The sequence below is a fragment of the Ferrovibrio sp. genome, from assembly GCF_035304305.1.
Lineage (GTDB): Bacteria > Pseudomonadota > Alphaproteobacteria > Ferrovibrionales > Ferrovibrionaceae > Ferrovibrio.
The window spans coordinates 1-55,154 of the sequence record NZ_DATGQG010000127.1 but is presented as its reverse complement, the minus strand read 5'-3'; the positions used below and the strand labels follow the sequence as shown (position 1 = coordinate 55,154).

Below are 55,154 nucleotides of genomic sequence, written 5' to 3'. Positions count from 1 at the left end.
AGCATCGGGCTGGTCGTGGTCGTGGCGCCGGATCTGTGGACCACCCTGTTCACCCGCGAGGAAGCCGTGGTGCAAGCCGCGCGAGCCTATCTCACCGCCGCCGGGCCGGGCTTCGCCTTTTTCGGTCTCGGCCTCTGTCTCTACTTCGCCTCCCAGGGTGCGGGACGGATCGTCGGTCCGGTCCTGACCGCGACGCTGCGGCTGGCCATCGTCGCGGTCGGCGGCTGGGTACTGACGCTGATCGACGCAGAGGCCTGGACGCTGTTCGCGCTGTCGGGCTTCGCCATGGCTGCATACGGGATTAGCACGGCGGCCGTGGTGCAGCGAACGAAGTGGGGCGGATAGAGCGCCGCATCATGTTCCTTTTTTGTTTACATTGCCCCCGGGGCAGGCATATAGTCTCTCACTGCGCCTGAGCGGAGGTGCCATGTCTGATCAGCTTACGGAGAATGTCGGCGGGCGACGCGGATTGCCCGCGCATCCCCGGACGGCCGACGGTATCGCCGGCGTGGACGGCACAGTTGCGGATAACGCGGCTTAGGGCGGGTTAAGCCGCCATAAGCCGTCTTAAGCTGCCGATAAGCCGGCTTAAGAAAAAATAAGACTCAAATAAGACTCGAATAAGCGCGGGATCGAACGAAAACGGGAGCCGATATCACCGGCCGCATCACACCGGCAATGCCGCACCGCCGGCCTTCACGCGCTCGACCAGCCGGTCCATGAAGGCCTCGCAGAGTGCGATCTGAGACAGTTCGATGAACTCATCCGGCTTGTGCGCCTGCTCGATATTGCCCGGGCCGCAGACGATGGTGGGGATGCCGCTCTCGCTGAACAGGCCGGCCTCGGTGCCGAAGGCCACCTTCTTCACGCCGTTGGCGCCGGTCAGCGCCATGGCCAGAGCGACCACGCCGGCGTCCTCGTCGGTCGCCAGGCCGGGGAAGCCGGAGATCTGCGTGAAGGTGAAGCCGCAGGAGGGATCGATGGCCTTCAGTTCCGGCTCGAGCCTCGTCTTCGCGTAAGCCACGACCTCGGCGTAGAGCGCATCCACGTCGTCCTGGGGCAGATAGCGGATCTCCCACAGGAAGCTGCAATCCTTCGGCACGATGTTGAGCGCGGTGCCGCCGTTGACCACGCCGGTATGCAGCGAGGTGTAGGGCGGCGCGAAGCCGGCATCGAAGGGGCCATTGTCGCGCTTGCCGCGTGCCAGGCTCTTGATGAAGGCGATCAGTTCCGCCGCCGCCTCCACGGCATTGGCGCCGAGATGGGTGAGGGAGGAGTGGCATTCGAAGCCGCGCACGTCGACGCGCCAGCTCTTCTTGCCCTTGTGCTGGGCGATCACCTGCATCTCGGTCGGCTCCCCGACGATGCAGGCCTTCGGCTTCACCGGCATCTGCTTCAGCACCTCGATCAGGCGCTTGGCGCCGAGGCAGCCGACCTCCTCGTCATAGGTGAAGGCGTAGTGGATCGGCGTTTCGGGATTGGCGGCGAGGAATTTCGGCGCATAGGCCAGCGCGATGGCGACGAAGCTCTTCATGTCGGCGGTGCCGCGGCCATACAGCCGGCCATCCTTCTCGACGATCCGGAAGGGATCGGTGCTCCATTCCTGGCCGTCGATCGGCACGACGTCGGTATGGCCCGACAGCACGATGCCCGGCCGGTCCTGCGGCCCCAGCGTGGCGTAGAGATTGGCCTTCTTCCCGGTCTCGTCATGCACCAGCGTTGCGTCCACGCCCATGGATTTCAGGTGGTCGCGGATCCAGTGGATCAGGTCGAGATTGGAATCGCGGCTGACGGTTGGCATCTCGATCAGCCGCCTGATCATGTCGAGGGTTTCGGTACGGGGACGGGCCATGGGTAAATCCATACGGTGTCATGCCGGCCGGAGAGGTATCCCGGCCGGCATGGATGTTTGTCGATGGAAACAGATTGCAGGAGGCGAGAGGCCGGGACAAGCCCGGCCATGACAGGAAAGCGCTAGAGCTTCTGCAGGCTCCTGATCTGGTTGTCGAGGTCGTCGGCGATGAAGGCCTGCACGATCTCGTCGATGCTGTTGTCGCAGGTGAAGCCCAGCGCCCTCGCGCGTTCGGAGCGCGTCTCGCCCGGCCAGCCGTCGACGATCTTCTGGATCGCGGGATCTTCCTGCCATTTGATCGCGCCGATGCGGCGGTTGCCCTTGTTGCGCTCCACCGCCTCGGCCATCTCGCCGGCGGTGACGCGGATGCCGCTGAGCAGGATGGTGCGGTCGGTGCCGAGCTTGTCGGCCGGCAGGTCATGGGCGCGGATGAAGGCGTCGATGGTATGACGCGGCGAGAGGCAGGCCATCGGGCTGTCGGGCCGCACCGGGCAGACCGCATCCACGCCGCTGAGCGGTTCGCGGATGATCGAGCTGGCCCAGGTGGAGGCCGCCTTGTTGGGCTTGCCGGGCCGCACCATGATGGTGGGCAGGCGGATCGAGCGGCCGTCAACGAAGCCCTTGCGGGAATAGTCGTTGATCAGAAGTTCGCCGCTCAGCTTCTGCACGCCGTAGGAAGTGGTCGGCCGCTGCGGCGTGTCGTCGGTCACGGTGGAGGGCAGCTTGCCGCCATAGACCGCGACGGATGAGGCGAAGACCAGGCGCGGCCGATGGGTGAGGATCGCGCGGCAGGCTTCCAGCACATTGCGCGTGCCTTCGAGATTGACCCGGTAGCCTTCGTCGAAATCGGCTTCCGCGCCGGCCGAGACGATCGCCGCGAGATGGAAGACGGAATGCGTGTCGTGCAGCACGATGCGCAGCACTTCGGCGAGGTCGCCGATATCGCCGGTGAAGGTGCTCACGCGGGAATCCCACGGGCCCTGCGCCTTCACGGTGTCGAACAGCATCAGCCGGCTGATCGGTTGCTGCTTGCCGTCGGGTCCCGCCAGGGTTCCGCGGCGCAGGATCTCGCGCGCCAGCTTCTGACCAAGGAATCCGGCCGCACCGGTAATCACGACGTTGAGCATGGCTACCTCCCCATGCCGTCACGCTAGCGGCCGCGGCATGGGGAGGCAAGCGCAGTGTCAGCGGTTGCCGCGATCTCCCCGATGGCGGCCGCCATGACGGAGCATCTTCTCGGCATAGCGCTTGCGCTCTTCGGGTGTCATGGCCTCCGCGGCAGCCAGCAGGCCGGCCTGCAGGCTCTGCTGGAAGGCATCCAGCCGGCCGCGATGTTCGGCGAGCAGGGCCTCCAGACGGGCGCGGTCAAAGGGCTCGGCCGCCAGCGCCTCGGCGATGTCGTCGCGCAGGGCGGAGAAGGACACCGCCTGGCCGCGCCGCGTCTCCGCCATGGCCCGGCGGAAAGCGTCGGCGGCGTCGTCCGGCAGATGATGGGCGATCCGCTCCTCGATCATGCTGCCGGGACGTTCGCCCATATGGCGGAATTTCACGAAGCGCGTGGCGCCCCAGGCAATGAAGGCGACGTTCAAAGCGAGAGAAACGATCAGCGCGATCTTCAGCCAGCGGTTGGGTCGCGAACCCGAAGCCGGGGCGGGGGAGGTGCTATCGGCCATTGTTTTTACTCCTCGAAATAGACCGGGTTGGCGGCCGCCGCCAGCTGGTACGAGATCATGTCGCCGTCGCTTCCCAGATCGACGTTGGACAGGCCGGCGCCGATGCCGATCGCCAGCGCAAGGGCGAGGGCGGCGAATTGCGGCATCGCCTGACCGCGGGGGAAAAGCTGCGCCAGCGCTTCGGCGATCTGCGCGCGCCAGCCCGGCGTCGCCACGGGCCGCTGCCGGGTCTGCGCCAGCACGCGCGCCTTCAGGCTCGCGCTGGGCTCGATCTCCGGCAGCCTCACGGCCAGCAGGGCATCGAGAGCCGCCGCCTCGCGCAGATGCGCCTGCGCCTCGGCGGAGGTGGCGAGCAGCGTCAGCGCGGCCTGGCGCTCATGTGTGGGCCAGCGGCGCGGCTCGCTGCCATAGGCGTCGATCAGGGCGGTGAGACGTTCCAGATCCATGACTACTCCTGACGGCCCAGATCGGGGGCCAGATCGTTGCGCATGGCCCGCTTGGCGCGGACCAGCAGGGATTCCAGGGCGCCGACCGTGATGCCCAGCGCTTCGGCCGCCGCGATGTTGCTCTCGCCTTCCCAGTAGCAGAGCAGGATCGCGGCGCGCTGGCGTTCGGGCAGGCGCTGCAGGGCGGCCGCGACGCGGTCGCTCGTTTCGGCGTTCAGCCGTGCCTCATAGGGGCCCGGCTGCGGATCGACGGGCTCGGGCTGGTCGTCCAGCGCCGCCATGCCGGGCCGCCGCTTCCGGTCGATGCAGAGATTGACCACGATGCGGTTCAGCCAGGTGCGGAAGCTGGCGCTGCCGTCGGGCTGCCAGCGCGCGGCGTGCTGCCAGACCCGCAGGAAGGCCTCCTGGGCCACCTCCTCGGCATCGGCGCGGTCGAACAGCACGCGCCAGGCCAGCGTCACGGCGTGGCGCAGGTGGCGGTCCACCAGCTTGGCATAGGCGCCATGGTCGCCGCGGGCGACCCGCTGCATGAGGTCGCCGTCGCTGCCGGGGGCGGTCGCCTGGGGTTCAGTCATGTCGATGCGCCAGGCCGCCGGGGGCGGCGCAGCCACGGTCAGGGAAGACAGCATCAGGCATCCTGCTCGAGCCGTTGTGTTCTGCATCCCTACACGGCGGCACGGCGGGAATCCTGCGGCGATCCGTCAGGCTTCGCCGGCGGCCTCGAGGGCCTTGAGCTCCTCGGTCAGGCGGGCGATTTCGGCGCCGACGGCCTTGGCCATTTCCGGCTGGTCCCAGTCGCGGTACTGGCCCTGCCGGTAGGCAAGCGCATTGCGGTAATACAGCCAGGCATTGAGGCGGCAGCGCACGTAGTTGTTCTGCGTCTTGATCACCTTGCCGGGGCTGCCGACCACCACCGAATTGTCGGGGATGACGGTGCCTTCCTTGAGAAAGGTATGGCCGCCGATGATGCAGTTATTGCCGATCACGCAGCCGTCCATGATGGTCGAGCCGATGCCGATCAGGCAGTTGTCGCCGATCGTGCAGCCATGGATGGTGCAGTGGTGGGTGATCGAGCAGTGGGCGCCGACATAGGTGCCGGTCTGGCCGCCGACATGCAGCATCGCGAAATCCTGCACGTTGGTGTAGGGGCCGATGACGATCTCGTAATTCTCCGCCCGCATGGCGACGTTGATCCACACCGAGCTGCCTTCCTCGAGGCGGACTTTGCCGTAGATCCAGGCGGTCTCGTGAATGTAGGCGGGGTTGTTCAGCACCACATCGGGGCCGTGCACGGGCATGCTCATCCTCCATGTTGGAGAACGACCTTAGCCAGCAGCGTGCGGAGATAAAAGGCGTGTGCCGGGCGTCAGGCCGCCACGGCCTCGTCGGATTCGACGGTTGCGCCGCCGGCCTTCTTCCAGGCCAGCAGGCCGCCCTCGAGATGCAGCAGGCCGTTCAGACCCTCTCCGGTCAGCCGTTCGAGCGCCGTGGCCGATCGCTTGCCGGTCAGGCATTGCAGGATGATCCGCCGGCCTCCGAGTTCGGCCAGCGCCGCCGGCTCCAGGCCGGAGAGCGGCACGAGGATGGCGCCGGGAATATGCTCGTCCTCGTATTCTTCGACCTCCCGCACATCGACCAGTACAGCCTCGCCGGCAGCAACCCACTGCCGGGCGATGTCGGCGGTGATGCTGGTCTGGCTGGCGGAAAGCACTGTGGACGAGGTGGTCATAAGGGAAATCTAGGTAAATGTACTGTGGAATGCAAATAAAATATCAGGTTAGCATGTAGTAATTGATATGCACAAGATTGAAGTGTAAAATAAAAGAGCCTCCCTGTCGGGAGGCTCTTTGTCGTCCGGACGGGCAGACTTACTTGGTCGCTTCCTTCAGGTAGGCGATCACGTCGGCCAGTTCTTTCTCCTTCTTGATGCCCGGGAAGACCATCTTGTTGCCCGGGATGTAACCCTTCGGATCGGCGAGATACGCGGCCAGGGTTTCCTCGTTCCAGGTGATGCCCTTGTTCTTCATGGCATCGGAGTACTTGAAGTCTTCCACGGTGCCGGCCTTGCGCCCGAACAGGCCGGCGAGGCTGGGACCGACGCCCTTCTTGCCGGCTTCGAGCTGATGGCAGGCCTTGCACTTCGCGAAGGCCTTCTTTCCGGCCTCGACATCGCCGTCGGCATGGGCGCTTACGGCCGAAAGGCCGATCAGGAATGCGGCGGAAGCGGACAACAGGAAACGTAGCATCACAAGCTCCTCGGTAGGTTCGCTAGTTAATGGGGGGCCGGGCGAGTCGTTCCGGCGACGGGGACGTGGAACAGCGAAACCGAAAAATATCACAGCGAATCGCTATCGAGAAAGGGACGTGATGTCGCATTTACCGGCGCTTAATGTCCGCTTGCCTAGTCTGCCCGCCTGATTGCGCCGGGGCGCCGAGTCCAGCACCGGCATGCGAAGGATGGCGTTTGCATGAACATGATGGCGAATCTGGGGCGCGCCCGTCTGCAATCGATGCTGGCATCCGGTATCGAGCTGCTGCGCATCCAGCAGGATCTGGCCAGCCGCCGCAGCAATCTCGTTGCCGAATTGCTGCGCGGACAGGATGAGTTCTTCGAGCAGCAGCATTATCCCGCCGGCGATGTGTTCGATCCCGACACAGGGGCGCAGTATTACTATCACGCGCATCGCAACGAGACGCGCGAGCACGGCCATTTTCACATCTTCCAGCGGCCGCATCTGCTGCCCGAGCGTTTCGAGCCCGTCCGCTATGTGAAGCCCGGTGTCGGCCGCTGCAAACCGCAGGAGAAGATCGGCGAGCACTGGCCGCGCGGCGAGAAGGCGCTGGCCCATATCGTCGGCGTCACGATGGACAATTACGGCCTGCCCATCCGCCTGTTCACCGTCAATCGCTGGGTGACCGACGAGACCTGGTATTCGGCGCGCGATGTGATCGCGATGCTGGACCGTTTCGAATTGCGCCATTCCTGGCCGGTGCCGGAAGTGAACCGCTGGATCAACCATCTGCTGCGGCTGTATCAGCCCGAGATCGTCGAACTCATCCATCGCCGCGATGCCGCGGTGGAAGCCCGCGGTCGCGCCAATCCGCGCGGCGATGCGCTGGAAGACCGCAGTCTGGAGGTTACCGGCTTTACCGAGATTTCCGTCGAGCGCCGCGTCCGTCAGCTGCGCCGCGCGCTCGGCACCTGATCAGGGCAGGTATCCGAGGTCGCGCCACTCGGTGTAGGAACGGCGGAATCCGTCATAGGATTCCCAGACCTTCCTGAATTCGGGGTTCGCCGCTTTCTCCTCGCGCACCACGTCCTTCCAGGCTTTCTCCAGTGCGCCAAGAACGGCCGGCGGCCAGGTATGCACGGTCACGCCGCGTGCCCTGATTTCCTGCAGCGCCTTGACCTGCAGCGCCTCGCCCTCCGCCAGGCTTTCGCGGATGTTGTCTCCGCAGACGCTGCTGATCTGCTGACGCTGCGCCTCCGAGAGGCGGTCCCAGACCTTCTGGCTGAACAGAAGCGTGATCAGCGAGCTCTGCTGATGCCAGCCGGGGAAGTAGTAGTGCTTTGCCACCTGGTCGAGGCCGACGCGCAGATCGATGGCCGGCAGCGAGAATTCAGCGGCGTCGATCGCGCCACTCTGCAGGGCGTAGAAGGTATCCCCGCCGTTCAGCGTCACCGGTTCCGCACCCAGGCGCGCCACGACCCTGGCGCCGATGCCCATGAAGCGCATCCGCAACCCCTTGAAGTCGGCGGGGCTGGTGATCTCGTGGCGGAACCAGCCGCCCGATTCCGGCGGCAGGACGGTGCACACGACCGGCTTGATCTCGAAACGGGCGAAATTCGCGTCCATCAGTTCCTGGCCGCCGCCATAGGCCAGCCAGGCGAGAAACTCGCCGGCCGGCGGACCGAAGGGCACGGTCGAGAAGAGCCAGAAGACGGAATCCCGCTCGGCGAAGAAGTTGGTTGAGGCCCAGACCGCATCGATCTCGCCGCCGGCGAGCTTGTCGAACAGTTCCTCGTTCGGCGCCAGCGAATTCGGCTCGTGCAGTTTCAATTCAAGCGAGCCGTCGGAAATGGCCGAGAGCTTGTCGGCGGTTTTCGTCGCCATCGTGCCGATCTGCAGCGCGGAGGTCGGGACGGAACTGGCGATATGCAGGATGGTGCGCTGGCCCGGCGCTTCGACCGATGGCGGGATCGAGGCCGCCTCGGGTTCCTTGATGGCGCGCGCCACCGGGGACTCGGCCGAGCGCTGCAGCGACACGGTGCCGATGCCGATGAGAATGCCGATCACCAAAGCGATGCCGGCAATCGCGACGATGCGTGCCATGAATTTCCGTTCTCGCCCAATACAATACTGAGAAGACCGCCTGCCGCGGGTGACAATAGGGGTACCGTCCGCCGTCGTCCATTGACCGGATCACGGCACGCATTGACGGTCAGTTACAAATGCAACTATTCTAAAGAAAATAATCAGGGAGGATTTCATGCGGGTAATCCGACAGGCGCTCTGCGCCGCATTGGTCGTCGCAGGCTTTGCCGCGCCCGCCGCGGCGCAGGACATCGAACTCAAGCTTAGCCACTTCCTGCCGGCCGGTCACGGCATGCATCGCGACTGGTTCGTCCCCTGGGGCGAGGAGCTGGCGAAACGCACCAACGGAAAGGTCAAGGTCACGATTTTCCCGGCCGGCAGCGCCTTCGGCAATCCGGCGCGGCAGCTGGAGCAGGCGGTGAGCGGCGTGGTCGACATCGCCCATGGCCTGCGCGGTGTGCCGGCGGGACGCTTCCCCCGCATGGGCATGATCGAATTCCCGTTCCTCGTCGAGACGGCCAATGCCGCCAGCCGGACGTTGTGGGAAATGTACCCCAAGCATTTCGCGCAGGAGTTTCCCGACACGGTGAAGGTGCTGGCGCTCCATGCCCATAACGCGGGTCTGATCCATACGCGGGAAAAGCAGGTCAAGACCATGGACGACCTGAAGGGCCTGCGCATCCGCTCGCCCAGCCCGCAGATCAACGCCATGCTGCAGCAGCTCGGCGGAACCCCGGTCGGCCTGCCGCCCGGCGAAGTGTACGAGAACCTGCAGCGCGGGGTGATCGACGGCGCGGTGTTCCCGTGGGATCCGATCAACTCCTTCCGGCTGTTCGAGGTGACCAAGTATCACCTCGATGCGCGCTCCTACACGGCCAGCTTCTACTTCGTCATGAACAAGCGGAAGTATGACAGCCTGCCGGCCGACGTGCGCAAGGCGATCGACGAGACTACCGGCGCCGCCCTGACCGAGCGTTTCGGCGACTGGTGGAACCAGTGGGACGCGCCCGGACTGGAACTGGCGAAGAAGCGGGGTAACGTGATGACCTCGCTTTCGGATGCCGAACGCAACCGCTGGCGCGAGGCGCTCAAGCCCACCACCGAGAAGCTGCTCAGCGATCTCGAGGGGCAGGGCGTGAAGGATGCGCGCGCCATCTACGCGGAGATGCAGCAGCGGATCGCGAAGCTGGAAGGCAAGCGCTGACCGCTTGTAGTGTGTTGCGGCCTGCCATGCCGGACGTTCCGGCGTGGCAGGCCTGTTTCATGGTGCCAGTGCTCTGATGATCCGTCTGCAGGCCTTCGCCGAAACCGCCGCCGCCTGGGCCGCGAAGCTCGGCGCCGTCTGCGCCCTGCTGGCCGGGATCGTGACCTGTGCCGACATCCTGACCCGGAATCTGGGCGGGCAGGGGATTCTCGGCACGGTCGACATCACCCAGATGCTGATCATGGCGACCGCCTTCCTGACCATTCCCTACGGCTTCATCAGCGACAGCCACGTGGCGGTGGAGATCGGCGTCGAGCGGCTGCCCTTCCGGGCGCAGGCCCTGTGCAAGGCCGTGGCCGCGCTGCTCGGCGGCCTGCTGATGCTGGCGATCGGCTGGTACGGCATCGGGCAGTTCGCCACGGTGGGCCTGATGGGCGACAAATCGCAGACCATCGGCCTGCCGATGACCTGGTTCTGGTATCCGCTGCTCGGCGGCTCGTTCTTTTCGGCCGCCATCGCCGTCGTGGTGATGCTGCGGCATCTGGTGGCGATGCGGCTGGGATACGAACCGCTGCCGCCGCGGCCGAAGCCGGAGGTCCTGTGATGGCGCCGGCGCTGATCGGCATTACCGGCTTCGCTGCCGTCCTGCTGCTGATGCTGGCCCGCGTGCCGGTTGCCGTGTCCATGGGCGTGGTCGGCGCCGGTGGCTTCCTGTTCCTGCAGGGCTGGGCGGGCCTGGCCTATGTGATGGGATCATCGCCCTTCGAGAGCGTCTTTCCCTACAGCCTCTCGGTCGTGCCGCTCTTCGTTATGATGGGGGTGTTCGCCTCTTATGCCGGCCTGTCGCGCCAGCTCTACGACGTGGCCTATGCCTTCTTCGGGCATTACCGGGGCGGCCTCGCGCTGGCTACCGTCGTCGCCTGTGCCGGCTTCGGCGCGATCTGCGGCTCGGCCATTGCGACCGCCGCCACGATGTGCCGCGTGGCGCTGCCGGAAATGCGGCGGCGCGGCTATGCCGACAGCCTGGCAACGGCGTCGATCGCGGCCGGCGGCACGCTCGGCATCCTGATCCCGCCGTCGATCATCCTGCTGATCTATGCTCTGCTGACCGAGCAGTCGCTGGGCAAGCTGTTCATCGCGGCGCTCATTCCCGGCCTGCTCGGGACCGTCCTCTACATGCTGGCGATCACCGTGGCGACAAGGATCAATCCGACGCTGGGCCCGGCCGGCGAGCGGCAGGGCTGGCGCCAGCGCGGCCGCACCCTGCGCGGCGTCTGGCCCGTGGCTCTGCTGTTCGCACTGGTGATCGGCGGTATGTATTCCGGCATGTTCTCGCCGAACGAGGCGGCCTCGGTGGGGGCGGTGGGCGCGCTGGTCTTCGCCATCGCCGGCCGCACCATGGGCTGGGAACGCTTCAAGGCCTCGCTGCTGGAAGCCGCCGGCACCAGTGCGATGATCTTCCTGATCATCATCGGCGCGGGCCTGTTCAACTTTTTCCTCGAAGGCACGAACGTGCCGCAATACCTGATCGCGGAAGTGCAGCGGCTCGACCTGAGCCCGACCATGTTCCTGCTGTTGCTGACGGTCTTTTACATCGTGCTCGGCAGCCTGATGGATGATCTGGCGATGATCCTTCTGACGCTGCCCTTCGTGTTTCCGGTTACCCAGGCACTCGGCATCGACCCGATCTGGTTCGGCATCTACATCGTCACCATCGTCGAGATCGGCATGATCGTGCCGCCGGTCGGCATGAATCTCTTCGTCATCCAGGGCGTCGGCGGCGTGAAGCTGCAGACGGTGATCCGTGGCATCCTGCCCTTCGTGCTGGCCGATCTGGTGCGGATCGCGCTGTTGATCACTTTTCCCGCGATCGTGCTGTTCCTGCCCGCCTTTATGGAGTGACGCTGCGCTTCGCGGCCCGCTTCGTCACGCCGTAGCGGCGGATCCATTCCAGGCTGGCCTCGACATCGGCCGAGGGCCGGTACTCGCAGCCGACCCAGCCGTCATAGCCCAGCGCATCGAGCCTCTCGAATACGAAATCATAGTTGATCTCGCCGACGCCCGGTTCGTGGCGGCCGGGCGGGTTGGCGATCTGGATGTGGCCGATCCACGGCAGGTGCTTCTCCAGCCGCCGGATGATGTCGCCATGGATGATCTGCGCGTGATAGAAGTCGAACTGCAGGCGCAGGTTGGGCGCGTTGATCTCGGTGAGGATCGCTTCCGCCTCGTCGAAATCGCTCAGGAAGAAGCCCGGTATGTCCCGGCGGTTGATCGGCTCGATCAGCAGGATCAGGCCATGGGCCGAGGCCTGCTCCGCCGCCCAGGCGAGATTGTCCATGTAGCAGGCGCGCATGGCGCGCCGGTCCATGCCCGGCTTCCCGACACCGGCAACGACATGGATGCGCGGGCAGTTACAGGCGGTGGCATAGTCGAAAGCGCGGGCCATCGCGGCGCGGAAATCCTGCCGCCGGTCGGGCAGCGAGGCGAGGCCCCGCTCGCCCTCGCTCCAGTTGCCCGGCGGCGCATTGAACAGCACCACCGGCAGGCCGCTGTCGCGCGCCGCGGCGGCAACCGCGGCCGGGCTGTGGTCGTAGGGGAACTGGAACTCGACGGCTTCGAAGCCCTGCTGCGCGGCGGCCTGGAAGCGGTCGAGAAACGGCTCGTCCTGGAACAGGTAGCTCAGGTTGGCGGCAAAGCGCGGCATGACTCCCCCGGTAAACCCCCGAACTTGTTTTGTGAGACTGTCATTTCTGGTAAGCCTTCTGCAAGCCGTCTGATCGGAGCGGAACCGGGGAAGGCCCGATGGACATGGGCGGATTGCAGATCGAGCAGGACGGCCAGACGCTGCGCATCCTGCTCAGCGGTGTCTGGGGCCTGCCGTCCGCCGCCGGCCTCGATCGACGGATCGCCGCCATCCATGCCGGCGGCGTGCGGCACGCCGTCATCGACACGTCCGGGCTGGAGCGGCTGGATACCGCAGGCGCCGTGCTGCTGCACCGGCTGTGGCGTCGGCTGGCGGCGCAGGGCGCGAAGGTGGAATGGCCCGCGCCGCGCCCCGAATACCGCACCCTGTTCGACTATGTCGCCGACAGCGGCGAGGGGAAGGTCATCCGCCCGCCGAAGGAGAGCGGCGCGCTCGCGCTGGTTGCCTGGGTCGGCTGGCTGACGCTGTTCTTCCTGCGCGAGGCCCGGCGCTTCATTGCCTTCATCGGCAGGGTGGCCGAGAGCGCGGCGAAGGTTGCCCTGCAGCCGCGGCGCCTGCGCCTAACCTCCATGGTGCATCACATGGAGGAGGCCGGACTGCGCGCCATCCCGATCGTCGGCCTGCTGTCCTTCCTGATCGGCGTGGTGATGGCGTATCAGGGCGCCGACCAGCTGCGGCGGTTCGGCGCCGAGATTTTCGTGGTCGACCTGATCGGCATTTCCGTGCTGCGCGAGCTCGGCGTGCTGCTGACCGCCATCCTGATCGCCGGCCGCTCGGGCAGCGCCTTCACCGCCCAGATCGGCACCATGAAGGTGAACGAGGAAATCGCCGCCATGCGCATCCTCGGCCTCGATCCCGTCGAGATCCTGGTGCTGCCGCGCATGTTCGCGCTGATCCTCACCATGCCGCTGCTGACCTTCTATGCCGACATCATGGGGCTGTTTGGCGGAGCGATCATGGCGTGGAGCAGCCTGAATATCGACCTGAACCTGTTCGCCCAGCGGCTGCAGGATGCCGTTTCTCTGAAAACCTTTTTCGTCGGCCTGGTGAAGGCGCCGGTATTCGCCGCGCTGATCGGCATGGTCGGCTGCTACGAGGGCCTGCGCGTGAAGCAGGATGCCGCCAGCGTCGGCCGGCTGACCACGCGGTCGGTCGTGCAGTCCATCTTCCTGGTGATCGTGGTGGATGCGCTGTTCTCCATTATGTTCAGCATCATGGGGATCTGACATGGCCGGCGAGGTCATCGTCCGGGTGCGGGGACTGGTCAACCGGTTCGACGGACCACCCGTGCATGACGGCCTCGATCTCGACATCCATCGCGGCGAGGTGCTGGGCGTGGTCGGTGGATCGGGCACCGGCAAGTCGGTGCTGCTGCGGACCATCATAGGGCTGAACCGCGCGAGGGCCGGCAGCGTCGAGCTGCTCGGCACCGACATGATCCACGGCAGCGAGACGGAACTGCGGGCGGCGCGGCAGCGTTTCGGCGTGCTGTTCCAGGATGGCGCGCTGTTTTCGTCGCTCACCGTGATCCAGAACATCCAGGTGCCGCTGAGAGAGTTCCACCACCTGCCGCGAGATCTGCTTGACGAGATCGCGCTGGCCAAGCTGCGCATGGTGGGGCTGCCGCCGGATGCCGGCGGCAAGTACCCGGCGGAGTTGTCCGGCGGCATGCGCAAGCGCGCCGGCCTGGCCAGGGCGCTGGCGCTGGACCCGGAGATCGTGTTTCTGGACGAACCCACCGCCGGCCTCGATCCGATCGGCGCCGCCGCCTTCGACCAGCTGGTCCGCGATTTGCAGCAGGCGCTCGGACTGACCGTGTTCATGGTGACCCATGACCTCGACTCCCTGCATGCGATCTGCGACCGTATCGCGGTGCTGGCCGAGCGGCGGGTGCTGGTGGCCGGCCCGATGGAAACCATGCTGAAGCACGACCATCCCTGGGTGAGGGAGTATTTCCACGGTCCGCGTGCCCGGGCGGCCGCCGTGACCGCCGTACTGGAGGAGCGCTGAGATGGAAACCCGCGCACACCATCTGCTGATCGGCAGCTTCGTCCTGGTCTTCGTTGCCGCGATGGTCATGTTCACGCTCTGGCTGGCGAAGGTGCGCGAGGACGCCGAGATCGCGCGCTACAACATCTATTTCACCGGCTCCGTGGCCGGCCTCGGCGTCGGCGGCGACGTTCGCTTCAACGGCATCAAGGTCGGCAGCGTGTCGCAGATCGTGATCGACCGTGATGATACCAGCCGGGTACGCGTCACCGTGGAAGTCGACGCCGACACGCCGATCCGAGAGGATTCCGAGGCCACCCTGCAGCTGCAGGGCATCACCGGCGTGTCCTTCGTGCAGATCCTGCCGGGCAGCAATACCGCCCCGATCCTGCCGGTGGTGAGCGGCAGCAATCCGTCGCTGTATCCGGTGATCCGGTCGCGCCCCTCGGCGATCGATGCCCTGTTTGAGGCGGCGCCGGAACTGCTGCAGCGCGCCGCCCAGGTGCTCAGCGACGAGAATATCGCCAATATCAGCGGCTTCATGGCCGACCTGCGGCAGGTATCGCAGATTCTGGCGTCGCGACAGGAAAGCATCGGCCGTGCCATCGACAGTTTTGACCGCACCAGCGGCGATATCGCGAAGGCAGCGGAAGCCGCTGCCACCATCGCCGCGCGGCTGGATCGCGTGATGGGCGAGGCGGAGCGGATGCTGGGGCGGGCCAACACGATGCTGGACGGCGATGCGGCCGAGGCGCTGCGTTCGGCGAAAACCGCGATGGCGCAGCTGAACGGTACGCTGGGCGAGATCCAGGCGCTGGTGAGGGAGAACAGGGCGCCGATCCAGGCGATCACCACTGACGGCTTCGGCGAGTTCCGGCGCTTCGTGCAGGAGGCGCGCATCCTGGTCGGCAGCCTAGCCCGCGTGGCGCAGCGGCTGGAGGACAATCCGAGCGCGGTACTGTTCGGCAACCGGGATGCCGAATATCGCGGCGGGGGGAGGCAGTGACATGACGGGACTGGTATCGCGGCGGGCCGTGCTGATCGGCGCGGCGGCAGGTGTGGGAGCGGGCCTGGGCGGCTGCAATGGCCTCATTCCGCAGGCGCCGCCGTCAAACCTCTACACGCTGTCGCCGAAGACGACCTTCCAGGCCGAGATGCCGCGGGTCGACTGGCAGCTGGTGGTGGAAGAGCCCTTCGCCGCCGGCGGGCTGGATACGCACCGCATCGCCATCATGACCAACCCCTACGAGATCAAGTATTACGCCGATGCGCGCTGGGCCGAGCGGGCGCCGCGCATGGTGCAGACGCTGCTGGTCGAAAGCTTCGAGAATACCGGCAGGATCGTTGCGGTTGGCCGCCAGTCGATCGGGTTGCGCTCGGATTTCAACATCAAGAGCGAACTGCGCGAATTCCAGGCGGAACTGTCCAAGGGTGAGATCGTTCCCGACATCCGCGTCGCCATCAACGCCAAGCTGATCGCCCAGCCCAACCAGCAGATCGTCGCCTCGGCCAGTTTCGAGCGCCGCGAGAAGGCGGCGGGGCCCGATATGCTGTCCGTAGTTGCTGCTTTCGACGCCGCTCTGGGCTATGTCATGCGCGAAATCGTGCAATGGACCCTTCTGACGGCGAGGAAGACTGCGTGACGGTAGAGAGTAAGGCGGCAGCGATCCGGCTGGGCGTTATCGGTTTCGGTATCATGGGGGAAAGGCTGCTGCGGGTGGCGCTGGATCACGATCCGGCGCTCGTCACCGTGGCAGGCGTCTGGGACCCGTCGCCGGCAGCCATGGAGCGTCTGGCGCGGGATCTGCCGCAGGTCACGCCGCTGGCATCGGCAGCTGACGTGATCGAGTCTTCCGACTGCATCTACGTCGCCTCGCCGCCGGCTTCCCATCTCGGCTATGCCCGCGAGGCCTTCGCCAGAGGGAAGGCAGTCTTCTGCGAGAAGCCGCTGGCGGTCGATGTGGCGGAGGCCGAAGCCTTCATGCGGGAGGCGGAAGCCGCCGGCGTGCGCGGCGCGGTGAACTTTCCCTTCACCTCGGCCCCGGCGGTGGATCAGCTGCAGCGCTGGATGACAGAGGATGCAGTCGGCCCGGTGGAGAGGGTCGAGGTCGAGATCGGCTTCGCGCAATGGCCGCGGCCCTGGCAGGTCGATGCGGCCGGCTGGCTCGATGCCCGGGCGCAGGGCGGCTATGTGCGCGAGGTCGGGTCGCATTTCCTCTTTCTCGCCCGCCGTCTGTTCGGCCCGCTGCGGCTGGAAAACGCGACAATCTCCTATCCCGAGGCGGGCAGGTCCGAGCGCGCCATGACGGCCGGGCTGCGGGCCGGTTCCATACCGGTATCGATCAGCAGCGGAGTGGGGACCACGGCGAAGCCCGACCACAACATCTTCCGCATCACCGGTCCGAAAGGCAGCATCCGCCTGCGCGACTGGGCCGTTGCCGAGCGGTTGATCGACGGCGACTGGCGCGAGGCGCCGGATTCTCTGCCCAACGAGGCCCTGCGCGCTCTGGTATTGCAGCGCCAGCTGGAGAAGGTCGCGGCCATGACACGCGGCCAGCTACAGGATCTTGCGACCCTGCAGGAAGCGGCGGAGGTGCAGCGGATCGTGGAGACGATCCTGCGCAGCTGAGCTCAGCGTCCGCCGCGCAGTTCGACGATCGGCTTCGACATCACCGCTTCGGTGTCCCAGGGGAACAGGATCCAGGTATCCTGGCTCACCTCGGTGATGAAGGTGTCCACCAGCGGGCGCCCGGCGGGCTTGGCGTAGATGGTGGCAAAATGTGCCTTGGGCAGCAGCTGCCGCACCGCCCTGGCGGTCACGCCGGTATCGACCAGATCGTCGACGATCAGCCAGCCTTCCCCCTCATCCTTGAGCGCGGCTTCCGCCGTCTTGAGGACCTTCACCTCGTTGGTGCGCACCAGCCCGTCATAGGTGGAGCAGGAGATCGTCTCGATCACGCGGACTTCCAGTTCGCGGGCGACGATGGCCGCCGGCACCAGGCCGCCGCGCGTGATCGCCACGATGCCCTTGTAGTGGCCGTTGTCGAGGAGGCGCCAGGCCAGTGCCTTGCAGTGCCGGTGCAGCTCTTCCCACGACACGGGAAAGAATTTGGTGATGCCATGGGTTTCGCTCATGTGGTGGTTTCCCCCTCGAGGATGGCTGCCGTTGCGGCCTGGTAGTCCAGGATCGGCTGCCGGATGTGATCCGGAATGCTGACGGATTTCATCTTCCTGTGGTCGATGATGCAGGAGACCAGTTCGGCTTCGAAGCAGAGCTCGCCGGCGCCGTTGCGGCCGCGCATGACGTAGGTGATTGTCGAGCGTGTCAGCTTGCGCACCAGAACGCAGATGCTGAACGGGTCGCCGTGCTTGATCGGTTTCCGGAAATCGATCTTCGTGCTGACGCTGGGCGAGCCCAGGCCGTCTCTCTGGTTGAGCTGGAACCAGTCCACCCCGACGATGTCGGCGAAGAAGCTTTCCGCCGCCTCGAGAATCCAGTCGAGGAAGCGGGGCGTATAGACGATGCCGGCCGGATCGCACTCGCCCCATTTGACGGTGCGGCGGATGATGTAGGGAATCAGGGGTCCTGCCATGCCGGATTTTATACGGGCAGAGAGGGTGAAAAAGAAAGGGGCGCCACTGCCGCTGCAGTGACGCCCCGAGGCGGTCCGGGGAGGGGAATCCGCGATTTATGCGCGGACGTATTCGAAGTCGATCGGCTGGTTGTTGATGCCGCGGGCCGGCGGCGCGATCCAGTTGGCGAATTTGCCGATCTCGGTGACCGGGGTCATCAGGCTGATCACATAGGCACGGTCGGCATCCGTCGGCAGCCACTGATGCTGGCCGGCCTCCCATTCGGCCTGGCTGATCACCTTGCCGTCCGGGGTGACGTGCAGGTCGGCGAACTGGCCGATCCGGCGGTGGAAGGCGCGGTGCGGCAGCTTCAGCTCGAAATCGATACCGTGGCGCTTGATCACCTGGTTCCAGCGCATCACGCCGCGGGCACAGTCGGCGACGTAATCGTCGCGCAGCCGCTCGTTCAGGGCAGGAAGCGCCGGCTCCTCGCTCTCGACCAGGCCGCCGTTGCGGAACTGCAGCACCTTGTAGGCCGCATCGGTCAGCTTGTGGTCGTCATTGATGCGGGTCTCGTCGAAGCGCCCCTTCAGGCCCATCGTGTAGTAGTTCGCCGCGTTGGTCGAAATCTCCGAGCCGAACAGGTCAAGCGAGACCGAGAAGTGGAAGTTGAGATACTTCTGGAGCAGCGGCAGGTCGATCACGCCGTGCTTGCGTACGTCATCGGTCTTGAAGTCGCGCATGATCTCGCAGGTGCGCTGGATCACCCGGCTGATGCCGGTTTCACCGACGAACATGTGATGCGCTTCCTCGGTCAGCATGAAGCGGCAGGTGCGCGACAGCGGATCGAAGCCGCTTTCCGCCAGCGAGGCGAGCTGGAACTTGCCGTCGCGGTCGGTGAAGAAGGTGAACATGAAGAAGCTGAGCCAGTCCGGCGTCGCCTCGTTGAAGGCACCGAGGATGCGCGGCTTGTCGCTGTCGCCCGAGCGGCGCTGCAACAGGGCCTCGGCTTCCTCGCGGCCGTCGCGGCCGAAATGGGCATCCAGCAGGTAGACCATCGCCCAGAGATGGCGGCCTTCCTCGACGTTGACCTGGAAGAGGTTGCGCAGGTCGTAGAGGGAGGGGCAGGTCTGGCCGAGCAGGCGCTGCTGCTCCACCGAGGCCGGCTCCGTATCGCCCTGGGTGACGATCAGGCGGCGCAGCACGCCGCGATACTCGCCGGGCACTTCCTGCCAGGCGGCTTCGCCCTTGTGGTCGCCGAATGCGATCCTGCGGTCCGGTTCCGGCTCGGCCAGAAAGATGCCCCAGCGATAATCGGGCATCTTGACGTAATCGAAATGCGCCCAGCCCTGGGCGTCCACGCTGATCGCGGTGCGGAGATAGACCTCGCGGGCCTGGAATCCGGCGGGGCCCATGTCGTTCCACCAGTCGAGGAACTTCGGCTGCCAGTCCTCAAGCGCGCGCTGCAGGCGGCGATTGTCCGACAGGTTGACGTTGTTCGGAATGCGGGAATTGTAATCGATCGCCATGTCAGACCCTCCTGCGGTCGTATGCGGCGCGCTGGCCGGTGCCGTAAAGCTTGAGCGCACCCTGGTCGCCGACCGCGTTCGGGCGCTGGAAGATCCAGTTCTGCCAGGCGGTGAGGCGGCCGAAGATCTTGGTTTCCATCGTTTCCGGCCCGCCGAAGCGCAGGCTCGCTTCCATGCCGGTGAGCGCGTCCGGCGAGAAGGCGGCACGTTCCTCAATGGCGATGCGGACTTCGTCTTCCCAGTCGATGTCATCGGGAATGAAGGTGACCAGCCCGGCCTCGTCGGCGGCCCGGGCGTCGAGATCCTGGTCGATCAGCTTGCGGATCTCCTCCACGCGGGACGGGTCGTCGAGATTGCGGCTGGCGATCCGGCTCAGGCCGTTGCCCATCGGATAGGCGCCGAAATTCAGCGGGGTGAGGCGGATGGTCGCCGGCGGGCGGTTGTCGCCCTCCATCTGGCCGTCCAGCATGTAGGAGCGATCGGCGGCCGCGACCAGCTCGTACAGGGTGCCGGTGAAGCAGGAGCCGGGCTCGATCAGCGCGAAAATCGAGCGCGACGAGACGTCGATCCGCTTGAAGACGCGCTTGAGGAAGAGACGGATCTCGCGCACCAGCCAATGCGCCTTGTGCTGCTCCAGCGCGGCGTCATAGGCGGCGACCAGATCGGCATCGCCATGGCTGCGGAAGACCCAGAGACCGATGGTTTCCTCGTTCGTGCGCAGATGCAGGATGAGGTCGTCGAGCTCGCGGGCAAGCGCCAGCGACCAGAACTGATCGCCCTGGGCCTGGATGCCGTCGGCGGAGGCGGGCGGCGCTTCCTTCGGGCCTGCGACGGCGATCTCGGCGATGCCCCGCGCGCGGTCGAGCCTCGCCTCGACATGGGAATAGACGATGCGGTCGCCCTCGATCTGGCGCTCCAGGCGGTTCAGGCGGATGCCCTTGGCATCGGTCGGGCGGTCGGATTTGGCGGCCATGGCTTCGGCGCGGGCGCGCGCCACCTCGGCGAGTCTGGTGCGGGGGACCACCTCGTCGACCAGGCGCCAGTCGACGGCGCGTTTGCCCTTGATGCCTTCCTCGATGGTACAGAAGAAGTCGGCCCGGTCGCGCCGGACCATCCGCTTGTCGACCAGCCGGGTCAGGCCGCCGGTGCCGGGCAGCACGGCGAGGAGGGGGACTTCCGGCAGCGAGACAGAGGTGTTCCCGTCATCGGCCATCACGATGTAGTCGGCCGCCAGCGCCAGCTCGTAGCCGCCGCCGGCGCAGGGGCCGTTTACGGCCGCCAGATAGGCCTGCTTGGATTCCGCCGTGGCATCCTCGATGCCGTTGCGGGTCTCGTTGGTGAATTTGCAGAAATTGACCTTCCAGCCATGGGGTGACTGGTTGAGCATGCGGATATTGGCTCCCGCGCAGAAGATCCGCTCCTTGGCGGAGGTGATGATCACCGAGCGGACTTCCGGATGCTCGAAGCGCAGGCGCTGGACCGCGTCATGCAGCTCGATGTCGACCCCGAGGTCGTAGGAATTGAGCTTCAGCTCGTAGCCGGGACGCAGGCCGCCGTCTTCCCTGACGTCCATCGCGAGGGTCGCGACGGGTCCGTCGATGCTCAGCTTCCAGTGCTTGTACTGGCCGGGCTCGGTGCGGAAATCGACCGGGGCGGCGCCGTCGGCGCCATTCTGCTGGCTCTCGGCCATGGGGCGGCTCCTCCTGATTGAAGGTGCATTATAATGCCTGTGGCCGCGCAGGCAAGAATTATTATGCAGCTTGCCTCAGGCGGCAGCTTCCCGCGTCGGCCAGGCCGGATGGGAGCGCAGGGCGGCGACCAATTCCGCGCCGGCCTGCTCGGCGGACTTGCCCGACGTGTCGAAAACCATGTCGGCGCGGGCATAGAGTGGCTCGCGCTGGACCAGAATCCGCTTCAGGTCGGCCATGGCTTCCGCCTGGCCGCGCATCGGTCGCATGTCCCCTTGGGCAATGACGCGATCCATATGATCCTCTGGCGAGGCCTTCAGCCATATGGTGAAGCAGTGCATCAGGAGATTGGCATAAGTCTGCGGTTCAGAAGGCAAACTTCCGCCGGTCGCGATGATCTTTGGAACCGGGTCGGAGATGATGCGTTCGAGTGCGCGGCGCTCGAAGCGCCGGTAGGCTGACTGCCCGTAAAGATCGAAGATCTCGTTCAGGCTGGCCCCGGCCTCCGTTTCGATTTCATGAGCCATTTCAACAAATTGAAGGCCATATTTGCCAGCGATGTACCGGCCGAGCGTGGTCTTGCCTGCGCCCCGCAGCCCGATCAGGGCGATATGGCGTTTTGCACTTGGCGCGATACCGAAATGGTCACCGATAAACTTCTGTAATTCCTGCAATTGTTCAGACGAGAGGTCTTCCATCTGCCGGAGCAGCAGAGCCAGGTCGACACTGAGAGGCGCTTGGTCCGTCAGCAGGTCGGTCATGGGCAGGTCCATGGCACGGGCGATCTGGCGCAGCAGCAGGATGGAGATATTGCCGGCGCCGCTTTCCAGCTGGGCGAGGTAACGTTCCGACACGCCGGAATCGCGGGCGAGAATCTTGCGGCTCATGCCGCGGCGGGCCCGGGCGTTGCGCACGCGCTCGCCCACCGCCGCCAGGAAGGCGGCCTCGTCATCACGCGTTATGTGGCGTTCTTCGACCATAGCTGCATTATAATGCAAATTGGACTGGAGCGCCAGCCGGGCATGCTTTATAGTTCGGGGCCTCAGTCAGGAGGTTCGAGATGCAGGTTTCCATCCTTGTCGGCACTATGACCGGAACGGCCGAACTTGTCGCGGGCGATATCAAGAAGGCGCTCGAGGGGAAGGGGCACGCGGTCGAGATCCTGCTCATGGACAACCTGAAATCCGACGTCTTCCAGCGGCCCGGGGCCTTCCTGATCTGCACCTCGACCTACGGCCAGGGCGACGTCCCCGACAATGCCCGCGATTTCCTTGCCGACCTGCGGACGGCGCGGCCGGACCTGACCGGCAAGCTGGTTGGCATCGTCGGGCTGGGCGACAGCACCTACCAGGATACCTTCAACCACGGCGGCCGCCAGTTCGAGGAAACCCTCGCCTCCCTGAATGCCAGCCTGGTTGGTGAGCGCATGCAGCATAACGCGTCCGGCGGCAGCCTGCCGGAAGAGGACGGGGTGGCCTGGGCGCTGGACTGGGTGGAGCAGGTGGAGCCGCTGGCCCAGGCGGCCTGACCTCCGGCGGCGGCAGCCGCCAACCCCGCACGGCGCGCAAAGAAAATAAAACGGGAGGAATGATGCCGCGCTTTCTCGATCTGCCGCGGCGGTATAACGCCGCCACTCATTTCATCGACCGCCATATCGCGGAAGGCCGCGGCAGCAAGACGGCCTTCATCGACGACAAGGGCAGCTACACCTACGCCGACCTTGCCGCCCGCGTGAACCGTGCCGGCAACCTCCTCAGGGCCCAGGGCGTGCGGCCGGAACAGCGCGTCATGCTGGCGCTGCTGGACAGCATCGATTTCCCGGCCATGTTCTTCGGCGCCATGAAGATCGGTGCCGTGCCGGTGCCGGTGAACACGCTGCTCACCACGCCGGACTACGATTTCCTGCTGCGCGACAGCCGCGCCGCCGCGCTGGTGGTTTCCGACGCGCTGCTCGAGAAGTTCCGCCCGATCATTTCCGGCCAGCCCTATCTGGAGCAGACCCTGATCAGCGGCCAGGTGCCCGCCACCGTGACGCCGCTCGACAGGCTGATGGCGGAACAGTCCGACCGGCTGGAGGCGGCGGCGACGACGCCGGACGATATCGGCTTCTGGCTCTATTCCTCGGGCTCGACCGGTTCGCCCAAGGGCGCCATCCATCTGCATGGCGATCTGGTCCATACCGCCGTGCTCTACGGCCAGGACGTGCTCGGCATCCGGGAAGACGATGTGGTCTTCTCGGCGGCCAAGCTGTTCTTCGCCTACGGGCTGGGCAATGCCATGACCTTTCCGCTGCATGTCGGCGCCACCGCGGTGCTGATGGCCGAACGGCCGACGCCCCAGGCGGTGATGCAGCGCCTGAAGCAGCATCAGGCCAGCATCTTCTACGGCGTGCCGACGCTCTATGCCGGCATCCTTGCCGCCCAGGGCATCACGAAGGAGAGCGGCTCGGACCGCCTGCGCGCCTGCGTTTCGGCCGGCGAAGCCCTGCCGGAGGAAATCGGCAAGCGCTGGAAGGCGCTGTTCGGCGTCGACATTCTGGACGGCATCGGCTCGACCGAGATGCTGCACATCTTCCTGTCCAACCGTCCGGGCGACGTCCGCTACGGCACCACCGGCCGCGCCGTGCCGGGTTACGACCTGCGCATCGTCGGCGAGAACGGGGAAGACGTGCCGCCGGGCGAAATCGGCGAATTGCTGGTCAGCGGCCCGTCCAGCGCCATCGCCTACTGGAACAACCGCGCCAAGAGCCTCAGCACCTTCCACGGCCCCTGGACGCGGACCGGCGACAAATATGTCTGCGACAAGGACGGCTACTACACCTATGCCGGCCGCTCCGACGATATGCTGAAAGTAAGCGGCATCTGGGTGTCGCCGTTCGAGGTGGAATCCGCCCTGCAGGCCCATCCCAAGGTTCTGGAGGTCGCCGTCGTGGCGCATCCCGACAGCGACGATCTCATCAAGCCGAAGGCCTATGTCGTGCTGAAGGACGGCATCGCCGGCGATGACGCCCTGATTGCCGAGCTGCAGACCTTTGTGAAGGACCGGCTGGCGCCCTACAAGTATCCCCGCTGGGTCGAGTTCGTTCCGGAGCTGCCGAAGACCGCCACCGGCAAGATCCAGCGTTTCAAGCTGCGGAGCAGAGCCTGAGCATCATATGAGTTCGCCGCTTCAGTCCGTCGTCATTCCGGCCGGCCGGATCGAGTATCGCTGGGCCGGACCGAAGCGGTCCGCCCTGCGCGAGGTCGGACAGCCGGTCATCGTCCTGCTGCATGAAGGCCTCGGCTCGGTCGCGCTGTGGAAGGATTTCCCCGATCGCCTGGCAACCGCGGCGGACCTGCCGGTACTGGTCTACAGCCGCATCGGCTATGGCGGCTCCGATCCCTGTGCCCTGCCGCGGCCGATCACCTACATGCACGAGGAAGGAGAGGACATCCTTCCCGACCTGCTCGCGGCGCTGAACGTCGGCCCGCATATCCTGGTCGGCCATTCCGACGGAGCCTCGATCGCGCTGATCCATGCCGGCGCGAAGCCGCGCGAGGCGTTGCTGGGCGTCGCCGTCATGGCGCCGCATGTCTTCTGCGAGGAAATCTCGGTGAAGTCGATCCGGGCTGCCGGGAAGGCCTATGCCGAGGGCAACCTGCGCAGCCGCCTGGAAAAGTATCACGGCGCGAATGTCGACTGCGCCTTCCGGGGCTGGTGCGATTCCTGGCTCAATCCCGAATTCCACCACTGGAACATCGAAGGCTATGTCGACCGGATTACCGTGCCGGTATTGGCCATCCAGGGCGAGGAGGACGAATACGGTACCAGGGCGCAGGTCGACAGCATCGCCCGGCGGGCGGGTGCCGAGGTGCTGATGCTGCCGGCCTGCGGCCACAGTCCCCATCGCGACCAGCCGGACGCCACCCTGAATGCGCTCCGGCGGTTCATCCGTGAGCTGACGGATCGCCACTGAACGCACGGGCAATCACGCAAGACTGAAACTCACTCTCACTTGCGACCCTCCGGGGCGGGTGATAGTTTCTGCAAGTCAGTCGCATAAACACCTCTCACGGAGAGACCATGACATCCGCGCTTTCCAAGTTTTCCGCCCGCCGCGCGCTGCTGCTGGGCGCTGCCGGTCTTGCCGCCATGCTGGCGCTGCCGGGCGTTACCGCCGCTCAGGACAAGGTCCTGAACCTGTATTCCTCGCGCCACTACGACACCGACGAGGCGCTCTACGCGGAATTCACCCGGCAGACCGGCATCCAGATCAACCGCATCGAGGCGGGTGAAGACCAGCTGCTGCAGCGCATGCGCACCGAAGGCGAGCGCAGTCCGGCCGATGTGCTGATTACCGTCGACGCCGGCCGTCTGTGGCGCGCCCAGTCGATGGGCCTGCTGCAGCCGATCCGCAATGCGGTGCTCGAGAAGGCAATCCCGGCGCATCTGCGCGAACCCGATGGCCATTGGTTCGGCTTCTCCAAGCGGGCCCGCGTGCTCGTCGTCAACAAGGAGAAGGTGAAGCCGGGCGAGATTGCCCGTTACGAGGACCTCGCCGACGCCAAATGGAAGGGACGCGTGCTCATCCGCTCCTCGACCAACGTGTACAACCAGTCGCTGGTCGGCTCGATGATCGCGACGCTTGGCGAGCCGGCGACGGAAACCTGGGCCAAGGCGGTGGTTGCCAATATGGCGCGGGCGCCGAAGGGCGGCGACACCGACCAGCTCAAGGCGGTGGCCGCGGGCGAGGGCGATGTTGCCGTGTCCAACTCCTATTATCTCGCGCGCCTGATGGGCTCGAAGAAGCCGGAAGACCAGGCCGTGGCTGCCAAGCTGGCCATCATCTTCCCCAACCAGGACGATCGCGGCACCCATGTGAATATCAGCGGCGCCGGCGTCGCGAAGTATTCACCGAACAAGGAGAACGCGATCAGGTTCCTCGAATACCTGGCTTCGAAGCAGGCCCAGGAATACTTCTCCAAGGGCAACTACGAATTCCCGGTCGTCGGCGGCGTGGCGCTGCATCCGGTGATCGCCGGCTGGGCCGAATTCAAGGAAGACCAGATCAATGCCGCGGTGTTCGGCAGGAACAACGAGGCGGCGCTCAAGCTGATGGATCGCGCCGGCTGGAAGTAAGTCGGTTGATCGAATGAAAAAAGGGCGGGTTCTTCCCGCTCTTTTTTGTTGATGTGCAGGATCAGGCGCGCTGCGCCAGCACCATGAAACAGGGTACGGGCTGGCCCATTTCCTCGCGCCCGGCCGTCTCATCGAAGCGCAGGATCGTCCAGCCGGCCTGCTCCAGCGCCTTCCGCACATAGCCGGCATCATGCTGGTAGCGGCCGGTGGGACCGAGGCGGAAACCCTCGGCCGTAACCTCGCCCTGCATGGCCTCGACCGTGAAGCCGAACAGGCCCTGCGGTTCGGTCTTGGCCGCAATGGCGGAGAAGCTGGGCGGAAGGGCGCCGAAATAGCAGAACACGTCGGCCGCGACCGTCACGTCGTAGCGGTTCGTGTCGGCGGCCAGAAAGGCGCCCAGCTCAGCTTCGTGCAGGGAGTCGTACAGCCCGCGCTCGCGCGCCCTGGCCAGCATGCCGCCGCTGAGATCGACGCCAATGAGCGTTTTCGCCAGCGGTTTGAGGAAGGGCGCACAGAGGCCGGTGCCGCATCCGGCATCGAGAATCGACAATCCGCTGCGGCCACCGAGCGTGTCCCGGATGAGGCCGCAGAGGACTTCCGGCACCCGGTAGCCGAGGCCGGCCAGGGTTTCCTCGAAATCGCTGGCAAAGCGGTCGAAGGTTTCCCGCAGATAGGTGTCGCCGGCGCGTTCGGGCGCGCCTTCGCCGAGGATGGCGGCAGCCATGTGTTCGGCAACCGCGTGGCCGTTGCTGCTGCTGCGCCAGCGGCGCGCATGTTCGCGCGCTTTCTCGGCTGCACCGGTGCGGGCCATGCCATACAGCATCTCGCCCATATGGTAGTGCAGCATCGTGTCTTCCGGTGTCACCGACAGTGCAACGGCGGTGATCTCGGCGCCTTCGCTGAAACGCCCGAGCTTGTACAGCGACAGGGACAGGTTGCGGAGCGCATGGATATGCCTCGGCGCCGTTCTGAGCGCGGCCATGCAGGCCTGCGTCGCACCTGCATAATCCTCCTTCGACGCCAGCAATCCGCCGAGATTGGCATGCGCATCCGCATAGGACGGTTCCAGCGTTACGGCACGCCGATAGGCGTCCTCGGCCTCATCGATGCGCTTCAGGTCGCGATAGGCGTTGCCGAGACTGAACCAGGCCTGCGCATAGGGCGGATGCAGTTCGATCGCGCGCTTGTAGCTCGAGACGGCAGCTTCCTTGTCGCCCGACTGCGCCAGTCCAACGCCGAGATTGAAATGCAGCAGCGGATTGTCCGGCTGCTGCTTCAGGCCTTCGCGGTAGGTTTCCAGCGCCTGGCCGGTCCGGCCATGGCGGAGGTAGGTATTGCCGAGCAGCACATATCCGTCGGCGACGGAGGGAGCGAGCTTTATGGCGCGCTTGAGCGCCTGGGCCGTCGGCTTGAATTCGCCGCGCTGGTTGTGCACCTGCCCGAGGGCAAACCAGGCATCGGCGCGGTTGGGTGATGTCCTGACCAGGTCTTCCAGCACACGCTGGGCGGCGTCCAGTTGGCCCTGCGCCACCAGGGCCGCCACCGTCGCCATCGGATTGCCGTCGATGCCCGCCTGTTTCAGCAGGGCGTCACTTACTGAATTCGACATACGCTGTCCTGTCCTGTGTCAGGGCGGTGTTAGTCGCGGGGGCGGGACCGTGCCACCGCAGCATGCAGCCAGATTACGGGAACCAGGCTGACCCCGACAATGATCAAGGCCCCGGTCGAGGCCTCGCTGAGGCGTTCATCACTGGCGAGTTGATAGACGCGGACGGCCAGGGTGTCAAAGTCGAAAGGCCGGACGATCAGGGTAGCCGGCAGCTCCTTCAGTACATCGACGAAAACCAGCATGGCGGCGGTCAGCAGGCTGCCCCGCAGCAGCGGCGCATGGATTTTCCGCACGACGCCGAACGGAGATTGTCCCAACACCCGGGCGGCCTGGTCGAAGCTGGGGCGGATCCGCTGCAGCCCGCCTTCCACCGTGTTGAACGCCACCGCGAGGAAGCGCACGAGATAGGCGTACAGCAGGGCGATCACGCTGCCGCTGAGCAGCAGGCCGGGTGTCACCCCGAAGGCGGCTTCGGCCCAGCGGTTGATTGCATGATCGAAATAGGCCAGCGGCAGCAGGATGCCGATCGCGATCACCGAACCCGGCACCGCGTAACCCATGGTCGCGAACTGCACCAGCCAGTTCATCCGGCGGCCCGGCACCAGCCGCTGGGCATAGGCGAGGCAGAGCGCCACGACGATCAGCAGCACAGCTGCCAGTCCGGCCAGGGAGAAGCTGTTGAAGGTGAACTCCGCGAGCCGTTCGATGCTGGAGGGATCGCCCTCCCGGATCGCCAGATGCAGCAGCCAGACTGCGGGCAGCACGAAGCCGATGAGGACCGGCAACCCGCAGGCCAGACAGGCGAGAAACGCCGGCAGCGGCTGCAGCCGCTGCGGCATCAGGGGACGGGTGCGCGCCGAGGTGTGATGGAAGCGGCGGGCCTGGCGGCTGCCGCGTTCCAGCATCACGGCAGCCAGGACGAAGATCATCAGGATGCCCGAGAGCTGCGCGGCCGCGACCGGATCGCCCATGCCGAACCAGGTGCGGTAGATCGCCGTCGTGAAGGTCGGCACGCCGAAATAGCTGACGGCGCCGAACTCGGCGAGGGTTTCCATCAGCACCAATGCGACCCCGCCGGCGATCATCGGCCGGGCCAGCGGCAGGGCGATGCGGCGAAAGCGCGCCCAGGGCGAGAGGCCGAGTGTCCGGCCCACCTCCAGCACGCAGACCGACTGGTCGAGGAAGGCTGCGCGGGCAAGCATGAAGACATAGGGAAAGAAGGCGAAGATCAGCAGAAAGACCGCGCCGCCCAGCGACATCACATCCGGAAACCAGTAATCGTTGCGGTTCCAGCCAAAGGCTGCGCGCAGGCTGCTCTGTACCGGGCCGGCAAACTGCAGCAGGTCGCCGTAGACGAAGGCCGTGACATAGCTCGGCATGGCCAGCGGCAGGAACAGGGCCCAGGCCAGCCAGCGGCGACCTGGAAACTCGGTCATCGTCACCAGCCAGGCGCAGCCTGTGCCGATCACGGCGCTGCCCAGTCCCACGCCGATGACCAGCACGACGGTATTCTGCAGCATCTCCGGCAGAACGGTGCCGGCCAGATGGCGCCACACATCGGTCGCCGGTTGTCCGAGATTGACCAGGATGGCGAGAATGGGGGCGGCGACCACGAGGGCCGCGATCACCGCGAGCACCGCCCACACGGTCTCATGCTTCCGGCGGCGGGACGGAAGGCCGGGCTGGATGGGCAACGGAGAGGCGAGGTCGGTCACGGGATAAGCCGCCGGAGGAATGATCGCCCCTGATTAAGCTATCTGCGAGGAAGTCGCAAATCCCGGGCGGCGGCCAAATCGGGATCGATGGACGATATGCGCCGGCTTTCCTATTCTGCTTTTTCGGGAGAGGGAGGGTGAAATGGCGGATCCGGTGCGGTTTCCGGGCGGGCAGAAGCCGACTGAGGCGCAGCTGCGTTACCTGCGCCGCGGGTTGCGGCAACCTGGCGGCAAGCTGCCGATCTTCGATGAACATGGCCAGCAGATCAGCGTTCACACCATAACCTCCTGCATCAAGGCCGGCTGGGCGGAACCCTGGTTCGACAACCCGATCAAGCCGGACTGGGTGATCTGCAAGCTGACGCGCGAGGGCCGCGCCCTGTTCGAGATACCGAAAACGGGACGATGAGCGTTTCCAGAGTGTGGCGTGCCGGTCTGTTCGGCGCTGGGCTGCTCGGCGCCGGGCTGGTCGGCAGCGTATGTGTCGACCAGCTCTGGGCGGCGCCGACCGACCGCTTCACCCCGCCCTTCGCCGAAACGGCGAAGCCGGTTCCCGATCTGCCGGAGCTGCAGCGCAGGGCCGAAGCCGGTGAAGCCGAAGCCCAGTATCAGGTCGGCCTTGCCTACCAGCTCGGCCTTGGCGTCGAACGCAACTTCGTGCAGGCGCGCTCGTGGTTCTCCCGCGCCGCCGGGCAGGGGCATGCACGGGCGCAGGGCGGGCTGGCCTTTCTTCTCCTGCTCGGACAGGGCGGCCCGAAGGATCTGGCAGAGGCCGAGCGGCTGCTGCGGCTGGCGGCGGATCAGGGCGAGGCGAGCGCGATGGCCAATCTGGCGGAACTCAGCCTCGAGCAGAGTCCGGGCAATCCCCGGCAGGCGGTGGAACTGCTCGAGCAGGCGATCAGGGCCGGCGCGATCAATGCGCGCTACCGGCTGGCGCGCCTGCTCATCGAAGGCCGTAACGTCACGGCGGATGTGCCTCGCGGGCTTGCGCTGCTGGAAGAGGCGGCCGCCGCGGGCAGCCCGTACGGCCTGACCTATCTGGCCGCTCTGCTCAGCGAGGGAGAGATCGTCCCCCGCGACGAGCGCCGGGCCTATGCGCTGGCGCAGCGCGCCGCCGATGCCGGACTGGCCGAGGGCCTGAATGAATTCGGCCGCATGATTGCCTGGGGGATCGGCACCCGGCGCGATCCCGTCCGCGCGGCGGCTTACCTCGAGCGGGCCGGAAAGCTCGGCGATCCGAATGGCTGGTACAATCTGGCGCGGCTGCATGAGGAGGGAGCGCTCGGCGGCGGCCTCACCGAGGCCCGACGGCTCGCGCTTCTCGCGGCCAGCCAGTCGCTGCCGCTCGGCAATGCGATGGCAGGCCGCATGCTCTATCGCGGTGAGGGCGGGCCGCGTGATCCCGTTGCGGCCAGACCGCTGTTGCAGGCTGCCGCCGAAGCCGGCGATGCCGATGCCCGGAATTACCTCGCGCTGATGCTGTTCAACGGCGAGGCCGGTGGCCAACCCGATCCCGAGGCTGCCATGGCCTGGTGGGAGCAGGCCGTCGCGCAGGGACATGGGCCGTCGACCAGCAACTTCGCCACCTATCTGGCGGAGGGGATCGGGCGTCCCGCCGATCCGGCCCGTGCCCGCGCGCTGCTGCAGGAGGCCGCGGAGCAGGGCCACGCGCCTGCCCAGTTCCGTCTGGCGCTCTGGCAGGAGCATGGCTGGAAGGGCACGCCGAAGGATCTGCCCGGTGCGATACACTGGTTCCGGCGCGCCGCCGAGAGCGGCCATGGCGCGGCCGCATTCAGATACGCGAGCTATGTGGAGGCGGGCGAGGGCATCGCCGCAGATCAGGCGGAAGCCGCGCGCTGGTACCGCATCGCCGCCGAGCGCGGCAACGCCGCCGCGCAGTTCCAGATCGCGCGCCTGCTCTTTGCCGGCGATGCCGGTCTGAAGGCCGACCCGCAGGCGGCACTGAAGTGGCTGGACCGCGCCGCCGGGCAGGGCTATGCCGAAGCTCTGTTCGTGCTCGGCGATCTGTATTTCCGCGGCGAGGGGCGGCCTGCCGATCCGGTGAGGGCCTGGGCCTATTTCCGGCTGGCGGAGGAGCGCGGCATTCCGGAAGCGGCGCCCAACCGCCGCGTCATCGAAACCAGGCTTCTGGCCAGTGAGCGTCAGCAGGCCGCTGCCGCGGCCCGGCAGATCGCCGCCGCCATAAGACGGGAGACCTTCGAGGAATGACCGCCCTGCTGCTGGCCGCTATGGCCTGGATCCTGCTCCATGTGGTCGTCGCCGGCCCGTTGCGTCCGTCGCTCGTGCGGCGGCTCGGGCTGCCCGCCTATCGCGGCGTCTTCTCCCTGCTCAGCGCGCTGTTCCTGGTCGCCCTGATCTGGGCCTTTGCCGCTGCACCCCATGTCGAACTGTGGCCGGCCAGCCCGGCGCTGTCGGTCATTCCGCTGGTGGTGATGCCGGTGGCCTTCCTGTTCCTTGTCGGCAGCCTGCGGCCGAGCAATCCGACCCTGGCCGGGCCGGACATGGTGATGGGCGGAGAGTTGCCGGTGACCGGCTTCACCCGCATCACGCGGCATCCGATGCTGTGGGCGTTCAGCCTCTGGGCGCTGGCCCATATGGCTGCCAACGGCGATGTCGCAACCCTGACCCTGGCCGGCGCGATTCTCATCACCGCCCTGAACGGCATGGTGTCGATCGATCGCAAGCGCGCCGCGGCCTTCGGCGAACGCTGGCAGCGCTTTGCGGCGAAGACCTCGATCATTCCCTTCTCCGCAGTGGCGGCCGGCCGCACGCCGCTGCGGTTCGCCGATATCGGCTGGTTGAATATCGCAGTTGCAGCAGTTCTTTACGGCCTGTTCCTCTGGCTGCATGACAAATTCTTCGGCGTGCCGGCCTATCCGAGCCTCTAGGCGGAGATGAGGGGGATGGGCGGCGGTTTACCGGCCTCCCTGCCCGTGCTACAGCCCGCAGAATGTTTGCGTCGCGGAGCGTCTGAACGTGTGGGAGAGCCTGCTTATGCTGGGCAAGGGCGGTCTGGCGGGATTCATCATCGCCGCCCCCGTCGGTCCGGTGGGGGTCTTCTGCGTGCAGCGGACGCTGAACCGCGGTCGGATCAGTGGCCTTGCGGCAGGACTGGGCGCCGCCTGCGCCGATGCGTTCTACGGCACCATCGCCGCCTTCGGCCTCAGCCTGATCTCGCGCTGGCTGGAGGCTCATGAGACGGCCTTCCGGCTGGTCGGAGGGCTGTTCCTCTGCTTCATGGGCTGGCGCATGCTGCGTGCCGCGTCCCTTCCGAAACCGGAGCATGTTCCGGTGCCGCTGCCGAAGGCCGGCCGCAACGACGGCCTGATCGCCGGTTTCGCCTCGACCTTTTTCCTCACCGCTACCAATCCGATCACGATCGTCGCCTTCCTCGGCATCTTCGCCTTTTTCGGCATCGGTTCCTTCGGCCTGTCGAACACGATGGCCGTCTGGCTGGTGCTCGGCGTCTTTGCCGGCTCGTCGATCTGGTGGCTGTCGCTGGCCGCGCTGGCCGGCGCGTTCCGGCGCAGGCTGCGCGAGGGCAGCGGCCTGCGTATCATCAACGGCGCTTCCGGTCTGCTGATTCTGGGGTTCGGCCTCTACGGCATCGGCAGCGTCATCTGGTTCTGGAGTATGCAATGAACGCACAGACTGACACGCTGCCGCCGATCGAGATCACGCCGAAGGACATCTCGGCCTATCGGACGGGCAATCGCGGCGTGGACTATGTCCATACCCTCGAATCCGGCCGCCCCGGGCCGCATGTCATCGTGAATGCTCTCACGCACGGCAACGAATTCTGCGGCATGGTCGCGGTCACGCATCTGCTGGAGCAGGGTATCCGCCCGCTGCGCGGCAAGCTGACCCTGGTCTTCGCCAATGTCGACGCCTATCACCGCTTCGATCCGGCGTCGCCGTTCGACTCCCGCTTCGTCGACCGCGATTTCAACCGCGTCTGGGACGATGACACGCTGGAAGGCCCCGATGCCACGGTGGACGTGAAGCGCGCACGGGCGCTGCGGCATATCTATGCCGAGGCCGATGCGCTGATCGACCTGCATTCGACGACCTATGCCGTGCCGCCGATGCTGATTCACGAACCGCATGCCAAGATCGAGCCGTTGTCCCGGCATCTCCATTCGCCGCTGCATCACCTGCTGCTGCCCGGCGTGAAGCATCCCGGCCGGCCGCTGATCCAGTACGGCGCCTTCGGCGACCCGCGGGCGACCCCGGTCGCGCTGGTCGTGGAATGCGGCCAGCATTTCGCCCGGACCAGCGGCGAGATCGCGATTTCCGTGACCATGCGTTTCCTGGATTTCTTCGGCCTCATCCCGACCGATCTTGCAGCGCAATATCCGGCCGAGGCCGGCCAGCCGAAGCGGTACGAGGTCACCGATGTGCTGGTCGCCAAGACGGACCAGTTCCGCTTTACCGCACCGTTCATCGGCTTCGAGGAAGTGCCCGGGGGCACCCTGATTGCGACCGATGGGAGCGAAGAGATTCGCGCTCCTGCTCAGGGTTGTACCATCATCATGCCGGCACGCCGCCCGACGAAGGGAAGGGACGTGCTCTCGCTGGCCCAGCGGTTGCAGTGAGGAAACTGCCTTAAGGTCAGGCGGGAAGATGCTTTTCTGAACAGGATGTTTTGTCGCACAGGCAGTAGACGGCCCGCTGCGAGCCGCCCTATGATCCGGAGCAACGCAGCGGACCTAACTGGTGGCGCTGGCGTCCAAATCTGCCCATAAGGGCTTCATGTCGGGAGAGGATAGGGGACATGCAACGAGGCAAGTTTTTGAAGGCAACGCTGTTCGCGGCCGTGGCCGCAGTCGCGCTGCTGGGCACGCAGCCGGTTTCGGCGAAGACGTTCAAGTGGGCGAATGACGGCGACGTGAACTCGCTTGATCCCTATGCCCGCAATGAAACCTTCCTGCTGACCTTCAATGCGAACGTCTATGAGCCGCTGGTGCGGCGCGATCGCAACCTGAAGCTCGAGCCGGCGCTGGCGGTCAAGTGGGGCCAGCCCAGCCCGACCCAGTGGCGCTTCGAGCTGCGCCAGGGCGTGAAGTTCTCCGGTGGCGAGAGCTTCACCGCCGATGACGTGGTGTTCTCCTACAATCGCGCCATGGGCAAGGGTTCGAACCTGGGCGGCAACTTCACCTCGGTGAAGGAAGTCCGCAAGGTCAGCGACTATGTCGTCGAGATCGACACCAAGTACCCGGATCCGCTGCTGGCCGACAAGCTGGCGCTGATCGGCATCATGTCGAAGACCTGGGCCGAGAAGAACAACGCCCAGTTCGCCGCCGACATGACCAAGAACGAGGAAAACTACGCCACCCGTCATTCGAACGGCACCGGTCCCTTCGTCGTGAAGGTGCGTGAGCCGGACGTGCGGACCGTTCTGGAGCCGAACAAGGGCTGGTGGGACAAGGCGGAGCATAACCTCACCGAGGTGATCTTCCAGCGCATCGCCAATGACGCGACCCGAGTCGCCGCCCTGCTCTCGGGCGAGATCGACATGATCTACACGGTTCCGCCGCAGGACGTTGAGCGCATCCGCAAGACGCCGGGCCGCCGCATCATCGAGGGCCCGGAAACCCGCATCGTGTTCCTCGGCTTCAACCAGCAGGTCGACGAGCTGCCGGAGTCGAACGTCAAGGGCAAGAACCCGTTCAAGGACAAGCGGGTGCGTGAGGCCTTCTATCGCGCCATCGACGTGGAAGCGATCAAGCGCACGGTCATGCGCGGTCAGTCGCGTCCCAGCGCGCTGATGGTCGGCGTCGGCCTGAACGGCTACGACAAGGAACTCGACGTGCGTCCGAAGTTCGATCCGGAGCTGTCGAAGAAGCTGCTGGCGGAAGCCGGCTATCCGAACGGCTTTGAAGTCGGCATGGATTGCCCGAACGACCGCTACATCAACGACGAGGCGATCTGCCAGGCGTCGGTTGCCATGCTGGCGAAGGTCGGCATCAAGGTGAACCTGCTGGCCCAGACCCGCGGCAAGTACTTCGCGAAGATCCTGCGCACCGCGTCGGACATCGAGAAGGCGCCGAACACCAGCTTCTACATGCTGGGCTGGTCGCCGGCGGCCACCTACGACGTTCACAACGTCCTGGAGTCGCTGATCCAGACTCCGAACGCGACCTCGAAGAAGGGCCTGTTCAACGCGGGCGGCTACTCCAACAAGCGTCTGGACGAGCTGTCTGACAAGATCGAGCAGGAGACCGACAAGGCCAAGCGCGACGCGATGATCAAGGAAGTCACCAAGATCTACGTCGAGGACTTCGCCTACATCCCGCTGCACCAGCAGTTCGTGGTCTGGGCGGCCAAGGACAACATCGACCTGCATCAGCCGGCGGACAACTACTTTCCGCTGCGTTTCGTGAAAGTAAAGTGACTGTCTGAAGGTCACGGGGACGGCCCAGGCCTGATCGCCTGGGCCGCTCTCTGTTTTCGGTAGAGCTCAATGATTGCGTTTATCATACGCCGGCTGATCCAGGCCGCCTTCGTGATGTTGGCGGTTGGTGCGATCGCCTTCGCGATGTTCAATTACGTCGGCGATCCGGTTGCGATCATCGCCGGACAGGATCTTCCCGCCGAGCAGCGTGTCGAACTGAGGAAATCCCTCGGGCTGGACGACCCGACGCCGGTGCGCTTCGCCCGCTTTGTCGGCAATGCCGTGCAGGGCAAATTCGGCCTCAGCTACCGCACGACCGAGCCGGTCGGCCGCATGATCGCCGACCGCCTGCCTGCCACGCTCGAGCTCAGCATCATCGCCGCCGCCATGGCGCTGCTGGTCGGCATCCCCATGGGGGTGTTTTCCGGACTGTATCCGCATCACTGGCTCAGTCGCGCGATGATGACGATATCGCTGGTCGGCATTTCACTGCCCACCTTCCTGATCGGCATCCTGCTGATCCTGATATTTGCCGTGATCCTGGGCTGGTTGCCGTCCTTCGGGCGTGGCGACACCGTGAAGATCGGCTTCTGGACCACCGGCCTGCTGACCGTCAGCGGCTGGAAGGCGATCATCCTGCCAGCCATCACGCTGGGCCTGTTCCAGATGACCCTGATCATGCGTCTGGTGCGTTCCGAGATGCTGGAAGTGCTGCGGACCGATTTCATCAAGTTCGCCCGCGCCCGGGGCCTCAGCAACCGCGCGATCAATTTCGGCCATGCGCTGAAGAATACGCTGGTGCCCGTCATCACCATCACCGGGCTGCAGCTCGGCTCCATCATCGCCTTCGCCATCATCACCGAGACGGTGTTCTCCTGGCCCGGCGTCGGCCTGCTGTTCCTGCAATCGGTGATCTACGCGGACATCCCGGTCATGGCCACCTATCTGGTGCTGATCGGCTTTCTGTTCGTTCTGATCAACCTAATCGTCGATATCCTCTATTTCGTCGTCGATCCGCGCCTGCGCAGCCAGGCCGCCAAGGTGGGAGGCGCGAAATGAGGCTTCCCACGGCACGGGTCATCGAATTCTGGCGCGCCGCGTCGGATTCCGATGTGTTCTACAGCTTCAGGCGGTCCAAGCTGGTGATGCTGTCGGCGGCGATCACGCTGCTCTTCTTCATCGCCGCGTTCGGCGCCTCCTTCCTTGCGCCGCACAATCCGTTCGATCTCGCCTCCCTGAACCTGTCCGACGCTTTCAAGCCGCCGGCCTGGGTGGAGGGCGGCGATCCCGCCTTCCTGCTCGGTACCGACGATCAGGGGCGCGATATCCTGTCCACCATCATGTACGGCTCGCGCACCTCGCTCAGCGTCGGCTTCGCGGCAGTGATCTTTGCCATGGTGCTGGGCATCGCGCTCGGCCTTGTCGCCGGCTATGTCGGCGGTGCGGTGGACGCCTTCATCATGCGCGTTGCCGACGTGCAGCTGTCCTTCCCGGCAATCCTGATCGCCATGCTGATCGATGGCGTGACCCGTGGCCTGATGGGCGCCGACCGTCACAATGAGTCGGCTCTGCTGGTCCTGATCATCTCGATCGGCCTCAGCTACTGGGTGCAGTACGCCCGCACGGTGCGTGGCTCGGTTCTGGTCGAGAAGAACAAGGAATACGTGCAGGCGGCCCGGGTGATCGGGTTGCCGGCGCCGCTGATCGCGATCCGTCACGTTCTGCCGAACGTGATGGGGCCGGTGCTGGTGATCGCGACGATCAACCTGGCGCTCGCCGTCATCACCGAGGCGACGCTGAGCTTCCTCGGCGTCGGCCTGCCGCCAACCCAGCCCTCGCTCGGTACGTTGATCAATGTCGGTCAGCAGTTCCTCTTTTCCGGCGAGTGGTGGATTACCATCTTCCCCGGTGCGGCACTCGCCATTCTCGTCCTGTCGGTCAACCTGCTGGGCGACTGGCTGCGCGATGCCCTGAACCCAAAGCTCCGGTGACAGATCATGACCAGCCCGAAGCTTCTTGAGGTCCGCAACCTTCGCGTCGAGTTTCCCACCCGGCGCGGCACCCTCGTCGCCGTGGACGACATCTCGTTCGATATCGCCGCCGGCGAAGTGCTCGGCGTGGTGGGCGAGTCCGGTGCCGGCAAGTCGATGACCGGCGCCGCCATCATCGGACTGCTGGAGCCGCCCGGCCGCATTGCGGGCGGCGAGATCCGTCTCGAAGGCCGCCGGATCGACAACCTGCCCTATAACGAGATGCGCCGCATCCGCGGCCGGCAGATCGGCGCCATCTTCCAGGATCCGCTGACCAGCCTCAATCCGCTCTACAAGGTGGGCGATCAGCTCGTCGAGACCATCCTGACGCATCTGCCGATGAACCGGGAGCAGGCGAGGGCGCGCGCCGTGCAGCTGCTCGAGGATGTCGGCATTCCATCGCCGGGCGAGCGCGTCAACCATTATCCGCACCAGTTCTCCGGCGGCATGCGGCAGCGCGTGGTGATCGCGCTGGCGCTCGCCGCCGAGCCGAAGCTGATCGTCGCCGACGAGCCGACCACGGCGCTGGACGTGTCGATCCAGGCCCAGATCATCCAGCTGCTGAAGCGGCTGTGCCGCGAGAAGGGCACGGCCGTCATGCTGGTCACCCACGACATGGGCGTGATCGCGGAAACCGCCGACCGTGTCGCCGTCATGTATGCCGGCCGCATCGCCGAGATCGGTCCGGTGCAGGACGTGATCCAGCGGCCGCATCATCCCTATACGGTCGGCCTGATGGGAGCCATTCCCAGCATGGGCGTGAAGGTCGAGCGGCTGACGCAGATCAACGGCTCAATGCCGCGCCTCAATGCCATCCCGAAGGGCTGTGCGTTCAATCCGCGCTGCCCCAAGGTATTCGACAAGTGCCTGGTCGATCGCCCTGAGCCGATGCCGGCCGGGCAGAGTCTGGCCGCCTGCTGGCTGGTGAAGGAGCCGGTCCATGTCTGAGACGAAGTCCTCCGTCCCGATGCTGCGGGTCACGAACCTCAAGCGCAATTTCGACGTTTCGGCGCCCTGGCTGAACCGGGTGCTGGAAGGCAAGGGCAAGACGATCGTCCGTGCCGTCGATGGCGTGAGCTTCGAGATCAACCAGGGTGAGACCTTCAGTCTCGTCGGCGAATCCGGCTGCGGCAAATCCACCGTTGCCCGCCTGATCGTCGGCCTCTACGAGCCGAGCGAAGGTTCGATCGTCTTCGAGGGCACCGAGATCGGGCCGGCGTCGCAGCGCGCCAAACACCCGGAAATCCAGGCCCGGATGCAGATGATCTTCCAGGATCCCTACGCCTCGCTGAATCCCCGCTGGCGGGTTGGCGACATCATCGCCGAGCCGATCCGGTTCAGCGGCCTGATGAAAGGGAAGGGCAAGGCGGCGCTGGATGCCCGCGTCGGCGAATTGCTGACGCAGGTGGGGCTGTCGCCGCAGGATGCGCGCAAGTATCCGCACGAATTCTCCGGCGGCCAGCGCCAGCGCATCTCGATTGCGCGCGCTCTGGCGGGCGAGCCGGAATTCCTCGTCTGCGACGAGCCGACCTCGGCGCTGGACGTTTCCGTGCAGGCGCAGATCCTCAACCTGATGAAGGACCTGCAGCGCAATCTGGGCCTGACCTATCTTTTCATCAGCCACAATCTTGCGGTCGTGTATCATGTCTCCGACAAGGTCGGCGTCATGTATCTCGGCCGTCTCGTGGAATGGGCCGACACGGCAACCCTTTTCAGTCGGCCGCTGCATCCGTACACGCGCATGCTGCTGGACGCGATTCCCGATCTCAACATGTCCGGCCGTCAGCGCACGCCGGTGGCGGGCGAGGTGCCCAGCCCGCTCAATCCGCCGCCCGGCTGTACCTTCCATCCGCGCTGCCCGCTGGCCAACGAGCGCTGCCGTCGCGAGGTGCCCAGGACGCTGCCGGCTCCGGGCGGCGAAGTGGCCTGCCATGCGGTCGAGGAAGGCCGGCTGCCACCCTGGAAGGCGCAGGCTGCGGCCTGACGTCACAACTTGACTTGTAACACGCGGCCAGGACGCTACATTGCAATAGGGGCGTTCTGTCTGTTTGCGTAAATCATCTGCACTTCCGATAAATCGGTCGATGTCGCCGGGGGAATAAGCGGCACGGCCATAACAAAGGAGGCCGGGCGATGAGTTACCGCGATGTTGCCGTTCATCTTACCCTCGATCCGCGTAACGAGATGCGGACCAGGCTGGCGATTGCGCTGGCGCGGCGTTTCGGCGCGCGGGTCAGCGGGCTCTATACCGTGCCGCCGCCGAATGTGCCCTACTACATGGGCGAGTATATCCCCACCGAACTGATCCAGAAGCAGATGGACGAGGCGCAGCGCGCCTCGGTCGGCGCGCGCGAGGCGTTTCTCGCCACCTGCAGGGATGCCGGCATCGAGCACCGCTGGCTGTCGAGCGACATGGCGCCGGTGGAGGCTCTGCGGCTGGGGGCGCGGGCAAGCGACATCGTCATCGTCGGCCAGCCTGATCCCAATCCGAGCGACCCGGCCTCGATCCCTTACGGCACCGATGTCCTGCCGCATGAACTGGCGCTGCAGGCCGGACGTCCCGTGCTGGCGGTGCCCTATGCCGGCGAGTTCGGCGAGATCGGCCGCAATATCCTGGTCGCCTGGAACGGCAAGCGCGAGGCAGCGCGCGCGGTGCACGATGCGATGCCGCTGCTGCGCAGCGCCGAAACCGTGCATCTGCTGGTGGTTGCCCCGGAGAAGAAGGGGCGCACGCCGCTCGCCGACATTGCCGAGCATCTGCAGCGGCATGGCGTCCGGCTGCAGTCGGCCATCGTTGACGGCAACGGCAGCGGACAGCGCAAGGTCGGGCAGATCCTGATGGCCGAGGCCCAGGGTCGCGGCGCCGACATGATGGTGATGGGCGCCTTCGGCCATTCGCGCCTGCGCGAGATGGTATTCGGGGGGGTTACGGAAACCGTCCTGTCGGGCATGACTTTGCCGGTCCTGCTCAGCAACTGAAACTGCGCGGGCGCGGTTCTCTGCCACTGCGCTTGACGCAGATCAAGGACGGAACAGCTTTCCGGCCGCAGCATGGCCGGGTCGGAACCGATCGGCGAAGGGAGATATTATGGCCTACCGCGACATCATGGTGCACCTGACCGAGGACCCGCGGAACAGCGTGAGAGTCGAGGCCGCGATTAAGCTGGCGCAGCAGTTCGACGCGCATCTCACCGCGCTCTACACCCTGCCGCCGCCGCAGCATGTCTACTACATGAGCGAGTTCATCCCGGCAGAGGTAATCCAGCAGCAGGTCGATGAGGCCAAACAGCGCTGCGAAAAGGCCAGAGAGGCGTTCGAGGCCGCGGCCCGGCGCGAGAACGTCAAGACGGAATGGCTGCAGAGCGAGCGGCTTCCCGTCGAGGCGGTGGAAGTCTGCGGTCGCGCCTTCGACCTGATTGTCCTCGGCCAGCCCGATCCGGATCCGAAGGACCCGATGGCGGTGCCGGCGGGCGTCGACGTCCTGCCGCACGAACTGGCGCTGCGGGCCGGCCGGCCGATCCTGACCATTCCCTATGCCGGCAACTTCCCGGTCATCGGCAGCCGCGTCATGGTTGCCTGGAACGGCAGCCGCGAGGCGGCGCGCGCGGTGCATGACGCCATGCCGCTGCTGACCCGCGCCAAGCATGTCACCGTGTTCGGCATCAATCCCGAAGGCAGCCGGGGAACCCCGGGCGCCGATCTGGCACGGCATCTCGCCCGCCACGGCGTCACCGTGGAGATCGCCCATACCGTCGCCGACGATATCGGCGCGGGAGACGCACTGCTGTCCGCCGTGGCGGACCGCAGCATCGACCTGCTGGTGATGGGCGCCTATGGCCATTCGCGCCTGCGCGAGGTGGTGTTCGGCGGCGTCACCGAGACGGTCCTGCGCAGCATGACCGTGCCGGTCCTGCTCAGCAACTGAGCCGGGGGTAGTCGATCCGGGGACGGAGCGCTAACATCACGCGTTTCTCAACGCGTGAAAGGATTCGCCATGCGCGAGCCGCTGGTGCTCGTTCCCGGCCTCTTGCTGACCGACGATTTCTGGCGCGAGCAGGTGGCGCGGCTCTCCGATGTCGCGCAATGCATCGTCCCCTCGGGCCAGTATGACCATGACAACGTCGCCGACATGGCCCGTGCCGTGCTGGCCGAGGCGCCGGAGCGCTTCTCGCTCTGCGGCCTGTCCATGGGCGGTTATGTCTGTCTGGAGATCATGCGCCAGGCGCCGGAACGGGTGACGCGTCTGGCCCTGCTGGATACCTCCGCGCGGCCGGATTCACCGGAGCAGACCGAGCGCCGGTCCGGCTTCATCAAGCTGGCGAGGATCGGCCGCTTCAAGGGCGTCACGCCGCAGCTGCTGCCCTTCCTGGTGCATCCCGACAACGTGAAGAACCAGGCCATCGTCGATCGGCTGATGGCCATGGCCGAAACGATTGGCCGCGACCGCTTCATCCGTCATCAGGAAGCCATCATGGCGCGGCCGGATAGCCGGCCCGACCTGCCGAATATCAGGGTTCCCACCCTGGTTCTGTGCGGGCGGCATGACGCGCTGACCCCGGTCGAGGTGCATGAGGAAATGGCGCGGCTGATCCCCGGCGCCGAACTCGTCATCATCGAGGAGGCGGGCCACCTGCCGCCGATGGAAACTCCGGACCAGACGGCGGCCGCGCTGCGCAACTGGCTGAAGCGCTAGACGTCGATATCGGTCGCGAAGGCCGCGCGTTCCTGGATGAACTGGAAGCGCAGCTCGGCCTTGCGGCCCATCAGCCGCTCGACCAGGTCGTCGGCCTCCCTGGCTTCCTCCACCGGCACCTGGACCCGCAGCAGGGTGCGGTTCTTCGGGCTCATGGTGGTTTCCTTGAGCTGCGCCGGCGGCATCTCGCCGAGACCCTTGAAGCGGCTGACCTCGACCTTCTTGCCGCCAAATACTTCCTTGATCAGCCGGTCCTTGTCGGCGTCGTCCATGGCATACACCGTCTTGCCGCCATGGGAGAGGCGGTAGAGCGGCGGCTGCGCCAGATAGAGATGCCCGTGCTCGATCAGCTTCGGCATCTCACGGAAGAAGAAGGTCATCAGCAGAGACGCGATATGGGCGCCGTCGACATCGGCATCGGTCATGATGATGACCTTGTCGTAGCGCAGGTTTTCCTCGCGATACTTGCTGCCGGTGCCGCAGCCGAGCGCCTGGGTGAGGTCGGTCAGCTCCTGGTTCGCCGCCAGCTTGCCCGAGCCCGCCGAGGCGACGTTGAGGATCTTGCCGCGCAGCGGCAGCACCGCCTGAGTGCGGCGGTCGCGCGCCTGCTTGGCCGAACCGCCTGCCGAGTCACCCTCGACGATGAAAATCTCCGACCCGCTGGCCGCTTCCTCGGAACAGTCGGCCAGCTTGCCGGGCAGGCGCAGCTTGCGGGTCGCCGACTTGCGACCGACTTCCTTCTCGGCGCGGCGGCGCAGGCGGTCTTCCATCCGCTCGACGATGCGGTTGAGCAGCGCGTTGGCATGCTGCGGCGCGCCCGCCAGCCAGTGGTCGAAATGGTCCTTCACCGCCGCCTCGACCAGCTTCTGCGCCTCCACCGTGACCAGCTTGTCCTTGGTCTGGCCCTGGAACTGCGGTTCCTTGATGAAGACCGACAGCATCGCGGTGGCGCCGCTGATGATGTCGTCCGCGGTGATGGACGACGCTTTCCGGTTGCTGGTCAGCTCGGCGTAATCCTTGAAGCCGCGCAGCAGGGCGGAGCGGAAGCCGGCCTCGTGGGTGCCACCTTCGGGTGTCGGCACCGTGTTGCAGTAGGAGTTCAGCCAGCCTTCGTCGATCTCCTGCGGCCAGTGGATCGCCCATTCGACCTGGCCGCGCTCGCCCGCCAAGGCCGCGCGTCCGGCGAAGGGCGTCGGCGTCACGGTCTGCTGGCCCTCGAGCTGCGCGGCGAGGTAATCCGAAAGCCCGCCCGGGAAATGCAGCACGGCTTCCGCCGGCGTGTCGTCGCCGGCGGCGATCAGTTCCGGCGCGCATTTCCACTGGATCTTCACACCCGGATAGAGATAGGCCTTCGAGCGCGCCATCTTGAACAGCCGCGCCGGGCGGAAATGCGCGCCCTTGCCGAAGATCTGCTCGTCGGGATGGAAGATGACGGTGGTGCCGCGGCGGTTCGGCGCCGGGCCGACCTTGACCAGCTTGGTCTGCGGATTGCCGCGGGAATATTCCTGCCGCCAGAGCTCGCGGTCGCGCGCCACTTCCACGACCAGGCGGTCGGACAGCGCATTCACCACCGAGATGCCGACGCCGTGCAGGCCGCCTGCCGTGGAATAGACCTTGGACGAGAACTTGCCGCCGGAATGCAGCGTGGTGAAGATCACTTCCAGCGCCGACTTGGTCTTGAACTTGGGATGCGCGTCGACCGGAATGCCGCGGCCGTTGTCGCTCACCCGCAGCGCGCCGTCGGCCTGCAGTTCCACCTCGATGCGGTCGGCATGGCCGGCCACCGCCTCGTCCATCGAATTGTCCAGCACCTCGGCGAACAGATGATGCAGGGCGCGTTCATCGATGCCGCCGATATACATGCCGGGGCGGCGCCGCACCGGCTCGAGACCCTCAAGAACCTCGATGTCCTTGGCGGTGTAATCGTTGCCGCGCCTGCCTGTCGACTGGAACAAGTCGTTCATACTGCTCACTGATTCGGATTATGGGGTGACTCGCAATGGCGCCGCAGTATAGTGGGGGGGCGTAACTGCCTCAACCGACTGGGTCCGGGAATGACGACGACCGCACAGGCCGCCAGCCGCGGCGAACCGGTAATCCGCACCGCGCCGATGCCCGCCGACATGAATGGCAACGGCGATATTTTCGGCGGCTGGGTGCTGAGCCAGATGGACATCGCCGGCGGCATCGTTGCCGCGCGGCGCGCCCAGGGCCGCGTCGCCACCGTCGCGGTCGATGCCATGACCTTCCACCAGCCGATCAAGGTGGGCGACGTGGTGTCGATCTACGGTGAGGTGATCCGCGTCGGCCGCTCCTCGATGGCGGTGAAGCTGGAGACCATCGTGGCGCGCCGGCTCGATCCGACCGAGATCAGGGTGACCGAAGGCGTCTACACCTATGTCGCCATCGACGAGAATGGCCGGCCAAGACCGGTTCCGCCGGAAACAGCCAGAACGGAGATGGCGTGAAGAGACCGCCGAAAACCGTGCCGCCGGGCGTGCCCGGCCATCACTGGGCCGCCGACGAGATCGTGGCGCCGGGCCTGATCGCGCTGAAGGCCTGGTATGACGAGGCGTGCGGCGCCGGCAGTGCGGCGGAGCGCCGGATGGTCGCCTTCGATGCCCTGCCGCCGGTGGAAACCCTGCCGGGCGTCAGCGACCTCGCCATCGTCGAGGTGCGCGGCGACGGCAGCTTCCGCTACATCGCCAGCGGCGAGGGCTACCGTCGCACGGCTGAGGTGGGCGGCGGGCCGGGGCTCGTGCCGGGTCCGGACGGCGTCGTGGTCGAGACACGGTCGGTGATCCGCCAGCATTTCGGCCTGGCGATCGCCCAGCGCGGCGCCTTCCATGTCAGCGTCACCCGCTGGGACGGGCCGAAAATCCTTCAGTATGACCGGCTGATCCTGCCGCTGGACGACGGCACCGGCGGACCCGAGGGCGGCGAGATCACGCACCTTCTGGTTGGCGAGGCCTTCCTGCGCCTGGCCAAACCGGGCTGAACCCGGCGCCTCTTTTTGCTCCAAGTCTCTGGAATGTCAGGCTCGGTCGGGGCCTGCAGCGAGCCAGTTGCAGCCTGTTGGGAGCCAGTTCGATCCCGTTCGATGCCAGTTGAGTCCCGTTGAGGCCAGTTCAGTCCCGTTGGAAGCCAGTTGAATCCCGTTGAGTCCCGTTGAATCCCGGTCCATCACACGTGCTGCGGGTGTGCGCCCATGCGGGGGCTGGCCCCCGGGCAGGGAGGCAACGCTGCGTATGAAACGATGGCCAAGAGCGGAAGGAGAAGCTAGAACATATCACGAACTATCGTTGAGGTCAAGCCTGCCGTTGCCGTTGCGGCATGGCCGGCCTATCTGCCGGCCATGAAGATCCCAAACGCCTTCGCGATGGCAATCGCTGTGGCAATCGGCGTCGCCATCGGCTCGCTGCTCGGCAACGTCACGATGGGCATCGGGATCGGCCTGGCCCTGGGCATCGCTGCGGGTACGCTGTCCAGGAAACGGGATGATCGCTGAACGGCGCGCCGCGCTAGATCCGCTGCTTCGGTATGACGAAGGGGGCTGCGTCGCCGCCGCGCTCGACGGAGACGCGATAGACCGCCGCAATATGGTCGTCGCTGAGAACCTCATCAGGACGACCGTCGGCGATCAAGCGGCCATGGTCGAGCAGGACCAGCCGGTCGCAGAAGCGGGTCGCCATCGTCAGGTCGTGCAGCACGACGACGATGCCGGCGCCGCGCCTTGCCGTTCTGCCGAGCAGTTCCATGACCTGGAGATGATGATAGGGATCGAGGGCCGCGCCGGGCTCGTCGGCCAGCAGGATCTCAGCCTGCACGGCCAGCGCCCGCGCCAGCAGCACGCGGCGCTGCTCGCCGCCCGACAGGGTGTCGAAACTGCGGTCCCGCAGATGCAGCACGTCCGCCTCGGTCATCGCCTGCGCAATGGCGTCGCGATCGGCGGCGGAAAGGCCGTTGAAGCGCCGCCGGTGCGGCAGCCGGCCCAGCGCCACGATAGCATCGACCCGCAGCGGCCAGTGAACGATGCTGCCCTGCGCCAGATAGGCGATCTGCCGGGCGAGCGCTTCCGGTTCCAGGCTCGTTGCGGCCCGGCCATCGATCAGGATCTCTCCGGCTGACGGTTCGGCCAGACCGGCCAGCAGGCGCAGCAGCGTGGTCTTGCCCGCGCCGTTAGGACCGATCAGGCCCAGCACTTCGCCCTTTGATACGGCGAGGTCGATGCCGGCGAGGATTTCGGCTGCGCCGACGCCGTACCGGATGCCGCGTGCTTCTATCTTCATGTGTCACCCGTCATGCTTCTTTCCGGCGCAGGCGCCAGATCAGCGAAAACAGGAAAGGCGCACCGATCAGGGCGGTGACGACGCCCAGCTTCAGTTCCGGCTTCACCATGCTCGCCCGGATCAGCAGGTCGGCGGCCATGGTCATGGCCGCGCCGCCGAGACCGCTGACGACCAGCAGGCGGCTTGGTTGGTTTCCGACGAAAGGCCGCAGCAGATGCGGCACCACGAGGCCGACGAAACCGACGGCGCCGGATACCGCCACCGAGGCGCCGACGGCAATGGCGCTGCCGGCTATCAGGATGCGCTGCAATCCGGTGATGCGCACGCCGAGCGAGCGGGCGGTGTCCTCGCCGAGGCTGAGCGCATCCAGCGCGCGGCCGCGGCTGAGGATCAGCAGCCAGCCGATGATCATCAGCGGCGCGCCGAGCCAGACATGATGCAGGCTGCGGTCGGCCAGCGAGCCCATCAGCCAGTACATGATCTCCAGCGCGGCATAGGGATCTGGCGCGAGGTTCAGCGCCAGCGCCGTCATGGCGCCGGCGAAACTGTTGATGGCGACGCCGGCCAGGATCAGCGCGGTGGTGGTCGTGCCCTTGCCGGACAGCCGGAACAGCAATACCGCGGCCAGTAGGGCGCCGGCGATGCCGCCCAGCGGCAGGGCCAGCGAGAAGGCGCCGGCCAGTCCTGAATAGAACACCACCACGGCGCCGAAAGCGGCGCTGCCCGAAATACCGAGCACGCCGGGCTCGGCAAGCGGATTGCGCAGCAGGCCCTGCATCGCGGCGCCCGCCAGACCAAGGGTGAAGCCGACGAAAAGTCCCATGACAGCGCGCGGGAAGCGCAGCTCGGCGAGGATCAGCGCGGCGGAGGTCTGCCGGCCGGCGAGCAGGTCACCGAGCGCGGCGGCAAGATCGAGAGGCGCGTAGCCGACATCCAGCGAGACGGCGAACAGCGCCAGCATCAGCGCCACGAGAGCCGAGACCAGTTTCATGTCGGCCCGACCGCCGCGGTGAGGATTTCGATGGCGCGGATCAGGTCCGGGCCGGCGCAGGTCCAGTATTTCGCGGGCAGGAAGATCAGCCGCGTCTGCGTCAGCCGCCTGAGAGCGGGATGATGCAGCACCTCATGGGCGGCGGTCGGCATCTGTCGCGGCTCGCCGTCAAAGATGATGAAATCCGGCGGATGGCTGATGATGACCTCGATCGGAATCTGGCCGTAGCTTTCCCAGCCCATTTCGGCGGCCAGATTGCGCAGCCCGGCATGGCGCAGCACGTCGGTCGCCAGCGACTCCCGGCCGACCGTGAAGCCGTTCGGCCGGTAGATGATGGCGGTGGGCGAGTCAGGCGTCGCGGGGCGCGCCACCTGCCGCAGGCGCCGTTCGATATCCGCCGCCAGCGCCTCGGCGCGCGCGGACTCCTCCAGCAGGGCGCCAACCTGCCGGATCTGCGCCGTGACGCCCGCCATCGAGGTCGGCGCATCGAGCTCGTGGAGCGGAAAGCCGAGCTGCTTCAGCAGGGCCACGGTATGCCGCGTCGTGTGCCGGCCGGCCAGGACCAGATCGGGCGAGACGCCGGCGATTTCCTCCGCCAGGCCGTAATTGGCGGGAAAGGCGCGCGCCATCGCCGCGATGGTCGATCCCCGTTCGGCATGGGAGAAGCGGGTCACCGTGCGGATGCGCTCTGCATCGGCGAGGCGGATCACCAGTTCGTCCGCGCACTGGTTCATCGACGCGATGCGCGCCGGCTTGCCGGCGGCGGCAGGCGCGGCGAGCAGGGCGAGCAGGGCGAGGGCGGAGAGGCGCTTCATGGATCCCGGAAGGCGGCGGCAGGATCGGTTCCCGCCGCCGTCACCATACTAGAACGTCGCCCGGACGCCGACATAGCCGGCGCGGCCGAGGGTTTCGTAGGTGTAGACCTCCTCGTATTCCTTATCGAGCAGGTTTTCGATGCGGCCGTAGATCTCGACGGCATCCGTCACCTTGTAGGCGGCGCCGAGATTGACCAGGGCATAGCCGTTCAGGGTGATCCGGCTGGCATTAGCACCGAAGCCGGTCGAGTAGTCGTTGTCGACCCGGCGGCCATTATACAGGACGCCGAGATTGACGCTCGTGCGGTTGTCGGCGAAGCGGTAATGGGCGTTCAGGCTGGCCATCTGCGAGGGGCGGCGGGTCAGCTGCTCGCCGGTCTCCGGCGCCTCGGTCTTCATGTAGGTGTATGAGCCCCGCAGCGTCAGACGGTCCACCGGCCTGGCGGCGACCTCGAGCTCGATGCCGCGGATCCGGGATTCACCGTCGACGTTGGAGGCAGAGGTGGCGCCGGTCTCGATCAGGTTGTCGATCCGCTGGTCGAAATAGGTGGCACCCACCTGTACCTTACCGCCCAGCAATCCCTGGTCGACGCCGACATCCCAGCCGCGGGATTCCTCCGGCTGCAGGTTCGGGTTGCCCTGGTAGGTCGCCGTGAAGCCGTAGAGTTCGGACATGGTCGGGTTCTTCACGCCGGTGCCCCAGCTGGCGCGCAGCTTGGTATCGCTGTCGGGGAACAGGTAGGCCGCCGTGGTGCGGTAGGTGCGGGCATCCTCGAAGCGGTCGTTCTGGTCCTGACGGACGGCGCCGGTGAGGAACAGCCGCTCGAACAGGCCGATTTTGTACATGCCGACGAAGCCGGTGCTGTCGATCTCGCGCGTGGTGCGCGGCGTCGTGAAGCTGGAGCGGAAGGTTTCGTTTTCCTTTTCGGCGAGGAAGGTCAGGGTGTGGCTGGCATTGGCGAAGGAAGGCGTGTCGAACAGCAGATTGGTCTGGTAATCGAATTTCGTTTTCTCGCCATGATTGGAGCCGTCGAAGGCGCCGGTGCTGTTGCTGTCGCTTTCCATGTAGGCGGCGCCGAGGATGTGCTCCCACCGCCCGTCCAGCAGCGCCAGCTTGCCCTGGCCGCGGCCGTAGATGTAGCTGCCGCGCGTCCGGTCGTCGCTGTCGGCAGCGGCCGATGCCGGGAAATCGTCGTACTCGCCGTCGAAATAGGTGTAGCGCCCGACGAAGTCGAAGCTCAGGATTTCGGTGGGCGAGACGCCGAATTTCGTGAACAGCGTCTGATTGTCGTAACGGTCGTTCTCGCGGTTGCCGGCTTCCTCATTGGCCTTGGAGATGCCGCTGGTGCGGTAGTCGATGCCGCCGAGCATGAAATGGTAGCGCTCGCCGCCGCCGCGCACCGATGCGTTGGCCTGGTAGGTGTTGTAGGACCCCGCCTCGAAGGCACCGCTCACCACCGGCTGGCCGGCGCCGCGCCGGGTGACGATGTTGATCACGCCGCCGGCGGCATCCGAACCATAGAGCGCGCTCTGCGGACCGCGCAGAACCTCGATGCGCTCGATATCGGCTGCCAGCAGATGGGCGAAATCGAAATACGATCCGAGTGCCGGATCGTTCACCTCGATTCCGTCGATCAGCACCAGGGTCTGGTTGTTCTCCGAACCGCGGAGGTAGACCTGCGTTGTGCTGCCGACGCCGCCGCTGCGGCTGATCGCCACGCCGGGCACCTCGCGCAGCACGTCGGAAACCAGCTGCGTCTGGCGCTGGCGCAGTTCCGCGCCGTTGATGATGGTGACGGCGCTGCCGACCTCGGCGGCCGGCGTCTCGACCCGGTTGGCGGTCACCGAAACCAGCGGCAGATGGATCGGCTGCTCCTGGGCCATGACGGGCATGGCGACGAGAAGAGCGGGGATGGAGGAGGCGCGGAGCAGATCCGCGACGGAAACAGCAGAACGGGCCATGGAACACCTCATGCGGCAGGCCTGTGGCACGTCACCGCGAACGAGGTTTGCTCTCTGAAGCCCGCACGAGGCGGAGGGCAACAGGTCGCACACCCACCGGTTCACCCTGCCCGATGTGATCGCGTGTGACCACGAGTGACGGCAGGTCTCCTGGCTTGCGGGTCTGCGCTGTCCGTCGCCTTCCCAGCGCCTGGCGGCACCAGTGACATGTTGACGGACGACTCTCCGCTTACAGTTGCAGGGGCAGCCGCGGCCTTGGGTTTCCCCGCACCGCGTTCCCAGTTAGGCCCCGAATGGGCACCGTCGCGGGGGAAGCTGCCAGCGGCGCCGCCCCCTGTCAATTGTCGCCGCCGGAGTCGGCGATCCGTTAACTTGTGCCGGGGGCGGGAGGCCGCTATCACCTTGCCATGCCACAGACGCTTCCCCGACTCGAAACCGACCGCCTCATCCTGCGGCCGCCTCTGCGCGAGGATCTCGACGCCTGGGCCGAGTTCGCGGCCGACGAGGAAGCCCAGCGCTTTCTCGGCGGCGTGCAGCCGCGCGGCGCCGTCTGGCGCTCGCTCTGCGTCATGCGCGGCGCCTGGGATATCGAGGGCTTCTCGATGTTCTCGGTGATCGAGAAGGCCAGCGGACGATGGATCGGCCGGCTGGGTCCCTGGCGGCCGGACGGCTGGCCGGGCGACGAGATCGGCTGGAGTCTGACGCGTTCGGCCTGGGGCAGGGGATATGCGACGGAAGGCGCTGCGGCGGCCATCGACTGGGCCTTCACCCATCTGGGCTGGCGCGAGGTCATCCATTGCATCGATGCGAGGAATGAGCGATCGAAGGCAGTGGCGCGCCGGCTCGGTTCGCGGTTTCTGCGCTCCGCCATGCTGCCGCCGCCATTCGATCAGCAAACCGAGATCTGGGGCCAGAGCCGCGAGGAGTGGCAGGCGCGCTGCGTCAGTGGCTGAAGGCCAATGGCAGCCAACTGCCGACTGTGCCAGCAAATGCGTTCGCCCGGCATGTTTTCCTGGGACAAAAGGGGCCCGGCGCCGAAAACCGTAGCTATCCCCCCGAAATAGGCTAAGGTGGTGCACGCCTTGCGGTCTGTAGGGCTCTGCCCCTAACCGAAGGATTCCGATGCCCTGGCGTACACGCAACTACGCGCCGCCGCTTAGACGCCTGCGCTTCGGCCTTGTCGTCGTACCGATCATTGTGGCCGCCGTCTGGGCTTGGCAATCCTGGGATTCCAAATACGACAACGCCGTCAAGCTGTCGCGCCAGAATGCCGCGCTGATCAGCGAGTACACCCTGCGCTCGGTGCAGAACCAGCTGCTGCTGCTGAACCAGGTCGACCAGCTCGTCACCGACAATCCGGAGATCGGCGCAGAGGATCTGCATCGCCGCATCCGCGCGCTGGACCTGAGTTCGGGCCAGACCACCAGCATCGGCGTGATCGATGCCAATGGCGATATCATTGCCGGCAGCCGCACGTTTCCGCTGCGGGTCAATTTCGCGCATCGTGAATATTTCAAGGCGCTCCGGGATGGCCAGTGGCCGGTATTCATCGATCGCGTCGTGCAGTATCCCAGCCAGCGCGACACGCTCACCGTTGCACGCCGGCTGAGCGGGGACGGTTTTCGCGGCGTCGTGACGGCATCTGCGGAGACCCGGCTCTTCGCCGACTTCCTGGCCGGCATGAGCGCAACCGGCGATGCCACCGCCTTTCTGCTGCGCGCCGACGGCAAGCTGCTGGTGCGGCCGAATCCCGACGATCCGGCCTTCATGATGCTGCCCGACGGACCGGTGATGACCGCGCTCGCCACCGCGGAGGCCGGCTTCTTCTACGGTCCCGGGCGCATGGATGGCATCGGGCGTATTTATGCCTTCCAGAAGATCGGCGACCTGCCCCTCTATGCACTGCACGGCTTCTCGCGGCGGGGCCTCCTGCAGGCGCTGGCGATGGAGATGCTCCCGGTCCTCGCCTTCCTGGTGCTGTTCTCGGTGCTGGGCTATGTGGCGCTGATGGCGCTGGTGCGTCGGGTCGAAGCGGAGCGGGCCTGGCGCGAGGCGGAGTTCGACCGCCAGCTGCTGAGGGATGCGCAGCAGATGGCGGAGCTGAAGGAAACGATGCTCAAGGAAATGAGCCATCGGGTGCACAACAATCTGCAGATGATCCAGGCGCTGATCCAGCTGCGCCGGCGCAATCCCGGCGATCCTGCCGCCATGCTGCACGAGATCGGCCAGCGCATCTGGGCGATCTCGGAAGTCCACACCCTGCTTTACAACACCACTGCCGACCAGCAGCTCGACATGGGCACCTTCCTGCGCACGATGGTGAACAACCCGAGCATCGTGCCGCCCGAGCAGGCCATCACGGTGAACTGCCATGTCGACAAGGTGGAGATCGGCCTGCGTCAGGCGGTGCCGGCGGCGCTGATCGTTCTGGAGGCGCTGACCAATGCGCTCAAGCATGCTTTTCCCGGCGACCGCGGCGGCGTCATCGAGGTCACGCTGCGCCGCCACGGCACGGAAGCCGAGATCATCGTCGCCGATGACGGCGTCGGCATGCCTGACATCCGCATGCGCAATTCGGGCATGAAACTGAACCAGAATCTTGCCGCGCAACTGCACGGCGAGCTGGAAATCTCCGCCCGGCACGGCGGCGGCACCCTCGTTCGGCTCCGCTTCCCGCTGGAACCGGATGAGGGAATCCGGTCCGAGCCGTCGCAGTCACCGGTCGTCGCCGCCTGGTAGCAGCCGCTCTCAGTCCTTGTGGCCGCCCTCGGCTTCCGCCCTGGCGATATCCTTCTCGGTGAAGAGATACTCCTTCAGCTCGCGGTCGAAATCCTCGCTCTGGCGGCGCAGCCATTCCAGCACCATCGCTGCATGCTCGATCTCCTCGCGCATGTTGTGCAGCAGGATCGCCTTGAGCGCCGGATCGTCGCAGTCGTCGGCGCGCTGCTGGTACCAGTCGGCGGCCTCCAGCTCTTCCATCAGCGACACGATGGCCTGGTGCATGGCGAGCGTCTTGGGGCGCAGGCGTTCGCGCGGCGCATGCAGGTCTTCACTCGACATCGGGGGCATCTCCTTACCTTGGAAAGACGCCCATTCAAGCGGCAAAGCCGTGGCGGCGGTGTGACAAGTCGGAGCGCCGGGGCTCAGCTGCGCCAGAAGGCGCGGGTGAAGGGGATGAAGAGCACGAGGATTTCCAGGCGGCCGGCCAGCATGCCGAAGGCCATCAGCCATTTGACCCCGTCCGGCAAGGTCTGGAAGGTGCAGCAGGGGCCGATTGAGGGTCCCAGGGCGGGGCCGACATTGCCGAGGGCGGATACCGCAGCGCCGAGGCTGTCGCGGAAGTCGAGGCCGAACAGCGCGATGGCCAGTGTCAGCGCGGTGAGCAGCAGCAGATACATGAAGATGTAGGTGGCGACGCCGGCACGCACGGCATCGGAGATGTTCTCGCCGTTATAGGTCACCCGGAAGGTGCCGTGCGGGTAGATCTGCCGGTGCAGCTGGGCGCGCAGCATCTTGAACATGGTGAAGATGCGGAAGACCTTGATGCCGCCCACCGTGGAGCCGGTGCAGCCGCCGACCAGCATGAGCAGCAGCGCGACCGCTTCGGCGAAACCGCCCCACAGTGCGTAATCATGGCTGGTGAAGCCGGTCGTCGTGATGGTGGATACCGTCACGAAGGCGGCCTCGCGCAGCGCCTCCCAGAAGCCGGCATCGGACTTCGCGATGCGCCAGACCAGAAGCAGCAGGATGGCGCCGCCGATGATGCCGAGGAAGGTACGGACCTGGTCGTCCCGCCACAGCGTTTCCGGCCGGCCGTAGATGGTGACGATGTAGAGGCCGAAGGGAATGGCGCCCAGAGTCATGAAGATGACGCTGATCCATTCGATCGTCGCGCTCTGGAAGAAGCCGATGCTGGAATCATGGCTGGAGAAGCCGCCGGTCGCCACCGCCGACATGCCATGGCCGATGGCGTCGAAACTGTCCATGCCGGCCAGCCAATAGCAGGTCGAGCAGATCACCGTCAGCACGGCGTAGATGATGGCGATCTGGCCGACCACCTCGCGGATCCGCGGAACGAATTTGGCGGAATTGGGCGAGAGGTCGAGGTTGAAGAGCTGCAGGCCGCCGATGCGCAGGAAGGGCAGGGCCAGGACGGCGATGGTCACCACGCCGAAGCCGCCGATCCATTGCAGCAGGAAACGCCACAGCAGCAGGCCGCGCGGCAGCGCGTCGAGGCCGAGCAGGACGGTCGAGCCGGTGCTGGTCAGGCCCGATACGGCCTCGAAGGTCGCATCGGCCAGCGTCAGCTGGAGTTCGGACACCATGAAGGGGATCGCCGATACCAGGCTGATGGTGATCCAGGTGGCCGGCAGGAGCAGCAGGGTTTCGTTAAGATTGATCTGTATGCCGCGATTATAGGTCGCGATGGCGATGCCGGTCCCGATGAACAGCGTACCCGCGGCACAGGTCAGGAAAACGATGTAATCCTCATGACCGTCGGCCAGATCGACCAGAACCGGTGCCAGCATGGCGAGACCGAAGC

56 protein-coding genes and 1 riboswitch are annotated in these 55,154 nt (G+C 66.0%); of the genes, 32 read left to right on the top strand and 24 right to left on the bottom strand.

Annotated features, from left to right (window positions below; genetic code table 11):
• The coding region (locus VKZ87_RS14515; RefSeq protein ID WP_324221980.1) for an MATE family efflux transporter at positions 1–345 on the top strand (345 nt) is incomplete at its 5' end.
• Positions 346–667: 322 nt separating this feature from the next.
• Here the strand turns inward: VKZ87_RS14515 and argE are convergent.
• The 8 genes from argE to VKZ87_RS14475 all read right to left on the bottom strand — a co-directional run bounded on the left by argE (position 668) and on the right by VKZ87_RS14475 (position 6,217).
• Complete coding sequence (gene argE / locus VKZ87_RS14510) at positions 668–1,852, bottom strand: acetylornithine deacetylase (RefSeq protein ID WP_324221979.1); 1,185 nt, start codon at positions 1,850–1,852, stop codon at positions 668–670.
• Between the two features lie 122 nt (positions 1,853–1,974).
• On the bottom strand, positions 1,975–2,979 hold the full coding sequence (denD, locus tag VKZ87_RS14505; RefSeq protein WP_324221978.1) for a D-erythronate dehydrogenase: 1,005 nt from the start codon (positions 2,977–2,979) through the stop codon (positions 1,975–1,977).
• A 57-nt stretch (positions 2,980–3,036) separates the two neighbouring features.
• Entirely contained in the window at positions 3,037–3,525 is a 489-nt protein-coding gene (locus VKZ87_RS14500; protein WP_324221977.1) for a periplasmic heavy metal sensor, read from the bottom strand.
• A gap of 5 nt (positions 3,526–3,530) precedes the next feature.
• Positions 3,531–3,971, bottom strand: coding sequence for a hypothetical protein (locus VKZ87_RS14495; protein ID WP_324221976.1), 441 nt, complete (start codon positions 3,969–3,971; stop codon positions 3,531–3,533).
• A gap of 2 nt (positions 3,972–3,973) precedes the next feature.
• Positions 3,974–4,600 (bottom strand): RNA polymerase sigma factor, encoded by a 627-nt coding sequence (locus VKZ87_RS14490; protein WP_324221975.1) that lies wholly within the window; start codon positions 4,598–4,600, stop codon positions 3,974–3,976.
• Positions 4,601–4,672: 72 nt separating this feature from the next.
• Positions 4,673–5,269 carry a gamma carbonic anhydrase family protein gene (locus VKZ87_RS14485; protein WP_324221974.1) on the bottom strand — a complete coding sequence of 199 codons (597 nt, stop codon included), beginning with the start codon at positions 5,267–5,269 and terminating at the stop codon, positions 4,673–4,675.
• Between the two features lie 68 nt (positions 5,270–5,337).
• Positions 5,338–5,700 carry a rhodanese-like domain-containing protein gene (locus VKZ87_RS14480; RefSeq protein WP_324221973.1) on the bottom strand — a complete coding sequence of 121 codons (363 nt, stop codon included), beginning with the start codon at positions 5,698–5,700 and terminating at the stop codon, positions 5,338–5,340.
• A gap of 139 nt (positions 5,701–5,839) precedes the next feature.
• Complete coding sequence (locus VKZ87_RS14475; RefSeq protein ID WP_324221972.1) at positions 5,840–6,217, bottom strand: cytochrome c family protein; 378 nt, start codon at positions 6,215–6,217, stop codon at positions 5,840–5,842.
• A gap of 222 nt (positions 6,218–6,439) precedes the next feature.
• Here VKZ87_RS14475 and VKZ87_RS14470 point away from each other — a divergent pair, with 222 nt between their 5' ends.
• The gene (locus VKZ87_RS14470) at positions 6,440–7,177 is read left to right on the top strand and encodes a DUF6969 family protein (protein ID WP_324221971.1); all 738 of its coding nucleotides are present in this window, start codon (positions 6,440–6,442) and stop codon (positions 7,175–7,177) included.
• Here VKZ87_RS14470 and VKZ87_RS14465 read toward each other — a convergent pair whose 3' ends face one another.
• Positions 7,178–8,305 carry a TRAP transporter substrate-binding protein gene (locus VKZ87_RS14465; protein ID WP_324221970.1) on the bottom strand — a complete coding sequence of 376 codons (1,128 nt, stop codon included), beginning with the start codon at positions 8,303–8,305 and terminating at the stop codon, positions 7,178–7,180.
• A 157-nt stretch (positions 8,306–8,462) separates the two neighbouring features.
• Between VKZ87_RS14465 and VKZ87_RS14460 the strand changes: the two genes are divergently transcribed.
• The 3 genes from VKZ87_RS14460 to VKZ87_RS14450 all read left to right on the top strand — a co-directional run bounded on the left by VKZ87_RS14460 (position 8,463) and on the right by VKZ87_RS14450 (position 11,393).
• Positions 8,463–9,491, top strand: coding sequence for a TRAP transporter substrate-binding protein (locus tag VKZ87_RS14460; RefSeq protein WP_324221969.1), 1,029 nt, complete (start codon positions 8,463–8,465; stop codon positions 9,489–9,491).
• Positions 9,492–9,567: 76 nt separating this feature from the next.
• Entirely contained in the window at positions 9,568–10,095 is a 528-nt protein-coding gene (locus VKZ87_RS14455) for a TRAP transporter small permease (protein ID WP_324221968.1), read from the top strand.
• Positions 10,095–11,393, top strand: coding sequence for a TRAP transporter large permease (locus tag VKZ87_RS14450; protein WP_324221967.1), 1,299 nt, complete (start codon positions 10,095–10,097; stop codon positions 11,391–11,393). The genes VKZ87_RS14455 and VKZ87_RS14450 overlap by 1 nt, the downstream gene beginning before the upstream one ends.
• On the opposite strand, the gene otnI is transcribed toward VKZ87_RS14450, so the two are convergent.
• Positions 11,383–12,195 carry a 2-oxo-tetronate isomerase gene (otnI, locus tag VKZ87_RS14445; protein WP_324221966.1) on the bottom strand — a complete coding sequence of 271 codons (813 nt, stop codon included), beginning with the start codon at positions 12,193–12,195 and terminating at the stop codon, positions 11,383–11,385. The two genes, VKZ87_RS14450 and otnI, sit on opposite strands and share 11 nt — an antisense overlap.
• Positions 12,196–12,293: 98 nt before the next feature.
• Between otnI and VKZ87_RS14440 the strand changes: the two genes are divergently transcribed.
• From VKZ87_RS14440 to VKZ87_RS14420, 5 genes are read left to right on the top strand one after another with little or no spacing between them, the layout of a single operon-like run.
• Complete coding sequence (locus tag VKZ87_RS14440; RefSeq protein WP_324221965.1) at positions 12,294–13,421, top strand: MlaE family lipid ABC transporter permease subunit; 1,128 nt, start codon at positions 12,294–12,296, stop codon at positions 13,419–13,421.
• Between the two features lies 1 nt (position 13,422).
• Entirely contained in the window at positions 13,423–14,205 is a 783-nt protein-coding gene (locus VKZ87_RS14435; protein ID WP_324221964.1) for an ABC transporter ATP-binding protein, read from the top strand.
• Between the two features lies 1 nt (position 14,206).
• Positions 14,207–15,190 carry an MlaD family protein gene (locus tag VKZ87_RS14430; protein ID WP_324221963.1) on the top strand — a complete coding sequence of 328 codons (984 nt, stop codon included), beginning with the start codon at positions 14,207–14,209 and terminating at the stop codon, positions 15,188–15,190.
• Between the two features lies 1 nt (position 15,191).
• Complete coding sequence (locus tag VKZ87_RS14425; RefSeq protein WP_324221962.1) at positions 15,192–15,827, top strand: ABC-type transport auxiliary lipoprotein family protein; 636 nt, start codon at positions 15,192–15,194, stop codon at positions 15,825–15,827.
• Positions 15,824–16,813 (top strand): Gfo/Idh/MocA family oxidoreductase, encoded by a 990-nt coding sequence (locus VKZ87_RS14420; protein WP_324221961.1) that lies wholly within the window; start codon positions 15,824–15,826, stop codon positions 16,811–16,813. The genes VKZ87_RS14425 and VKZ87_RS14420 overlap by 4 nt, the downstream gene beginning before the upstream one ends.
• Before the next feature lie 2 nt (positions 16,814–16,815).
• Here VKZ87_RS14420 and gpt read toward each other — a convergent pair whose 3' ends face one another.
• The 5 genes from gpt to VKZ87_RS14395 form a co-directional block, all read right to left on the bottom strand.
• On the bottom strand, positions 16,816–17,319 hold the full coding sequence (gene gpt / locus VKZ87_RS14415) for a xanthine phosphoribosyltransferase (protein ID WP_324221960.1): 504 nt from the start codon (positions 17,317–17,319) through the stop codon (positions 16,816–16,818).
• Positions 17,316–17,777 carry a thioesterase family protein gene (locus VKZ87_RS14410; RefSeq protein ID WP_324221959.1) on the bottom strand — a complete coding sequence of 154 codons (462 nt, stop codon included), beginning with the start codon at positions 17,775–17,777 and terminating at the stop codon, positions 17,316–17,318. Before VKZ87_RS14410 ends, gpt begins: the two co-directional genes overlap by 4 nt.
• A 96-nt stretch (positions 17,778–17,873) precedes the next feature.
• Entirely contained in the window at positions 17,874–19,286 is a 1,413-nt protein-coding gene (gene boxB / locus VKZ87_RS14405) for a benzoyl-CoA 2,3-epoxidase subunit BoxB (protein WP_324221958.1), read from the bottom strand.
• 1 nt (position 19,287) lies between these two features.
• On the bottom strand, positions 19,288–20,976 hold the full coding sequence (gene boxC / locus VKZ87_RS14400) for a 2,3-epoxybenzoyl-CoA dihydrolase (protein WP_324221957.1): 1,689 nt from the start codon (positions 20,974–20,976) through the stop codon (positions 19,288–19,290).
• 75 nt (positions 20,977–21,051) lie between these two features.
• Positions 21,052–21,954, bottom strand: coding sequence for a helix-turn-helix transcriptional regulator (locus tag VKZ87_RS14395; RefSeq protein ID WP_324221956.1), 903 nt, complete (start codon positions 21,952–21,954; stop codon positions 21,052–21,054).
• An 80-nt stretch (positions 21,955–22,034) separates the two neighbouring features.
• Here VKZ87_RS14395 and VKZ87_RS14390 point away from each other — a divergent pair, with 80 nt between their 5' ends.
• From VKZ87_RS14390 to VKZ87_RS14375, 4 genes are all read left to right on the top strand, one after another.
• Positions 22,035–22,502, top strand: coding sequence for a flavodoxin domain-containing protein (locus VKZ87_RS14390; RefSeq protein WP_324221955.1), 468 nt, complete (start codon positions 22,035–22,037; stop codon positions 22,500–22,502).
• 62 nt (positions 22,503–22,564) lie between these two features.
• Positions 22,565–24,121 (top strand): benzoate-CoA ligase family protein, encoded by a 1,557-nt coding sequence (locus tag VKZ87_RS14385; RefSeq protein WP_324221954.1) that lies wholly within the window; start codon positions 22,565–22,567, stop codon positions 24,119–24,121.
• 7 nt (positions 24,122–24,128) lie between these two features.
• Positions 24,129–24,929 carry an alpha/beta hydrolase gene (locus tag VKZ87_RS14380; protein WP_324221953.1) on the top strand — a complete coding sequence of 267 codons (801 nt, stop codon included), beginning with the start codon at positions 24,129–24,131 and terminating at the stop codon, positions 24,927–24,929.
• A 107-nt stretch (positions 24,930–25,036) separates the two neighbouring features.
• Complete coding sequence (locus VKZ87_RS14375; protein WP_324221952.1) at positions 25,037–26,092, top strand: Fe(3+) ABC transporter substrate-binding protein; 1,056 nt, start codon at positions 25,037–25,039, stop codon at positions 26,090–26,092.
• 61 nt (positions 26,093–26,153) lie between these two features.
• On the opposite strand, the gene VKZ87_RS14370 is transcribed toward VKZ87_RS14375, so the two are convergent.
• Positions 26,154–27,701, bottom strand: coding sequence for a tetratricopeptide repeat protein (locus tag VKZ87_RS14370; protein ID WP_324221951.1), 1,548 nt, complete (start codon positions 27,699–27,701; stop codon positions 26,154–26,156).
• A gap of 29 nt (positions 27,702–27,730) precedes the next feature.
• Positions 27,731–29,347 (bottom strand): iron ABC transporter permease, encoded by a 1,617-nt coding sequence (locus tag VKZ87_RS14365; protein ID WP_324221950.1) that lies wholly within the window; start codon positions 29,345–29,347, stop codon positions 27,731–27,733.
• Positions 29,348–29,558: 211 nt separating this feature from the next.
• On the opposite strand from VKZ87_RS14365, the gene VKZ87_RS14360 reads away from it, so the two are divergent.
• The 13 genes from VKZ87_RS14360 to VKZ87_RS14300 all read left to right on the top strand — a co-directional run bounded on the left by VKZ87_RS14360 (position 29,559) and on the right by VKZ87_RS14300 (position 42,554).
• The gene (locus tag VKZ87_RS14360; RefSeq protein WP_324221949.1) at positions 29,559–29,825 is read left to right on the top strand and encodes a hypothetical protein; all 267 of its coding nucleotides are present in this window, start codon (positions 29,559–29,561) and stop codon (positions 29,823–29,825) included.
• Positions 29,822–31,645 carry a tetratricopeptide repeat protein gene (locus VKZ87_RS14355; RefSeq protein WP_324221948.1) on the top strand — a complete coding sequence of 608 codons (1,824 nt, stop codon included), beginning with the start codon at positions 29,822–29,824 and terminating at the stop codon, positions 31,643–31,645. The genes VKZ87_RS14360 and VKZ87_RS14355 overlap by 4 nt, the downstream gene beginning before the upstream one ends.
• A complete protein-coding gene (locus VKZ87_RS14350) occupies positions 31,642–32,325 on the top strand; it encodes an NnrU family protein (RefSeq protein ID WP_324221947.1) in 684 nt (227 codons plus the stop codon). The genes VKZ87_RS14355 and VKZ87_RS14350 overlap by 4 nt, the downstream gene beginning before the upstream one ends.
• Before the next feature lie 106 nt (positions 32,326–32,431).
• Positions 32,432–33,079, top strand: a complete 648-nt coding sequence (locus tag VKZ87_RS14345; RefSeq protein WP_324221946.1) for a LysE family translocator — start codon at positions 32,432–32,434, stop codon at positions 33,077–33,079.
• The gene (locus VKZ87_RS14340) at positions 33,076–34,032 is read left to right on the top strand and encodes a succinylglutamate desuccinylase/aspartoacylase domain-containing protein (protein ID WP_324221945.1); all 957 of its coding nucleotides are present in this window, start codon (positions 33,076–33,078) and stop codon (positions 34,030–34,032) included. Before VKZ87_RS14345 ends, VKZ87_RS14340 begins: the two co-directional genes overlap by 4 nt.
• A gap of 179 nt (positions 34,033–34,211) precedes the next feature.
• On the top strand, positions 34,212–35,831 hold the full coding sequence (locus tag VKZ87_RS14335; RefSeq protein ID WP_324221944.1) for an ABC transporter substrate-binding protein: 1,620 nt from the start codon (positions 34,212–34,214) through the stop codon (positions 35,829–35,831).
• A 69-nt stretch (positions 35,832–35,900) separates the two neighbouring features.
• Positions 35,901–36,890, top strand: coding sequence for an ABC transporter permease (locus VKZ87_RS14330; RefSeq protein ID WP_324221943.1), 990 nt, complete (start codon positions 35,901–35,903; stop codon positions 36,888–36,890).
• The gene (locus VKZ87_RS14325; RefSeq protein WP_324221942.1) at positions 36,887–37,822 is read left to right on the top strand and encodes an ABC transporter permease; all 936 of its coding nucleotides are present in this window, start codon (positions 36,887–36,889) and stop codon (positions 37,820–37,822) included. The genes VKZ87_RS14330 and VKZ87_RS14325 overlap by 4 nt, the downstream gene beginning before the upstream one ends.
• Positions 37,823–37,828: 6 nt before the next feature.
• Complete coding sequence (locus VKZ87_RS14320; protein WP_324221941.1) at positions 37,829–38,809, top strand: ABC transporter ATP-binding protein; 981 nt, start codon at positions 37,829–37,831, stop codon at positions 38,807–38,809.
• Positions 38,802–39,845 (top strand): oligopeptide/dipeptide ABC transporter ATP-binding protein, encoded by a 1,044-nt coding sequence (locus tag VKZ87_RS14315; RefSeq protein ID WP_324221940.1) that lies wholly within the window; start codon positions 38,802–38,804, stop codon positions 39,843–39,845. The genes VKZ87_RS14320 and VKZ87_RS14315 overlap by 8 nt, the downstream gene beginning before the upstream one ends.
• Before the next feature lie 149 nt (positions 39,846–39,994).
• Positions 39,995–40,840, top strand: coding sequence for a universal stress protein (locus VKZ87_RS14310; RefSeq protein ID WP_324221939.1), 846 nt, complete (start codon positions 39,995–39,997; stop codon positions 40,838–40,840).
• Between the two features lie 109 nt (positions 40,841–40,949).
• Positions 40,950–41,786, top strand: coding sequence for a universal stress protein (locus VKZ87_RS14305; protein ID WP_324221938.1), 837 nt, complete (start codon positions 40,950–40,952; stop codon positions 41,784–41,786).
• A 69-nt stretch (positions 41,787–41,855) separates the two neighbouring features.
• Entirely contained in the window at positions 41,856–42,554 is a 699-nt protein-coding gene (locus VKZ87_RS14300) for an alpha/beta hydrolase (protein ID WP_324221937.1), read from the top strand.
• On the opposite strand, the gene parE is transcribed toward VKZ87_RS14300, so the two are convergent.
• Positions 42,551–44,518 (bottom strand): DNA topoisomerase IV subunit B, encoded by a 1,968-nt coding sequence (gene parE, locus VKZ87_RS14295; protein WP_324221936.1) that lies wholly within the window; start codon positions 44,516–44,518, stop codon positions 42,551–42,553. The two genes, VKZ87_RS14300 and parE, sit on opposite strands and share 4 nt — an antisense overlap.
• 90 nt (positions 44,519–44,608) lie before the next feature.
• Between parE and VKZ87_RS14290 the strand changes: the two genes are divergently transcribed.
• From VKZ87_RS14290 to VKZ87_RS14280, 3 genes are all read left to right on the top strand, one after another.
• Positions 44,609–45,022, top strand: coding sequence for an acyl-CoA thioesterase (locus VKZ87_RS14290; RefSeq protein WP_324221935.1), 414 nt, complete (start codon positions 44,609–44,611; stop codon positions 45,020–45,022).
• Positions 45,019–45,552, top strand: a complete 534-nt coding sequence (locus tag VKZ87_RS14285; protein WP_324221934.1) for a hypothetical protein — start codon at positions 45,019–45,021, stop codon at positions 45,550–45,552. The genes VKZ87_RS14290 and VKZ87_RS14285 overlap by 4 nt, the downstream gene beginning before the upstream one ends.
• 357 nt (positions 45,553–45,909) lie before the next feature.
• Entirely contained in the window at positions 45,910–46,062 is a 153-nt protein-coding gene (locus tag VKZ87_RS14280) for a hypothetical protein (protein WP_324221933.1), read from the top strand.
• Positions 46,063–46,075: 13 nt separating this feature from the next.
• On the opposite strand, the gene VKZ87_RS14275 is transcribed toward VKZ87_RS14280, so the two are convergent.
• The 4 genes from VKZ87_RS14275 to VKZ87_RS14260 are packed head-to-tail and all read right to left on the bottom strand — an operon-like array spanning position 46,076 to position 50,611.
• Positions 46,076–46,843 (bottom strand): ABC transporter ATP-binding protein, encoded by a 768-nt coding sequence (locus tag VKZ87_RS14275; RefSeq protein WP_324221932.1) that lies wholly within the window; start codon positions 46,841–46,843, stop codon positions 46,076–46,078.
• Positions 46,844–46,853: 10 nt separating this feature from the next.
• Positions 46,854–47,834 carry an iron ABC transporter permease gene (locus tag VKZ87_RS14270; protein ID WP_324221931.1) on the bottom strand — a complete coding sequence of 327 codons (981 nt, stop codon included), beginning with the start codon at positions 47,832–47,834 and terminating at the stop codon, positions 46,854–46,856.
• Complete coding sequence (locus VKZ87_RS14265) at positions 47,831–48,649, bottom strand: ABC transporter substrate-binding protein (protein WP_324221930.1); 819 nt, start codon at positions 48,647–48,649, stop codon at positions 47,831–47,833. The genes VKZ87_RS14270 and VKZ87_RS14265 overlap by 4 nt, the downstream gene beginning before the upstream one ends.
• A gap of 48 nt (positions 48,650–48,697) precedes the next feature.
• The gene (locus VKZ87_RS14260) at positions 48,698–50,611 is read right to left on the bottom strand and encodes a TonB-dependent receptor plug domain-containing protein (protein ID WP_324221929.1); all 1,914 of its coding nucleotides are present in this window, start codon (positions 50,609–50,611) and stop codon (positions 48,698–48,700) included.
• A gap of 123 nt (positions 50,612–50,734) precedes the next feature.
• Positions 50,735–50,931, bottom strand: a riboswitch (cobalamin riboswitch).
• Positions 50,932–51,018: 87 nt separating this feature from the next.
• On the opposite strand from VKZ87_RS14260, the gene VKZ87_RS14255 reads away from it, so the two are divergent.
• Both VKZ87_RS14255 and VKZ87_RS14250 read left to right on the top strand, forming a co-directional pair.
• The gene (locus VKZ87_RS14255) at positions 51,019–51,564 is read left to right on the top strand and encodes a GNAT family N-acetyltransferase (RefSeq protein ID WP_324221928.1); all 546 of its coding nucleotides are present in this window, start codon (positions 51,019–51,021) and stop codon (positions 51,562–51,564) included.
• A gap of 169 nt (positions 51,565–51,733) precedes the next feature.
• A complete protein-coding gene (locus VKZ87_RS14250; protein ID WP_324221927.1) occupies positions 51,734–53,350 on the top strand; it encodes a sensor histidine kinase in 1,617 nt (538 codons plus the stop codon).
• Positions 53,351–53,359: 9 nt separating this feature from the next.
• Here VKZ87_RS14250 and VKZ87_RS14245 read toward each other — a convergent pair whose 3' ends face one another.
• Positions 53,360–53,671, bottom strand: a complete 312-nt coding sequence (locus tag VKZ87_RS14245) for a ferritin (protein ID WP_324221926.1) — start codon at positions 53,669–53,671, stop codon at positions 53,360–53,362.
• 83 nt (positions 53,672–53,754) lie between these two features.
• Positions 53,755–55,154 (bottom strand): TrkH family potassium uptake protein (locus tag VKZ87_RS14240; RefSeq protein ID WP_324221925.1); only part of this gene is annotated, 1,400 nt, incomplete at its 5' end.

Coding starts and splice junctions, on each gene's coding strand:
- VKZ87_RS14305 (WP_324221938.1), top strand. CDS start 40,950: ATGGCCTACCGCGACATCATGGTGCACCTGACCGAGGACCCGCGGAAC.
- VKZ87_RS14495 (WP_324221976.1), bottom strand. CDS start 3,971: ATGGATCTGGAACGTCTCACCGCCCTGATCGACGCCTATGGCAGCGAG.
- VKZ87_RS14340 (WP_324221945.1), top strand. CDS start 33,076: ATGAACGCACAGACTGACACGCTGCCGCCGATCGAGATCACGCCGAAG.
- VKZ87_RS14355 (WP_324221948.1), top strand. CDS start 29,822: ATGAGCGTTTCCAGAGTGTGGCGTGCCGGTCTGTTCGGCGCTGGGCTG.
- VKZ87_RS14485 (WP_324221974.1), bottom strand. CDS start 5,269: ATGCCCGTGCACGGCCCCGATGTGGTGCTGAACAACCCCGCCTACATT.
- VKZ87_RS14320 (WP_324221941.1), top strand. CDS start 37,829: ATGACCAGCCCGAAGCTTCTTGAGGTCCGCAACCTTCGCGTCGAGTTT.
- VKZ87_RS14410 (WP_324221959.1), bottom strand. CDS start 17,777: ATGGCAGGACCCCTGATTCCCTACATCATCCGCCGCACCGTCAAATGG.
- argE (WP_324221979.1), bottom strand. CDS start 1,852: ATGGCCCGTCCCCGTACCGAAACCCTCGACATGATCAGGCGGCTGATC.
- VKZ87_RS14300 (WP_324221937.1), top strand. CDS start 41,856: ATGCGCGAGCCGCTGGTGCTCGTTCCCGGCCTCTTGCTGACCGACGAT.
- VKZ87_RS14475 (WP_324221972.1), bottom strand. CDS start 6,217: ATGCTACGTTTCCTGTTGTCCGCTTCCGCCGCATTCCTGATCGGCCTT.
- VKZ87_RS14330 (WP_324221943.1), top strand. CDS start 35,901: ATGATTGCGTTTATCATACGCCGGCTGATCCAGGCCGCCTTCGTGATG.
- VKZ87_RS14490 (WP_324221975.1), bottom strand. CDS start 4,600: ATGCTGTCTTCCCTGACCGTGGCTGCGCCGCCCCCGGCGGCCTGGCGC.
- VKZ87_RS14465 (WP_324221970.1), bottom strand. CDS start 8,305: ATGGCACGCATCGTCGCGATTGCCGGCATCGCTTTGGTGATCGGCATT.
- VKZ87_RS14310 (WP_324221939.1), top strand. CDS start 39,995: ATGAGTTACCGCGATGTTGCCGTTCATCTTACCCTCGATCCGCGTAAC.
- VKZ87_RS14430 (WP_324221963.1), top strand. CDS start 14,207: ATGGAAACCCGCGCACACCATCTGCTGATCGGCAGCTTCGTCCTGGTC.
- VKZ87_RS14245 (WP_324221926.1), bottom strand. CDS start 53,671: ATGTCGAGTGAAGACCTGCATGCGCCGCGCGAACGCCTGCGCCCCAAG.
- VKZ87_RS14385 (WP_324221954.1), top strand. CDS start 22,565: ATGCCGCGCTTTCTCGATCTGCCGCGGCGGTATAACGCCGCCACTCAT.
- VKZ87_RS14375 (WP_324221952.1), top strand. CDS start 25,037: ATGACATCCGCGCTTTCCAAGTTTTCCGCCCGCCGCGCGCTGCTGCTG.
- VKZ87_RS14335 (WP_324221944.1), top strand. CDS start 34,212: ATGCAACGAGGCAAGTTTTTGAAGGCAACGCTGTTCGCGGCCGTGGCC.
- VKZ87_RS14460 (WP_324221969.1), top strand. CDS start 8,463: ATGCGGGTAATCCGACAGGCGCTCTGCGCCGCATTGGTCGTCGCAGGC.
- VKZ87_RS14360 (WP_324221949.1), top strand. CDS start 29,559: ATGGCGGATCCGGTGCGGTTTCCGGGCGGGCAGAAGCCGACTGAGGCG.
- boxB (WP_324221958.1), bottom strand. CDS start 19,286: ATGGCGATCGATTACAATTCCCGCATTCCGAACAACGTCAACCTGTCG.
- VKZ87_RS14395 (WP_324221956.1), bottom strand. CDS start 21,954: ATGGTCGAAGAACGCCACATAACGCGTGATGACGAGGCCGCCTTCCTG.
- VKZ87_RS14325 (WP_324221942.1), top strand. CDS start 36,887: ATGAGGCTTCCCACGGCACGGGTCATCGAATTCTGGCGCGCCGCGTCG.
- VKZ87_RS14265 (WP_324221930.1), bottom strand. CDS start 48,649: ATGAAGCGCCTCTCCGCCCTCGCCCTGCTCGCCCTGCTCGCCGCGCCT.
- VKZ87_RS14480 (WP_324221973.1), bottom strand. CDS start 5,700: ATGACCACCTCGTCCACAGTGCTTTCCGCCAGCCAGACCAGCATCACC.
- VKZ87_RS14455 (WP_324221968.1), top strand. CDS start 9,568: ATGATCCGTCTGCAGGCCTTCGCCGAAACCGCCGCCGCCTGGGCCGCG.
- VKZ87_RS14435 (WP_324221964.1), top strand. CDS start 13,423: ATGGCCGGCGAGGTCATCGTCCGGGTGCGGGGACTGGTCAACCGGTTC.
- VKZ87_RS14470 (WP_324221971.1), top strand. CDS start 6,440: ATGAACATGATGGCGAATCTGGGGCGCGCCCGTCTGCAATCGATGCTG.
- VKZ87_RS14275 (WP_324221932.1), bottom strand. CDS start 46,843: ATGAAGATAGAAGCACGCGGCATCCGGTACGGCGTCGGCGCAGCCGAA.
- VKZ87_RS14315 (WP_324221940.1), top strand. CDS start 38,802: ATGTCTGAGACGAAGTCCTCCGTCCCGATGCTGCGGGTCACGAACCTC.
- VKZ87_RS14500 (WP_324221977.1), bottom strand. CDS start 3,525: ATGGCCGATAGCACCTCCCCCGCCCCGGCTTCGGGTTCGCGACCCAAC.
- VKZ87_RS14440 (WP_324221965.1), top strand. CDS start 12,294: ATGGACATGGGCGGATTGCAGATCGAGCAGGACGGCCAGACGCTGCGC.
- VKZ87_RS14260 (WP_324221929.1), bottom strand. CDS start 50,611: ATGGCCCGTTCTGCTGTTTCCGTCGCGGATCTGCTCCGCGCCTCCTCC.
- VKZ87_RS14345 (WP_324221946.1), top strand. CDS start 32,432: ATGCTGGGCAAGGGCGGTCTGGCGGGATTCATCATCGCCGCCCCCGTC.
- parE (WP_324221936.1), bottom strand. CDS start 44,518: ATGAACGACTTGTTCCAGTCGACAGGCAGGCGCGGCAACGATTACACC.
- denD (WP_324221978.1), bottom strand. CDS start 2,979: ATGCTCAACGTCGTGATTACCGGTGCGGCCGGATTCCTTGGTCAGAAG.
- VKZ87_RS14425 (WP_324221962.1), top strand. CDS start 15,192: ATGACGGGACTGGTATCGCGGCGGGCCGTGCTGATCGGCGCGGCGGCA.
- VKZ87_RS14390 (WP_324221955.1), top strand. CDS start 22,035: ATGCAGGTTTCCATCCTTGTCGGCACTATGACCGGAACGGCCGAACTT.
- VKZ87_RS14250 (WP_324221927.1), top strand. CDS start 51,734: ATGCCCTGGCGTACACGCAACTACGCGCCGCCGCTTAGACGCCTGCGC.
- boxC (WP_324221957.1), bottom strand. CDS start 20,976: ATGGCCGAGAGCCAGCAGAATGGCGCCGACGGCGCCGCCCCGGTCGAT.
- VKZ87_RS14380 (WP_324221953.1), top strand. CDS start 24,129: ATGAGTTCGCCGCTTCAGTCCGTCGTCATTCCGGCCGGCCGGATCGAG.
- VKZ87_RS14450 (WP_324221967.1), top strand. CDS start 10,095: ATGGCGCCGGCGCTGATCGGCATTACCGGCTTCGCTGCCGTCCTGCTG.
- otnI (WP_324221966.1), bottom strand. CDS start 12,195: ATGCCGCGCTTTGCCGCCAACCTGAGCTACCTGTTCCAGGACGAGCCG.
- VKZ87_RS14370 (WP_324221951.1), bottom strand. CDS start 27,701: ATGTCGAATTCAGTAAGTGACGCCCTGCTGAAACAGGCGGGCATCGAC.
- VKZ87_RS14290 (WP_324221935.1), top strand. CDS start 44,609: ATGACGACGACCGCACAGGCCGCCAGCCGCGGCGAACCGGTAATCCGC.
- VKZ87_RS14255 (WP_324221928.1), top strand. CDS start 51,019: ATGCCACAGACGCTTCCCCGACTCGAAACCGACCGCCTCATCCTGCGG.
- gpt (WP_324221960.1), bottom strand. CDS start 17,319: ATGAGCGAAACCCATGGCATCACCAAATTCTTTCCCGTGTCGTGGGAA.
- VKZ87_RS14270 (WP_324221931.1), bottom strand. CDS start 47,834: ATGAAACTGGTCTCGGCTCTCGTGGCGCTGATGCTGGCGCTGTTCGCC.
- VKZ87_RS14350 (WP_324221947.1), top strand. CDS start 31,642: ATGACCGCCCTGCTGCTGGCCGCTATGGCCTGGATCCTGCTCCATGTG.
- VKZ87_RS14280 (WP_324221933.1), top strand. CDS start 45,910: ATGAAGATCCCAAACGCCTTCGCGATGGCAATCGCTGTGGCAATCGGC.